Annotated in this window: 64 protein-coding genes and 1 tRNA gene (1 of these 65 only partly in view); 38 read left to right on the top strand and 27 right to left on the bottom strand. The window is 68.8% G+C overall.

All coding sequences use genetic code 11. The annotated features are described in order from the left end of the window. Positions 1–24: 24 nt before the first annotated feature. From M1L36_RS05970 to M1L36_RS05960, 3 genes are all read left to right on the top strand, one after another. Positions 25–429: a M48 family metallopeptidase gene (locus M1L36_RS05970; RefSeq protein ID WP_250872812.1), complete on the top strand. Its 405-nt coding sequence runs from the start codon at positions 25–27 to the stop codon at positions 427–429. 314 nt (positions 430–743) lie between these two features. Next, positions 744–1,076, top strand: coding sequence for a DUF5789 family protein (locus tag M1L36_RS05965; protein WP_250872811.1), 333 nt, complete (start codon positions 744–746; stop codon positions 1,074–1,076). A gap of 348 nt (positions 1,077–1,424) precedes the next feature. After that, complete coding sequence (locus M1L36_RS05960; RefSeq protein WP_250872810.1) at positions 1,425–1,757, top strand: DUF5789 family protein; 333 nt, start codon at positions 1,425–1,427, stop codon at positions 1,755–1,757. Between the two features lie 39 nt (positions 1,758–1,796). Here the strand turns inward: M1L36_RS05960 and M1L36_RS05955 are convergent, their stop codons facing one another. After that, entirely contained in the window at positions 1,797–2,225 is a 429-nt protein-coding gene (locus tag M1L36_RS05955; protein WP_250872809.1) for a DUF7539 family protein, read from the bottom strand. Positions 2,226–2,370: 145 nt separating this feature from the next. Between M1L36_RS05955 and M1L36_RS05950 the strand changes: the two genes are divergently transcribed. Next, positions 2,371–2,553, top strand: coding sequence for a hypothetical protein (locus tag M1L36_RS05950; protein ID WP_250872808.1), 183 nt, complete (start codon positions 2,371–2,373; stop codon positions 2,551–2,553). Between the two features lie 130 nt (positions 2,554–2,683). Here the strand turns inward: M1L36_RS05950 and M1L36_RS05945 are convergent, their stop codons facing one another. Continuing rightward, complete coding sequence (locus M1L36_RS05945; RefSeq protein ID WP_250873444.1) at positions 2,684–4,492, bottom strand: SLC13 family permease; 1,809 nt, start codon at positions 4,490–4,492, stop codon at positions 2,684–2,686. 158 nt (positions 4,493–4,650) lie between these two features. On the opposite strand from M1L36_RS05945, the gene M1L36_RS21780 reads away from it, so the two are divergent. Next, positions 4,651–4,818 carry a DUF7987 family protein gene (locus tag M1L36_RS21780; RefSeq protein WP_465262086.1) on the top strand — a complete coding sequence of 56 codons (168 nt, stop codon included), beginning with the start codon at positions 4,651–4,653 and terminating at the stop codon, positions 4,816–4,818. A gap of 375 nt (positions 4,819–5,193) precedes the next feature. On the opposite strand, the gene azf is transcribed toward M1L36_RS21780, so the two are convergent. The 3 genes from azf to M1L36_RS05930 form a co-directional block, all read right to left on the bottom strand. Next, a complete protein-coding gene (azf, locus tag M1L36_RS05940; protein WP_250872807.1) occupies positions 5,194–5,937 on the bottom strand; it encodes an NAD-dependent glucose-6-phosphate dehydrogenase Azf in 744 nt (247 codons plus the stop codon). Positions 5,938–6,154: 217 nt separating this feature from the next. Then, the gene (locus M1L36_RS05935) at positions 6,155–6,811 is read right to left on the bottom strand and encodes an HAD family hydrolase (RefSeq protein ID WP_250872806.1); all 657 of its coding nucleotides are present in this window, start codon (positions 6,809–6,811) and stop codon (positions 6,155–6,157) included. A gap of 117 nt (positions 6,812–6,928) precedes the next feature. Further along, positions 6,929–7,552 carry a translation initiation factor IF-2 subunit beta gene (locus tag M1L36_RS05930; RefSeq protein ID WP_250872805.1) on the bottom strand — a complete coding sequence of 208 codons (624 nt, stop codon included), beginning with the start codon at positions 7,550–7,552 and terminating at the stop codon, positions 6,929–6,931. A gap of 159 nt (positions 7,553–7,711) precedes the next feature. On the opposite strand from M1L36_RS05930, the gene M1L36_RS05925 reads away from it, so the two are divergent. Next, the gene (locus M1L36_RS05925; protein WP_250872804.1) at positions 7,712–8,047 is read left to right on the top strand and encodes a dihydroneopterin aldolase family protein; all 336 of its coding nucleotides are present in this window, start codon (positions 7,712–7,714) and stop codon (positions 8,045–8,047) included. A 158-nt stretch (positions 8,048–8,205) separates the two neighbouring features. Further along, complete coding sequence (locus M1L36_RS05920; RefSeq protein ID WP_250872803.1) at positions 8,206–8,691, top strand: DUF5790 family protein; 486 nt, start codon at positions 8,206–8,208, stop codon at positions 8,689–8,691. Between the two features lie 9 nt (positions 8,692–8,700). Here M1L36_RS05920 and M1L36_RS05915 read toward each other — a convergent pair whose 3' ends face one another. Further along, the gene (locus M1L36_RS05915) at positions 8,701–9,423 is read right to left on the bottom strand and encodes a creatininase family protein (protein WP_250872802.1); all 723 of its coding nucleotides are present in this window, start codon (positions 9,421–9,423) and stop codon (positions 8,701–8,703) included. A 132-nt stretch (positions 9,424–9,555) separates the two neighbouring features. Here M1L36_RS05915 and M1L36_RS05910 point away from each other — a divergent pair, with 132 nt between their 5' ends. Continuing rightward, on the top strand, positions 9,556–9,858 hold the full coding sequence (locus M1L36_RS05910; RefSeq protein WP_250872801.1) for a DUF5789 family protein: 303 nt from the start codon (positions 9,556–9,558) through the stop codon (positions 9,856–9,858). 29 nt (positions 9,859–9,887) lie between these two features. Here the strand turns inward: M1L36_RS05910 and M1L36_RS05905 are convergent, their stop codons facing one another. The 5 genes from M1L36_RS05905 to M1L36_RS05885 all read right to left on the bottom strand — a co-directional run bounded on the left by M1L36_RS05905 (position 9,888) and on the right by M1L36_RS05885 (position 14,502). Next, complete coding sequence (locus tag M1L36_RS05905; protein WP_250872800.1) at positions 9,888–10,091, bottom strand: DUF1328 domain-containing protein; 204 nt, start codon at positions 10,089–10,091, stop codon at positions 9,888–9,890. Further along, the gene (locus tag M1L36_RS05900) at positions 10,088–10,345 is read right to left on the bottom strand and encodes a DUF8593 domain-containing protein (protein ID WP_250872799.1); all 258 of its coding nucleotides are present in this window, start codon (positions 10,343–10,345) and stop codon (positions 10,088–10,090) included. Before M1L36_RS05900 ends, M1L36_RS05905 begins: the two co-directional genes overlap by 4 nt. A gap of 381 nt (positions 10,346–10,726) precedes the next feature. Then, entirely contained in the window at positions 10,727–12,661 is a 1,935-nt protein-coding gene (locus M1L36_RS05895) for an ABC transporter ATP-binding protein (RefSeq protein ID WP_250872798.1), read from the bottom strand. Between the two features lie 169 nt (positions 12,662–12,830). Then, positions 12,831–13,355, bottom strand: coding sequence for a DUF192 domain-containing protein (locus M1L36_RS21315; RefSeq protein WP_305794363.1), 525 nt, complete (start codon positions 13,353–13,355; stop codon positions 12,831–12,833). A gap of 100 nt (positions 13,356–13,455) precedes the next feature. Beyond that, positions 13,456–14,502, bottom strand: coding sequence for a M48 family metalloprotease (locus M1L36_RS05885; RefSeq protein WP_250872797.1), 1,047 nt, complete (start codon positions 14,500–14,502; stop codon positions 13,456–13,458). A 55-nt stretch (positions 14,503–14,557) separates the two neighbouring features. Between M1L36_RS05885 and M1L36_RS21550 the strand changes: the two genes are divergently transcribed. The 6 genes from M1L36_RS21550 (at position 14,558) to M1L36_RS05855 (ending at position 20,360) form a co-directional block, all read left to right on the top strand. After that, a complete protein-coding gene (locus M1L36_RS21550; RefSeq protein ID WP_250872796.1) occupies positions 14,558–15,619 on the top strand; it encodes a DUF4129 domain-containing protein in 1,062 nt (353 codons plus the stop codon). After that, positions 15,616–16,326, top strand: a complete 711-nt coding sequence (locus M1L36_RS05875; RefSeq protein ID WP_250872795.1) for a DUF7269 family protein — start codon at positions 15,616–15,618, stop codon at positions 16,324–16,326. The genes M1L36_RS21550 and M1L36_RS05875 overlap by 4 nt, the downstream gene beginning before the upstream one ends. Then, on the top strand, positions 16,323–17,717 hold the full coding sequence (locus tag M1L36_RS05870) for a DUF58 domain-containing protein (protein ID WP_250872794.1): 1,395 nt from the start codon (positions 16,323–16,325) through the stop codon (positions 17,715–17,717). Before M1L36_RS05875 ends, M1L36_RS05870 begins: the two co-directional genes overlap by 4 nt. Continuing rightward, positions 17,714–19,156 carry a hypothetical protein gene (locus M1L36_RS05865; protein WP_250872793.1) on the top strand — a complete coding sequence of 481 codons (1,443 nt, stop codon included), beginning with the start codon at positions 17,714–17,716 and terminating at the stop codon, positions 19,154–19,156. The genes M1L36_RS05870 and M1L36_RS05865 overlap by 4 nt, the downstream gene beginning before the upstream one ends. A gap of 52 nt (positions 19,157–19,208) precedes the next feature. Further along, positions 19,209–19,282, top strand: a tRNA-Val gene (locus tag M1L36_RS05860). A 373-nt stretch (positions 19,283–19,655) separates the two neighbouring features. Continuing rightward, positions 19,656–20,360: an SDR family oxidoreductase gene (locus tag M1L36_RS05855; RefSeq protein WP_250872792.1), complete on the top strand. Its 705-nt coding sequence runs from the start codon at positions 19,656–19,658 to the stop codon at positions 20,358–20,360. A gap of 57 nt (positions 20,361–20,417) precedes the next feature. On the opposite strand, the gene M1L36_RS05850 is transcribed toward M1L36_RS05855, so the two are convergent. Beyond that, on the bottom strand, positions 20,418–21,074 hold the full coding sequence (locus M1L36_RS05850) for a CDGSH iron-sulfur domain-containing protein (protein ID WP_250872791.1): 657 nt from the start codon (positions 21,072–21,074) through the stop codon (positions 20,418–20,420). Positions 21,075–21,175: 101 nt separating this feature from the next. Between M1L36_RS05850 and M1L36_RS05845 the strand changes: the two genes are divergently transcribed. After that, positions 21,176–21,580 carry a DUF7522 family protein gene (locus tag M1L36_RS05845; RefSeq protein ID WP_250872790.1) on the top strand — a complete coding sequence of 135 codons (405 nt, stop codon included), beginning with the start codon at positions 21,176–21,178 and terminating at the stop codon, positions 21,578–21,580. Positions 21,581–21,627: 47 nt separating this feature from the next. On the opposite strand, the gene M1L36_RS05840 is transcribed toward M1L36_RS05845, so the two are convergent. The 3 genes from M1L36_RS05840 to M1L36_RS05830 form a co-directional block, all read right to left on the bottom strand. Continuing rightward, a complete protein-coding gene (locus M1L36_RS05840) occupies positions 21,628–21,894 on the bottom strand; it encodes a DUF7553 family protein (protein ID WP_250872789.1) in 267 nt (88 codons plus the stop codon). Between the two features lie 66 nt (positions 21,895–21,960). After that, positions 21,961–22,215 carry a DUF7553 family protein gene (locus tag M1L36_RS05835; protein WP_250872788.1) on the bottom strand — a complete coding sequence of 85 codons (255 nt, stop codon included), beginning with the start codon at positions 22,213–22,215 and terminating at the stop codon, positions 21,961–21,963. 75 nt (positions 22,216–22,290) lie between these two features. Further along, on the bottom strand, positions 22,291–22,722 hold the full coding sequence (locus M1L36_RS05830; protein ID WP_250872787.1) for a restriction endonuclease: 432 nt from the start codon (positions 22,720–22,722) through the stop codon (positions 22,291–22,293). Positions 22,723–23,167: 445 nt separating this feature from the next. Between M1L36_RS05830 and M1L36_RS05825 the strand changes: the two genes are divergently transcribed. After that, on the top strand, positions 23,168–23,434 hold the full coding sequence (locus tag M1L36_RS05825) for a hypothetical protein (protein WP_250872786.1): 267 nt from the start codon (positions 23,168–23,170) through the stop codon (positions 23,432–23,434). A 287-nt stretch (positions 23,435–23,721) separates the two neighbouring features. Here M1L36_RS05825 and M1L36_RS05820 read toward each other — a convergent pair whose 3' ends face one another. Continuing rightward, the gene (locus M1L36_RS05820) at positions 23,722–23,928 is read right to left on the bottom strand and encodes a hypothetical protein (protein ID WP_250872785.1); all 207 of its coding nucleotides are present in this window, start codon (positions 23,926–23,928) and stop codon (positions 23,722–23,724) included. 171 nt (positions 23,929–24,099) lie between these two features. Here M1L36_RS05820 and M1L36_RS05815 point away from each other — a divergent pair, with 171 nt between their 5' ends. After that, positions 24,100–24,714, top strand: coding sequence for an HAD family hydrolase (locus M1L36_RS05815; RefSeq protein WP_250872784.1), 615 nt, complete (start codon positions 24,100–24,102; stop codon positions 24,712–24,714). A 21-nt stretch (positions 24,715–24,735) separates the two neighbouring features. Here M1L36_RS05815 and thsA read toward each other — a convergent pair whose 3' ends face one another. Both thsA and M1L36_RS05805 read right to left on the bottom strand, forming a co-directional pair. Then, complete coding sequence (thsA, locus tag M1L36_RS05810; RefSeq protein WP_250872783.1) at positions 24,736–26,331, bottom strand: thermosome subunit alpha; 1,596 nt, start codon at positions 26,329–26,331, stop codon at positions 24,736–24,738. 316 nt (positions 26,332–26,647) lie between these two features. Further along, complete coding sequence (locus M1L36_RS05805) at positions 26,648–27,460, bottom strand: DUF7839 domain-containing protein (protein WP_250872782.1); 813 nt, start codon at positions 27,458–27,460, stop codon at positions 26,648–26,650. 162 nt (positions 27,461–27,622) lie between these two features. Here M1L36_RS05805 and M1L36_RS05800 point away from each other — a divergent pair, with 162 nt between their 5' ends. After that, a complete protein-coding gene (locus tag M1L36_RS05800) occupies positions 27,623–28,105 on the top strand; it encodes a peroxiredoxin family protein (protein ID WP_250872781.1) in 483 nt (160 codons plus the stop codon). A gap of 84 nt (positions 28,106–28,189) precedes the next feature. Beyond that, positions 28,190–28,420 carry a hypothetical protein gene (locus M1L36_RS05795; protein WP_250872780.1) on the top strand — a complete coding sequence of 77 codons (231 nt, stop codon included), beginning with the start codon at positions 28,190–28,192 and terminating at the stop codon, positions 28,418–28,420. On the opposite strand, the gene M1L36_RS05790 is transcribed toward M1L36_RS05795, so the two are convergent. After that, the gene (locus M1L36_RS05790; protein WP_250872779.1) at positions 28,414–28,560 is read right to left on the bottom strand and encodes a hypothetical protein; all 147 of its coding nucleotides are present in this window, start codon (positions 28,558–28,560) and stop codon (positions 28,414–28,416) included. The genes M1L36_RS05795 and M1L36_RS05790 overlap by 7 nt on opposite strands. A gap of 366 nt (positions 28,561–28,926) precedes the next feature. Here M1L36_RS05790 and M1L36_RS05785 point away from each other — a divergent pair, with 366 nt between their 5' ends. The 4 genes from M1L36_RS05785 to M1L36_RS05770 all read left to right on the top strand — a co-directional run bounded on the left by M1L36_RS05785 (position 28,927) and on the right by M1L36_RS05770 (position 31,299). Then, positions 28,927–29,646 (top strand): P-loop NTPase family protein, encoded by a 720-nt coding sequence (locus tag M1L36_RS05785; RefSeq protein WP_250872778.1) that lies wholly within the window; start codon positions 28,927–28,929, stop codon positions 29,644–29,646. A 48-nt stretch (positions 29,647–29,694) separates the two neighbouring features. Continuing rightward, the gene (gene minD / locus M1L36_RS05780) at positions 29,695–30,462 is read left to right on the top strand and encodes a cell division ATPase MinD (protein ID WP_250872777.1); all 768 of its coding nucleotides are present in this window, start codon (positions 29,695–29,697) and stop codon (positions 30,460–30,462) included. Further along, complete coding sequence (locus tag M1L36_RS05775; protein ID WP_250872776.1) at positions 30,459–31,049, top strand: DUF8054 family protein; 591 nt, start codon at positions 30,459–30,461, stop codon at positions 31,047–31,049. Before minD ends, M1L36_RS05775 begins: the two co-directional genes overlap by 4 nt. 70 nt (positions 31,050–31,119) lie before the next feature. Next, on the top strand, positions 31,120–31,299 hold the full coding sequence (locus M1L36_RS05770; RefSeq protein ID WP_250872775.1) for a hypothetical protein: 180 nt from the start codon (positions 31,120–31,122) through the stop codon (positions 31,297–31,299). Positions 31,300–31,340: 41 nt separating this feature from the next. Here the strand turns inward: M1L36_RS05770 and M1L36_RS05765 are convergent, their stop codons facing one another. After that, positions 31,341–31,562 (bottom strand): hypothetical protein, encoded by a 222-nt coding sequence (locus tag M1L36_RS05765; RefSeq protein WP_250872774.1) that lies wholly within the window; start codon positions 31,560–31,562, stop codon positions 31,341–31,343. Positions 31,563–31,847: 285 nt separating this feature from the next. Here M1L36_RS05765 and M1L36_RS05760 point away from each other — a divergent pair, with 285 nt between their 5' ends. From M1L36_RS05760 to M1L36_RS05715, 10 genes are all read left to right on the top strand, one after another. Beyond that, a complete protein-coding gene (locus M1L36_RS05760) occupies positions 31,848–32,411 on the top strand; it encodes a hypothetical protein (protein WP_250872773.1) in 564 nt (187 codons plus the stop codon). 51 nt (positions 32,412–32,462) lie between these two features. After that, complete coding sequence (locus M1L36_RS05755) at positions 32,463–33,518, top strand: TIGR00341 family protein (protein ID WP_250872772.1); 1,056 nt, start codon at positions 32,463–32,465, stop codon at positions 33,516–33,518. Further along, positions 33,515–34,636: a DUF7972 family membrane protein gene (locus M1L36_RS05750; protein WP_250872771.1), complete on the top strand. Its 1,122-nt coding sequence runs from the start codon at positions 33,515–33,517 to the stop codon at positions 34,634–34,636. The genes M1L36_RS05755 and M1L36_RS05750 overlap by 4 nt, the downstream gene beginning before the upstream one ends. 169 nt (positions 34,637–34,805) lie before the next feature. Then, a complete protein-coding gene (locus M1L36_RS05745) occupies positions 34,806–35,747 on the top strand; it encodes a twin-arginine translocation signal domain-containing protein (protein WP_250872770.1) in 942 nt (313 codons plus the stop codon). Between the two features lies 1 nt (position 35,748). Continuing rightward, positions 35,749–37,116 (top strand): permease, encoded by a 1,368-nt coding sequence (locus M1L36_RS05740; protein WP_250872769.1) that lies wholly within the window; start codon positions 35,749–35,751, stop codon positions 37,114–37,116. Continuing rightward, on the top strand, positions 37,113–38,270 hold the full coding sequence (locus tag M1L36_RS05735; protein WP_250872768.1) for a hypothetical protein: 1,158 nt from the start codon (positions 37,113–37,115) through the stop codon (positions 38,268–38,270). Before M1L36_RS05740 ends, M1L36_RS05735 begins: the two co-directional genes overlap by 4 nt. Next, a complete protein-coding gene (locus tag M1L36_RS05730; RefSeq protein ID WP_250872767.1) occupies positions 38,267–39,862 on the top strand; it encodes a cbb3-type cytochrome c oxidase subunit I in 1,596 nt (531 codons plus the stop codon). Before M1L36_RS05735 ends, M1L36_RS05730 begins: the two co-directional genes overlap by 4 nt. A gap of 271 nt (positions 39,863–40,133) precedes the next feature. After that, the gene (locus M1L36_RS05725) at positions 40,134–40,526 is read left to right on the top strand and encodes a PadR family transcriptional regulator (protein WP_250872766.1); all 393 of its coding nucleotides are present in this window, start codon (positions 40,134–40,136) and stop codon (positions 40,524–40,526) included. A gap of 131 nt (positions 40,527–40,657) precedes the next feature. Beyond that, positions 40,658–40,972, top strand: coding sequence for a hypothetical protein (locus M1L36_RS05720; RefSeq protein ID WP_250872765.1), 315 nt, complete (start codon positions 40,658–40,660; stop codon positions 40,970–40,972). Between the two features lie 154 nt (positions 40,973–41,126). Beyond that, a complete protein-coding gene (locus M1L36_RS05715; protein ID WP_250872764.1) occupies positions 41,127–41,444 on the top strand; it encodes a hypothetical protein in 318 nt (105 codons plus the stop codon). On the opposite strand, the gene M1L36_RS05710 is transcribed toward M1L36_RS05715, so the two are convergent. The 7 genes from M1L36_RS05710 to M1L36_RS05680 all read right to left on the bottom strand — a co-directional run bounded on the left by M1L36_RS05710 (position 41,441) and on the right by M1L36_RS05680 (position 48,481). After that, on the bottom strand, positions 41,441–41,755 hold the full coding sequence (locus M1L36_RS05710) for a PadR family transcriptional regulator (protein ID WP_250872763.1): 315 nt from the start codon (positions 41,753–41,755) through the stop codon (positions 41,441–41,443). The genes M1L36_RS05715 and M1L36_RS05710 overlap by 4 nt on opposite strands. Positions 41,756–42,110: 355 nt before the next feature. Beyond that, positions 42,111–43,244 (bottom strand): branched-chain amino acid ABC transporter permease, encoded by a 1,134-nt coding sequence (locus M1L36_RS05705; RefSeq protein ID WP_250873442.1) that lies wholly within the window; start codon positions 43,242–43,244, stop codon positions 42,111–42,113. Between the two features lie 229 nt (positions 43,245–43,473). After that, a complete protein-coding gene (locus M1L36_RS05700; protein ID WP_250872762.1) occupies positions 43,474–44,496 on the bottom strand; it encodes a branched-chain amino acid ABC transporter permease in 1,023 nt (340 codons plus the stop codon). Beyond that, a complete protein-coding gene (locus M1L36_RS05695; protein WP_250873441.1) occupies positions 44,493–45,185 on the bottom strand; it encodes an ABC transporter ATP-binding protein in 693 nt (230 codons plus the stop codon). Before M1L36_RS05695 ends, M1L36_RS05700 begins: the two co-directional genes overlap by 4 nt. 98 nt (positions 45,186–45,283) lie before the next feature. Beyond that, positions 45,284–46,096, bottom strand: coding sequence for an ABC transporter ATP-binding protein (locus M1L36_RS05690; RefSeq protein ID WP_250872761.1), 813 nt, complete (start codon positions 46,094–46,096; stop codon positions 45,284–45,286). 2 nt (positions 46,097–46,098) lie between these two features. After that, on the bottom strand, positions 46,099–47,541 hold the full coding sequence (locus M1L36_RS05685; RefSeq protein ID WP_250872760.1) for an ABC transporter substrate-binding protein: 1,443 nt from the start codon (positions 47,539–47,541) through the stop codon (positions 46,099–46,101). Between the two features lie 232 nt (positions 47,542–47,773). After that, complete coding sequence (locus M1L36_RS05680; protein ID WP_250872759.1) at positions 47,774–48,481, bottom strand: helix-turn-helix domain-containing protein; 708 nt, start codon at positions 48,479–48,481, stop codon at positions 47,774–47,776. 158 nt (positions 48,482–48,639) lie between these two features. On the opposite strand from M1L36_RS05680, the gene M1L36_RS05675 reads away from it, so the two are divergent. The 5 genes from M1L36_RS05675 to M1L36_RS05655 all read left to right on the top strand — a co-directional run. Continuing rightward, entirely contained in the window at positions 48,640–49,293 is a 654-nt protein-coding gene (locus M1L36_RS05675) for a helix-turn-helix domain-containing protein (RefSeq protein ID WP_250872758.1), read from the top strand. Positions 49,294–49,555: 262 nt separating this feature from the next. Next, positions 49,556–52,066 (top strand): methyl-accepting chemotaxis protein, encoded by a 2,511-nt coding sequence (locus tag M1L36_RS05670; RefSeq protein ID WP_250872757.1) that lies wholly within the window; start codon positions 49,556–49,558, stop codon positions 52,064–52,066. A gap of 48 nt (positions 52,067–52,114) precedes the next feature. Then, positions 52,115–52,612 carry a chemotaxis protein CheW gene (locus M1L36_RS05665; protein WP_250872756.1) on the top strand — a complete coding sequence of 166 codons (498 nt, stop codon included), beginning with the start codon at positions 52,115–52,117 and terminating at the stop codon, positions 52,610–52,612. Then, the gene (locus M1L36_RS05660; protein ID WP_250872755.1) at positions 52,609–52,983 is read left to right on the top strand and encodes a response regulator; all 375 of its coding nucleotides are present in this window, start codon (positions 52,609–52,611) and stop codon (positions 52,981–52,983) included. Before M1L36_RS05665 ends, M1L36_RS05660 begins: the two co-directional genes overlap by 4 nt. A gap of 52 nt (positions 52,984–53,035) precedes the next feature. Then, positions 53,036–53,777: the start of an ATP-binding protein gene (locus M1L36_RS05655; protein WP_250872754.1), read on the top strand. 2,834 nt of this gene lie beyond the right edge of the window; 742 of the gene's 3,576 nt are visible here — the first part of the coding sequence; it begins with the start codon at positions 53,036–53,038; the stop codon falls past the right edge of the window.

The raw sequence follows: 53,777 nt of genomic DNA, 5'->3' as shown, positions 1-53,777 counted from the left end.
CCGCGCCGCACGTTCCAGGTGCGGATGCTGCTGGGTCAGAGCGTCGCCTCCATCGTCGGCATCGTCGGCATCGTCGTGTTCTGGGTCGTCGCGCTCGCCAACGACAGCTTCGTCGTCACCATCCTCGGCTGGATTCTCAGCTCCGTCGTCCAGGCGGTCGTGATGGTGTTCGTCCTCGCCATCTCCCGCTCCCGCGAGTACGTCGCCGACGAGGACGCCGCCGCCTACACGAACGACCCCGAAGCGCTCGGCCGTGCGCTGGCGAAGATCGCCTCCGTGGGTCGTCACGAGCAAGCCCCCGACGTCGATGGGTCGGTCGGCGCGCTCTGCATCTTCGGTGGAAAACGCGGCCTGCTGGCGACGCTGTTCGCCAGCCACCCACAGACCGAGAAGCGTATCGAGCGACTGGCACCGCACCTGCTGGAGTAGTTGCCGTTCGACACCGTCATCTGGCCTTTCTTTCATGCCGAGTCGTCGTGACTCAGCTGTTAGACACGTGCCGCGAGTGTTTCAGCGTGGGTAGCCAGTCTCCCCGAAAACCAATGTCGGCAAATCATAATCGAGTAGACATCGGTTCATCACCTCTGGACCACCCTACTGTGTTACCACCAAGTGCTCTAAGCGACATACGATCTGAGTTCACCAGCAGTCACTGAGGATAAATCGGCTCGAGGTGGGGGTCGGGAAGAGAAACTAACCGAGACGGCCACACCGTTATCCGACTCCACCTCCCAGAGTTAAGGATGGGAGATAACAAACGGGGCCGAGAGAAACAAGCGGATGACGAGGAACGACGCCAGCAAGAGCGGGAAGTAGAAGAAGCCCGTAGCCGTGCCGATGAAGCCGAACCGTTGCGCGACGACCCCACTGGGCAGCTCGGTGACCTCGATGAAGCACTCGAGAACCACGCATACCCCTCTACGACGAACGAGTTGGTCGAGCGATACGGCGGCTACGACGTCGAAACGCAGAACGGGGAGGCGTCGCTCGAGGAGGTGTTCGCCTCGACAGACGACCAGACGTACTACTCCGCCGACGACGTTCGAAGCCGGGTCCTAGGACTAATCCATCGTTGATCGGTTCCCCCTTCGTGCTCCCTCCGCCGACCGAACCCTCTCACAACCATGTAAATGGAGCGCAGTCGCTCACGGCAGGTCGACGAATGCCCACCGCGATTTTCCCGTCCCTGACCGGACGTGGTGCAGCGATAGACTCACGCGCGATAACTGAACAACCCCGGAAATCGCCGCCAGAGAGTCCCCTCACACCAACTCGGAGTGGCGCAGTTGTGAGTGCCGTACTGTGGGTCTCTCGGCGAAACTCGATTGAATCGGGGTGGTCCACATCGGCGGTCAGTCGGATGTGAGGGAGTTACTCCGAGAACCGCCTAGACCGTTATTCAAGTCGAGCCCGTATTGAGCAGAATGACCAAAGGCAAACGACAACGAGACCGACGAGCGGGCGATGATGACCAACGCCAGCCAAATCGGGACCGAGAGGAGGTGCGTGATTACGCCCACGAAGACAAAGCGATGCCCGGCGACTCGAAAGGGCGGCTTGGTAACTTAGATGACGCACTCGACACGCAGGAGTATCCAGTTACGACGAACGAGTTGGTCGAAGTCCACGGCGACCACGCAGTCGAAACGCAGGACGGGATGAAATCTCTCAGAGAAATACTCGCCCCGACGGACGACCAAACGTACGTCTCCGCCGACGACGTTCGGAATCGGATTCTGGGACTGATACACCGCTGAGCAATCGCATCCGTCGTCCCCATCCCTGTCGAGACTCGATTAGTGACGCGTTTGGCGGACGAACTCGTCGAGTTCTACTTCGACGAGCGTCGCAACCCGTTCGCTGTACCGCCAGAGCGCTGCGTTGAGTCGCTCTTCGGTCTCGTCGTCGAGTCCGCCCTGCCCGCGAAGGACAGTGTCTCTGGTGATCTGTGGGTGGTAGACACAGACCACTCCAAGGGAGGTATCAGTACTCGATGTACCAGCCGTGTGGATCCCGTACTGGTCCGTTCCCCAGACACCATCACCGCCGTTGCGCTCCAGTTCGGAGTCGAGGGCGTCAAGTTGTCGGAGTTCCTCCTCGGTGAGGATGGGATCGTCACCTTCGAACAGTTCAGCGTATGCCTCGTTCCGGGCGTTTCTCGTCCACTGTTCCATCTGGGAGCGCGCACGAAGGACGAGTTGACGCTCGTCTGGAAATTCTGCCATAGTGTCGGAAGGCTGGCCAGGCCAATCAACGTTCGTACGGTGACGCAGAGCAAGAACACCCCAGTTGGCGTGCAGAACGCCCCTGTTCACTACTCATCCCAGTGTAGACCGCTTTGTTATACACGTCGGGCACTCACTTCCCAGTATGGCAACAATTGTCTACCAGGGCGTCGAAGGCACAGTCTCAGAAGAGGTCGACGACGACCAGCTGAACTATCGAGAAGACCACTGGCAGGTCCACCACGGCGACGACGAGTATACGTACATTCCGAGGGAGCGAGTCCATCTGGTGACGATGAACGACCCTCACTTCATAACGGAGCAGTGAGGCGAACGACGACGAGAACACGAGCGGCCCGAGTTCGGGACACCTTCGCCCCTGTCAGCCGGACTCGGTTTGACACACGACCGTTCGTGGCCGTCCGTGGGCAGTTTCGCTAACTGTGCTACCCCCTGCATCACGCGCTGAGGCCCCAGAAGAACGCAATTCCGAGGACGGTGACTATCGACAGCAGGAACTGTAAGGGAGCACCGACGCGGATGAAATCCGAGAATCGATAGCCACCAGGCCCGTAGACGAACAGGTTCGTCTGATAGCCGACGGGCGTCATGAACGCCGTTGAGGCGGCGAACGTCACGGCGAGGACGAACGCGAAGGCGCTTGCGTCGATGGACTGAGCCGCACTGGCCGCGACGGGAATCATCAACACGACGCTCGCGTTGTTGCTGATGACGCTCGTCAACAGGCCGGTCGCGACGTAGAACACCCAGAGAACCCCGATGACTGGCAAGAACGCCGCTGTCGAGGCGACGGCATCCCCGAGCAGTGCCGCAGCGCCCGTCTGCTGGAGGGCGATTCCGAGCGGGATGACACCAGCGAGGAGGAAGATGACGTTCCACTCGACCGACGAGTAGAGTTCGGTCGGTTTCAGGACGCCGGTGAAGACCATCGCGACGACCCCTGCTAGCGCGGAGACGACGATAGGCAGGACGTTCAGCGCCGGGAGTGCGACGACCCCGACGATGATCGCCACTGCGAACGGGATCTTCTCGCTCCGGTAGGTCACCTCGTCGAACTCGTGGGCGACGATGAAGTCCTCGTTCTCGACAAGTCGGGTGAGACTGTCGGGTGGGGCCTGCACCAGGAGTGTGTCACCGACCCGGATACGGATGTCCTCGAATCGGTCTCGGACGACGTCTCCACGGGTCCGGAAGGCGAGGACGTTCGCGTCGTAGCGCTGTCGGAAGGCCGAACTCGTGAGAGTTTCGCCGACCAGAAACGACCCCGAGGGGATGACGACCTCGACGAGAACCGGTTCTTCCTCCCCCGGATGGAGGTCGTCTTCGCTCCGTGGACTGCCCGACAGGGCGAGCCCTTCCGTATCCATGATCTGTTCGAGCGTCTCCCGGTTCGTCCTGAGTCGGAGCGTGTCGCCCTCCCGGATCTCTTTTCGCGCGAGCGGTTCGGAGAAGCGCTCACCGTAGCGAATCAGCTGCAGCACGTCGATGTCGAGGTCGTCGTCTCCGAGTGCCTCTCCGACGGTCTGCCCGATGAGCGAGGAGTTCGCGGGGACGCTGACGTCCGCGAGGTACTCCTGCAGGGCGTACTCCTCGACGAGGTCCTCGTTTGCGGCGATCCGTCTCGGGAGGAGTCGAACACCGACGGTCATCAGGTAGAGGCTCCCCACCGCGAAGACGACGACACCGAGTTGGGTGAACTCGAACATGCCGAACGCCTGGAGCTCGAGTTCCGGTGACTCCGCTCCGAGTTGGGCGGCGATATCGCTCGCGAGGATGTTGGTGGAGGTGCCGATGAGCGTCAGCGTCCCCCCGAGCATCGAGGCGAACGAGAGCGGCATGAGGAGTTTCGACGGCGAGGTCTTGCCGTTATGTGCGAGGTCGTTGATGACCGGGACGAGGATGGCGACGACCGGCGTGTTGTTGATGAGTCCCGAGATGGGACCGGTGATGCCGATGGTCGCTGCGAGTTGCTTGGGCCGACTGCTGCCAGCGAACGCAGCCATCTTCCGACCGAGCAGTTGGACGATGCCGGTCCGGTTGATACCCGTGCTCAGAATGAGCATCGCCAGCACCGTGATGGTCGCCGGACTCGCGAACCCCGAGATGCCCTCCCGCGCAGAGATCTGTGTCCAGGGTTCGAGCACCATCAACAGCACCATCACGAAGATGGCGGTGACGTCGATAGGGAACCACTCGGTCGCGAACAGCACGAGTGCGACGAGAATGAGGACGAAGACGACGAGCATGTCGACAGTCACCGCCGAGACCAGACCCTGGTCTGCCAACGGGGCAAGAAAAGAGGACATAGTAAACGAAGACGCCTACAGGGGAAAAGGACTGGTATTGGCTCGCAGTGTCAATTCCGTAGCCCAAAGGTAGAATTCAGAGCTTCGACTCGCACCCGTTGTTGGGCATTGAGACGAAGATTGCGATTACGTTCGTGTGTCTCGGCCTTACAGCGTGGTGCCCAGCAACGGAGTCCGCTAATAGCGAGGCGTTGGTACTCGTGGCGGTGTTCGGTGTCGGTTTCGTGCTTCCAACGCTGTTCAACGGAATCTGGCGTCACTCGTGAGGGGGGTGGTAGACTCACGCTCTCTGTCTAACAAAACCAGCAAGCATTGCGAAGTCTTGTTCCCTGACGTTTCCAAAGCCTCTCGGTGAGCTTCATTCTCACCGACACAGTGACTCAAAGGCAAGACAAGCCGTCCTACAAACCCCGGCTACAACTCTTCGAGATACCCCCATCGCTGCTCCACCTCACTCCTCCGACCGCCGGTCACAGTGTGCCTCAAGCTTGTCGGCACCGTAAGGGTCAGATTCCCATGCAACACCCTACGGGTGAACCGACGGAAGACAGCGACCACCCTCTATGGTGTGTAGGGCTACGAAACACGACCCTCGAAGATCAGAGTTGGATACGCTGGCTCGGTCTCTGTAAAATGACCGCTCAGTCGTCGTGATCGGCGGAGTTGTCCTGCGGTTGATAACCCAACACGTCACGCGCTCGGTCGATGGAGTAGTACTTGCGGTCGTTGTCGGAGATGCCGTAGACGATCTCGTAGCCGTAGTCGGCGCGGATACAGCGGTCGAACAGGTGTGCGCAGTCACGGTAGGAGAGCCACATCGCCTGGCCGCGTTCGTAGTCGATGGGCGGGTGGCCCTTCGTCAGGTTGCCGATACGGATGTTGACCACCGAGAGACCGTGCATGTCGTGGTAGTAGCGGCCGAGGGTCTCGCCGGCGGCCTTCGAGACGCCGTAGACGTTCTTCGGGCGGGGGAGTTCGGTGCCGTCGAGGCGGTAGTCGCTCCCGGTGCGGTAGATGTGGGGTTTGCGGTCGGTCTCGTACGCGCCGACGGCGTGGTTCGAGGAGGCGAACACGACCTTCTCGACGCCGCTCTCGACGGCGGCCTGGTAGACGGCGTGGGTGCCGTCGATGTTGTTGGTGAGCACGGAGTCCCATGGGGCTTCGGGACGGGGGTCGCCCGCGAGGTGGAGGACGACGTCGATGTCCTCCGTCGCGGTCTGGAGGGCGGCCTCGTCGGTGATGTCGGCGACGTAGTACTCGTAGTCGGCGAGGTCGCCGGTCGGTGGGTCACGGTCGAGCAGTCGCCACTCGTGGTCCTCGCCGATACCGCCGAGGATGGCGGTGCCGACCCGCCCGGCCGCCCCCGTGAGTAAGACCCGCGCCATGTACTGAACGAGTGGCGTCTGGGTGTGATGAAAGGCGCGGTTCCACGGAGCGAGTGAGCGAAGCGACCGAGCGACGTGGAATCAGTGAGACGAACGCAGTGAGTCTCACGCGATTCTCCTGAGAGAGCAGAGCGACCGAAGGAGAGCTAACGAAACGAGCGAAGCGAGTTTCGTGCGGTTCTGTGGAGCGAGCGCAGTGAGCGAGAGCCAGCGACACTCACTCGCCGTCCAGCAGGCCGAGCACCGTCTCGCGGAGGTCGCCGGGCGTCTCGGCGAGGACGTCGACGCCGTCGATGGCCGGCACGGTCTCGCTGCGTTTGAACCGGACGACGGTCGCGCCCGCGGTCGCCGCGGCACGGACGCCGGCGACGGAGTCCTCGACGACGACGCAGTCGGCGGGGTCGACGCCGAGGTCCGCCGCCGCTCGCTCGTAGATGCCGGGGGCGGGTTTGCCGGGGCCGTCGAGGTCCTCGGCACTGACGACGGTGTCGAGCGGTCCGAGGTCGAAGCGGTCGACGACGGTCCGAATCCAGTCGTGGGGCGCGGAGGAGACGATGGCGAGTCGCAGGTCACGCGCTCGAATCTCGTCGAACAGGTCGTGGATGCCCGGCGTCAGTTCGACGGTCTCTCCGTAGACCTCGACCGACGCTTCGTCGAACCGGGCGGCGTAGTGGTCGACGGACTCGGGGAGGCCGTACCGCTCAGCGATTTCGGCGAGGCTCTCGCGGTAGTTACGCCCCGTCACCTCGTCGAGCGAGGGGGTGCCGCGTTCGGCGTCGGCGAACACCTCCTCGCGCCAGAAGCGGTTCCAGTGGGGTTCGGAGTCGACGAGGACGCCGTCCATGTCGAACAGCACCGCGTGGAATCGGCTCACGACCGAGTCTACCGGCCGAACGTCGAAGGTCGTTCCGGCCGCTCGCGTGACTCGGCGCGTGAGAAATCGAGAGAACCGTCGGTTCGCAGACCGCAGACGCGTTCGACCGGTGCGTGCTCAGTCCTGCTTGGACTCGAGACGAGCGAACGCGAGCGACCCGGAGACGTTGTTGATGTACGCCTCGACGATGTCGCCCTCCTGTGCGCCGGGGACGAAGACGGTGTACTCGCCGCGTTCGGCGACGCCGTCGCCCTTGCGGCCCGTCGAGGTGATCTCGAGGGTGTAGGTCTGGCCCTCCTCGATGGCGTCGCGCTGCTGTTGTTGCTGGCTGGAGCGGCGCTGTTTCGAGACGGGGCGGAACGCACCACAGGCGTCACAGCGCAGCATCGGCGTGCGGTCCTCGGTGACGAGGCGGGTGTCGGGGAGGCCACACTCCCCGCAGATGACGTACGTCTCGACGTACGCCTCGATGGCGGCGTCGAAGTCAGAGCCGCTGAACGACCCGTTGTAGCGACCGACGCCCTCCTCGAGTTTGCCGTTGGTCCCGAGTTCGCGCTGGACGAACCGGTGGACGTGCTCGGTCTCTCGGGAGAGCGTGTCGGCGACGTCGTCGAGGTTGGTCAGTCGGGTGAACGCGCCGTCCTTCTGGGCCTGCGCGTCGGGGACGGAGAGGCGCTCGCCGCTGGAGTCGATGTCCGGGACGTTCTCCATCGCCCGGTCGAGTGATGACTCGTAGTCCATGGGGGAGGAAAGTGATTCGGACCTAAACCGGTTGCGTGTTGGACGTTGGCGTATCGACCGGCCGTTTCGGCGGCAGGTTCCCGCTCGCGCCGCTTCCTCGCCAGCGCCCCGTGCGGCGCGACTCGTCGGTCTTTTACCGCGAGCGACGAATCCCCGTTCATGGACCCCACGGACGCCGAAGCCGCCTGTTTCGAGGCGGGCATCAAGTTCGGCACGCTGTACCACCAGTTCGCCGGCACGCCCGTCAGCCCCGCCAGTGCCGACAGCCTCGCGGTGGCGATGGAGGAGGCCATCGAGAACCAGCCGTTCTGTGCGGACTGTTCGGTCGACATCCTCGCCGACGAACTCGACACGACCCACGACTACACCGAACTGACGGGCGAGTACATGGAGGTCCGGATGCGCATCGAGTACGAGGACCAGGTCGTCCACACCGAGATGGCGATGGAAGAGGGCTACCCGCTGATGCGGGTCGTCGACGTCGTCGAACGGTAGGGGGCGACGGAGCGCGTCCGTGACGGCGTGGCCTCGCGACGTCGCGGCAATCGACGACGGCCGGCGAACCGTGGACGGGGTCGAACCGGTTCGAGACGGCGGGTTTCACTTTCAGTTTCGGGCGGGTATTTATACAGGCCGCTAGCAAACCCCGTGCCATGAGCCAGTCCGCTCTCGACGACGACGAACTGTTCGGCGAGGCCGCAAGCGAGATGCGCGCCGACGTCGAGAAACACCTCGACGCCGCCCGCGCGGAACTCCCCGCCCCCGAGGCCATCTGGGACGTCGAAGCCGAGAACACCCTCGGCGTGCTCAACGCCCTCCGTGGTGCGCTCGACGTGGGCGACGCCGAACAGCACCTCCGAGACGCCCGCAAGTGGTACACGATGGGCCAGCGCGCCGACGCGTTCGAGGACGCCGAGGACCTGGAGGAGGACCTGGAGTCGCTCACCGAGGTGATGGAGGAGATCGTCGCCGCCCGCGAGCAGGTCGGCGACCTCGCGAGCACCATCCCGCCGCTGCGCGGTCAGCTCGAAGACCTGCACGAGGAGAGCGAGGCGACTGACGACGAGAGCGACGCCGACGAGGAAGCGGACGCCGAGGACGCGGAGGCGGACGACGCCGACGAGGAAGACGAGGAGTAACCGACCGACTCAGCGCTCGTCCATCGCCGCCAGCAGTTCACACAGCGCCCCCGCCGCCCCGCTCAGGAGCGCCTCGCCGTCGCTGTCGTCGCCCGCGTCCGGGTCGCCGACGACGCCGTTCTCGGTGAACGCGTCGGTGTCGTACGCGAGGTTGACACCCGCGACCCACTCGCCCCAGCGGTCGGCGGCCTCGCTCCGGGCGTCCGCGACGCGCTCTTCTCGGACCAACTCGGGGACGACGTGTCTGAGGAGTGCGGTCTCTCTCGCCCCGGCGTGGCCCATCGGGAGGTCGCTCGACACCGCGTCGAACCAGGTGAACGGCAGGGTGTAGGCCACGTCGTCGCGGGTGAGTCGCCCGCAGACTTCCCGCAGGGCGGCGACGTTCCCGCCGTGCCCGTTGACGACGACCACGTCCTCGACCCCGTGGTGGGCGAGGCTCTCGACGACCTCGGCGACGTACGCGCGGAAGGTGTCCTCGCTCACCCAGAGCGTCCCGGCGAACCCGCGGTGTTCCTCGGAGACGCCGACGGGAATCGTGGGAGCGACGACCACCGCCTCGTCGGCCTGTTCTTCGTAGCGTTCGGCGGCCGTCTCTGCGACGGCGGCGGCCGCGAGGTGGTCGGTCCCCAGCGGGGCGTGCGGGCCGTGTTGTTCGGTGCTCCCGACGGGGAGCAGCGCCAGCGTCGGGGCGCTGGCTGCAACGTCCGTCCAGGTGCGGGCGGCGAGGTCCATACGCTTCGCTCCGCGCGAGACGCCTTCAATCGGGTGGGCGACCCGGTCCGGTGACTCCCGTCTCCCTCGCACCACCACGGCCGGAACGGGCAGGCCACAGCGCTTTGAGGTGGGCGCGTCTCGGAGCGAGCGATGAGCGACGACCGCACCCACGGGGTGACGTTCGAGGACTTCGACCCCGAAGACGTCGACTACCCCGTCTCGACCGACGAACTGACCGAGGAGTACGGCGACGCGACCCTCGACCTGCAGGAGGGCGAGATGACCCTCGGCGAGGTGCTTGAGGGCTACGAGGACGACGAGATTCGGGACGCTGAGGCGCTCCGCGAGGCCGTGATGACGATGCTCCCCGAGGATGCCATCGGGCGCGAGGACTACTCCGACCGCGGCACCGAGGAGGGCAGCGGGCAGGAGGCGGACGAGGAGTCGCTGTAAGTCGGTCGAGAAATCGGTGGGCGCGTCCCTCAGAGGAGGAACGCGAGGACGGCGAGGACGATGAACACGAGGACGAGCAGCCGCGCCGCCCCCATCGACAGTCCCGCCACGCCGCGGAACCCGAACAGGCCCGCGACGATGGCGACGACGAGGAAGACGACGGCGAGCCACAGGAACTCCCCGGTCCCGCCGAGTTGCGCGAGGACGCCGCCGAGACTGGTCAGGGCGGTCACTGCGACCAGCTCGTGCCACCGACCTGAATCGTGTCCTCGGTGATGCCGCTCACGTCGTCCGCGGTGAGGACGTACGTCTCTCGTTCGGTCGCGTCCCAGCCGAGTTGCTCCAGCAACTCGGGGCTGATGGCCTCGTGGGGGGCGACCGTCGCCGTGGTCTCGTCCGTCTCGGTCACGGTGCCGACGACGTCGCCGGCTGCCGTTACGACCTCTTTCCCTGTGTCCTCCGGAGAGAACGTTAGCTCTGGGTCCATGGATGTCTCCTGGTTCGGCTCGGGGACTGCCGGAGGTGAGCCTCAAAATCGGCCGAGTTGCTCCGCGAGTCGTACACTCTGTTTCGCCGCCGAGGAGATGAACGTGCGCCCGGCAGACTGCGACTGGGAGCCAGAGGGTCGTGACGAAGCCCGCCGTTCGTCGGTCGTTTCTTCGACACCTCGGCGAGACGGGCCGTGGTGAACGTCCGCGCGAGCGAAGCGAGCGCGGTTCACCGGGAGGAGCGCGACGCGCTCCGAGCGGCCTTTTTCATCGACGGTTTTCGAGGAGCGGGTCGCGCGGATTGCGGGCCGTTGGCCCGCGACCGCATGCCGTGGCGGCTTCGCCGCCACGTGAAGCGACCCCGACGAAGAAAACGGTCGTTAGTCGTCGTCGCCGCTCGTCCGTGCCTGTCGGCGCTGGGCGCGCTCGATGAACTCCTCGGGGAGTTCGTCTATCTCGCCGGCCTGCACGCCCCAGAGGTGGGCGTAGAGGTCGTCGTTGCCGAGCAGTTCCTCGTGGCTGCCCCGTTCGGCTATCGTCCCGTCTTCGAGGACGACGATCTGGTCGGCGTCCTTGATGGTCGAGAGGCGATGGGCGATGCTGAAGGTGGTACGGTTCTCGGTCAGACGGTCGAGCGAGCGCTGGATGAGCATCTCCGTCTCGGTGTCGACGTCGCTGGTGGCCTCGTCGAGGACGAGTATCTCGGGGTCCTTGAGGATGGCCCGCGCGATTGAGAGGCGCTGGCGCTGGCCCCCCGAGAGCTTGACGCCGCGTTCGCCGACCTCGGTGTCGTAGCCCTCCGGGAGGTTCTCGATGAACTCGTGGGCCTCGGCGGCCTCGGCGGCCTCGACGACCTCCTCGCGGCTGGCGTCGAACGTCCCGTAGGCGATGTTCTCCTCGACGCTCCCGTAGAACAGGAACGTGTCCTGGCTGACGTAGCCGATGTTCTGCCGGAGGCTCGGGATGGTGACGTCGCGGAGGTCCTGGTCGTCGATGGTGATGGCTCCCTCGTCGACGTCGTACATCCGGAGCAGGAGTTTCAGGACCGTGGACTTCCCCGCACCGGTCGGGCCGACGAGCGCGAGCGTCTCGCCGCCGTCGACGTGGAACGAGACGTCCTCGACGATGGTCTCGTCCTCGTCGTAGCCGAACGTCACGTCGTCGTAGACGACCTCGCCGTCGCCGACGACCAACTCGTCGGCGTCGGGGTCCTCGACGATGCGCGAGGGTTCGTCCATCAGCCCGAAGATGCGCGAACTGGAGGCGTAGGCGCGCTGGTACATGTTGATGATCTGGCCGAACTGCGCCATCGGCCAGATGAACCGCTGGGTGAACAGCACGAACCCGACGAACTCGCCGGAGCTCAGACTGCCCGAGAATATCCACGGGGCCGCGCCGGTCTGCTCGTAGGTGAGCACCCACCAGCCACCGACGAGGAACGTGCTGACGAAGCCGATGCCGGCCATCACCCTGAGGCTGGGGAAGAACTTGATACGGGTGCCGATGGCGTCCCAGTTGGCGTCGAAGTAGTCCTGAGACACGTCGTCGACGCGGTCGGACTCGAAGTTCTCGGTGTTCGAGGTCTTGATGACCTGCACCCCGCCGAGGTTGTTCTCCAGCCGGGAGTTCATGTTCCCGACCGACGAGCGGACGTCGGCGTACTTCGGCTGGATGGCCTGGATGAACTTGTAGGTGAAGAAGCCGATGAGGGGCACCACCGAGAGCGTGATGACTGCGAGCTGCCAGTTCCAGTACAGCAGGATGCCGGCGATGCCGACGACCATCACGCCGAGTCGGAACGCCGAGTTCATCCCGTCGTTGAGGAACCGTTCGAGGCGGTTGACGTCGTTCGAGAGGATGGACATCATCTCGCCGGTCTGTTTCTCGGCGAAGAAGTCCATGTTCAACCGCTGCATCTTGTCGTAGGTGTCGGTACGGACGTCGTGTTGGATGTGCTGTGCGAAGGAGTTCCACCCCCAGTTTCGGGTCCAGTGGAACGCCGCACCGCCGAAGAACGCCGCGGCGATGAGACCGACCGAGAGGAGCAGTTGGCCCTGTTCGGTGGCCGGTATCCACGACTGCGGGACGAACAGCAGCGAGAACGCGCGGGTGTCGTTGAAGATGGAGTCGATGGCGACCGTGAGGAGGACGATGGGGAGCAAGTCGAGGACGCGGGCCGTGATACTGGAGAGGAGGCCCACGACGAACGCGAAGCGGTTCTCCGCGCCGTACTCGAAGAAGAGGCGACGCATCGGGTTCTCCGCGTTCTCCCGTTGTTCCTCGAACGGGTCGTCGTCGTCTGCGGTGATGCCCATTGGAAACTGAATAGTTGTTCAGGACTGAAAAGGGTTGGCAAACCGAACGACAGCACTTCGTTCGACCCGTGTTGACACGGGCCAGCGCCGCTCGGCGGTCGGCGGCTGGAGTGTCGAACTGTCGGCGGCTATCAGCGCCGGACCACCGGACCGTCGCCCTCGCGCCCGCTCACCGCGCGCAGGTCGTCTCGTAGCCCGCCGCGTCCAGACAGTCGCCCACTTCCACGCCGTGGCGCGTCGTCCACTCGGCGGGGAGTTCGAGGACGTACCGGCCCGTCCCGCCGTACCGGAGGGTGTCGCCGTCGACGCCCTCTGCGGGTGCCTCGGCGTGGTGAATCGCGGTGACCGTGCCGTTCGCGCCGACGAACACGATGTCGATGTCGAACGACATCCCGCGCATGACGAACGTCCGCGAGGCGGTGTCGTCGTGGACGAACCACATCCCTTCGTCCGCGCTCAGGTTCTCGGTGTAGCTCAGCCCCGCGTAACGTTTCACGCGGTCGTCGGCGACCCGGACCTCGACGCTGCCGAGGCGCTCGCCGCCGTCGTCGTAGGCGGTGACGGTCGTCCGCTCGTAGTCGGAGGGGGGGCCGACCACGGCGAGCGACAGCGCGGGGTAGAGGGCGTAGGCGGCGACGGCGAGGGCGGCGAGGACCACCGCCGCGAGGACGGCCGCCGCCCGGCGATTGCTCATGGCGAAACCAGGCGACTGTGGCGGGTAAGCGTTCCGTCGGCGGGAGTCGACCCCGGCAGTGCGGAGCGACCGGGCGGACCGCGTGCGCTCGGGCCGACGCTCACCGCCGGTCGACCGCCGCCGACAGCTCCTTCAGGCGTTCGACGCGGGCGGCCGTCGTGGGGTGGGTCGTCGTCGCGGCGTCGGTCGCCTCGCCGCCGAACCCGTGGGGGAGCAAGCAGAGCCCCTCGACGGCGACCGCACGGGCGTCGCCGGTCGGCGTCTCGACCGCGTCAAGCGTCCGGAGCGCACCGGCGAGGGCGGCCGGACTCCCGACGGCGAGCGCACCCGCTCGGTCCGCCGAGAACTCCCGGTCGTGGGCGAGGCGTTCGCTGAGGTAGACGACCGGCGCGGCCGCCAGTCCGAGCAGGACGCCACCGAACAGGACGACGAACCCAGTGAGGACGGCGGCCCCGGCGAGCGACCCACCGGGCGCACCGGTGGCCGACGCCGCGACCGCACCGACGCCGACCAGCGCGGTGATGACGAGGAACGTCGCCGACCGCGAGAGTCCACGGGGAGTGACGGCGTCCAGTAGCGAGTACTCGCCGCGGGCGACCGCGGGGAGGAACGACGCGAGCGTCATCACCGCCGCGTCGCGGTTCTTCACGTGGGCGAGTTCGTGGGCCAACACGGCGTCGAGTTGTGCGTCGTCGAGCGCGTCGAGCAGCCCCGTCGAGACGACGACGGTCGACTCGCGGGGCCCACCGACGGCGAAGCTGTTGGGTGTCTCGCTGTCGACGACGGCGAGACGGGGGACGCGCACGTCGGCCTGTGCGGCCAGTCGGGTGAGTCGCGCGTGGAGGGCGGGGCGGTCACGCGGGCCGACGACCGTGGCGTCGACGGCCGCCAGCGTCTTGCGCCGAGTGTAGCGGACCTGGAGCCAGACGAACGCGGCCAGCGCCGGGAGACCGAGCGCCAGCCACGCGAGCGCCGGCGGCACCGTGACGCCGAGTACGGTTCCGAGCGCACCCCCGAGCGGTGCGAGCCACGGCCGGACGAGCAGGGCGAGGACGCTGACGGTGAGGGCGTCGACGACGAGGACGGCGGCGAGCGTCGTCACCATCCGTCGCGTGAGCGCTCGGTCGCGGGGTGGGAGGGCTGACATGCAGGAATCTTCGGACGCGAAACTGATATATTTCCCGGAAAATAAGACCGAAACCGTGTACGCACCCCGCCGCGCAGCCCTCCTCGCGCTGTGTGCTATCGCGGTGATTCTGGCCGCCTCGCTGTTCCCAGCGGTCGGATTCGGCAGTTATCCGTCCGGGTCGTGGACCGGCCCGGCCGGTGACGCGGCCGTGTCCGGACCCGCAGACGGCCAACCCGCGGACGTGGAGGACCCGACCGACGACCCGAACGGACAGAGCGACGAGAACGCCCCCGGCGAACCGACGCCGACACCGACGGCCACGCCGACGGCGACACCGACGGAGACGCCGGCCGCCGCCGACTCCGGCGGTGACAGGCACGACGGGTCGGGCGGGGAGTCGCTGCTCCTCGTGCCCGTCCTCGCCGTCTTCGGCGGCCTGTTCCTGGTGCTCGGACTGAGCCTCAGACGCCTCGGCTACCGGCGGCGCGGGTTCTGGTTCGTCCACCCCTCGCTCCCGGACCTCCCGCCCGCGTTCGTCCGGAACGCGCTCGCGGCCATCCCGCAGGCGACGATGGGGTTCGTCGTCGGCGTGGGGGCGACGCTCCCGCGACTGCTCGACGACACTGCGACGGTGCTCGGTGCGGCCGGGTCGGCCGTCGTCAACGTCGGTCGCGGCGCGGCGCGCGCGATGGCGCTGACGCTCACTGCGGTCCCAACGGCTTTCGCGGCCGGACTGGGGGGTATCGCGACCGGCTTCGGACGCGCGCTCGGCGCGCTGCCGGGGGCGGCCTCCTCGCTCGGCGGTCAGACCATCCGCGACGGTTCGACGACCGACGCGACGACCACGACCGAAGAGGAGTCGCTCGCGGAGGACCTCGGCCCGCTCTCCGTCGAGGAGGCGTGGGCGGAGATGACCGACCGCGTCCCGATACGCAACCGAAACGCCGCCACGCCGGGGCAGTACGCCCGACGAGCGGTCCGTCGCGGCCTCCCCGCTCGGTCGGTCGGCACGCTCACGCGCCTGTTCCGCGAGGTCCGCTACGGCGGCCGGAGCGGCGAGGAGCGGTTCGGCGACGCCCTCGACGCCTACGACGCCCTCGACGAGGACGACGAGGACGGAGGTGACGACGCGTGAGCCTGAGTCGTCGTCTCGGCGCGCTCAGCGCGCTCCTCGACGCCCGGACGGTCCTCACCGCCGTCGCCGTCCTCACGCTCGCACTGGCGGGACTCGTCGTCGTCGCTCCCGACCGGTTCGCCGTGAGTACGAGCCTCGCCGACACCGCTCGCCCGGTCGTCTCCATCGCGGCGGTGTTCGCCGGCGTGCTCGGGCTGCTGTTCGCGCTCCGTCTCACCCCGTCGGGGGTCACCGAGGAACTCGACGTCGAGGACGAGAGCCCGGTCGCCGACCGGGAGGACCCGCTCGGCAACACCATCGACGAGGCGCTCGACGGGTACGCCGACGGCAACACCTGGGAACGGCTCCAGGCCCGACAGATCGTCGTCGGTCGGCTCACCGAGGCGGCGGTGTACGTCCTCACCGAGACCGAGGGTTGGTCGGAGTCGGTCGCCCGCCACCGTGTCGAACACGGGACGTGGACCGACGACCAGGTCACGGCCGCCTTCCTCGCCGCCGACGGCGAGGTGATTCTGCCGCTCCGGACCCGCCTCGAAGAGTGGCTCCGCGGCGAGCGGTTCCCCCGGCACGCTCGGGCGGTCGTCGCCGAACTCGCCGCCCGTTCCGACCGGGTCCGCCCCCCCGAACCGCGTCTCGCCCGGCAGTCGAGTCGCGGCGGTGAGCGGACCGCCCGCGTTCGCATCCGTGCGGACGGAGGTGAGCGATGAGCGCCACCATCGAACGCGAGGGGTCGGCCCCCGAGACGCCCGTCGAGGAGGCGTCGGAGGAGCACGCCACCGACACCGACGGGACCGACCGGAGAGACGCCTCGACCGACCGCGTCGTCGCCTCGCGCGAGGTGGCCGTCGAGACGCGAAACACCGACCGCTGGTCGGCCGGCCTCGCGCTCGCGCTGTTCGCCGGGGCTGCCGGCGTCGGCTTCGGGTTGCCGATGGTGTTCCTCGGGAGCCTCGTCGGTATCGCCTACGCCGCGTACGGCTACGTGACGCGTGCGCCGCCGCTCGACGTGGAGGTCGAGCGGACGGTGTCGGCGGCCGCGCCGTTGCCCGGCGATACCGTCGGCGTCACCCTCGCGGTGACGAACACCGGCGACCGACCGATCGCGGACCTCCGCATCGTCGACGGCGCGCCCGAAGCGCTGCCCGTCGTCGACGGGGAGCGACGCGCCTGCGTCAGTCTGCGCGCCGAGGAGACGACCGTCCTCACCTACGAACTGGAGGCACAGCGCGGTGACTACGCCTTCTCCGGGCCACGACTCGTCGCCCGCAACGCCAGCGGCACGGTCCGTCGGGAGGTCGCGGCCGCCGTCTCGACGGCGCTGCACGTCGACACGTCGCTCGACGCGCCCGCGCTCCACGGTCGGACGCTGCCGTACCCCGGCCAGACCGTCACCGACGACGGCGGCGAGGGCGTCGAGTTCTACAGCACGCGTCAGTACGCTCGCGGCGACCCGATGAGCCGCATCGACTGGAAGCGCTACGCGCGGACGAACGAACTGTCGACCATCTCGTTCCGCGAGGAGGAGGCGACGAGCGTCGTCCTCGTCGTCGACGACCGGGACGTCGCCCGGGTCGCTCGCGAGCCGGAGGGGGAGACCGGCGCGGCGCTCGCGCGTCACGCGGCCGGTCGCCTCGCCGACGCCCTGCTCGACGAGAACGACCGCGTCGGCGTCGCCTCGCTCGGGACGGGGAGCTACGCGAAACCCGCGACCGGTCGCGAACAGCGTGCCCGCCTCACCCGGTTCCTGAGCGACCCCGCGGCGCTGGCTCACCGGTCGGGCATCCTCCGGAACGTCTGTCGTAACGGTGTCGACCGACTCTGTGGGCACCTCGACGACCGCTCGCGCGTCGTCGTCTGTACCCCTCTGACCGACGACCGGGCCGTCGAGATGGTGAAGACGCTCGCCGCCCGCGGTCACGCGGTGACGGTCGTCACGCCGGACATGACCCCGGAGACGACCGGTGGGGACATCGCCCGTATCGCCCGTTCGAAGCGCGTCGACGCGCTTCGACAGGCGGGCGTCCGTCTCGTCGAGTGGACGCCCGACGACGCGCTCGCGATTGCGATGGCCCGCGCCCAACGGCGGTGGTCGGCGTGAGCGTCGACCGTGGCCGACCCAACCGCTTCGGGTCGCGTCTCACGCTCGCGGTCGCGGCGCTGCTCGCGGTCGGTCTGGGGTCCGCCGTCGGGGTCGGACTGCAGGCGGTACTCGCCGTCGTCGGCGCGTTCGGCCTCTCGTGGGGGCTGTGGAGCGCCACCGCCGCTCCCCGCCGTCGCGCGCTGGTGAGCGTCGCGTCGGTCTGCGGTCTCGGGATGCTCGCGCTGGGCGTCGGCTACACGCACCCGCCCGGCCAGACGGCGGTCGTCGCCGCTGGCGGACTCGCGGTCGTGACGCTGGGCGTCTCGCTCGCACCCCGTCCGGCTACCGACGCTCGGTTCGGGGCCGTCCTCCAGACGTCGGTGCTGACACTCGTCGTCGTCGCCTGTCTGTCGCTGCTCGCGCGGCCGGCGACGGTCCGGTTCACCCGTGACCTGCTCGTCGGACTGTTCGACATCGTCACGACGACGGTGTTCGTCGCGCTGGTCGCCATCGAACTCGTCGCGCTCGCGCTGTTGGTGTTGCTGCCTCCGACGATGCGGGTGCTCGACGGCTGGCTCCCGAACCGCGACGCCGTCCCGCCGCGTCACCTCGCGTCGACCGGGCTGTCCTTCGAGGATATCCGGGCGGCTCCGCGGTGGCTCGCTATCGTCTTCGTCGGTCAGCTCTACCTCGTGTTGCTCGCGCCCAGACTGCTCGACTGGGTGGTCGACCAGCTGTCGGTGCTCGGCACCGCCCTCTCGCTGGTACTCCAGTCCGGCGCGGTGTTCGCACTCCTGTTCGGTGCGTGCCTGCTCTGCTCGTTCGTCCTCGCCGGCCGCGCGCTCCAGCGGTTCGTCGTCGGGGTCGCCGGCGAGGACCCGACCGGGACGGCCGCCGACGCTGCGGGTGCGGTCGTCGCCCCCGTCGTCGGTGGTGTCTTGCTCTACTTACTCCCGTCGTCGACGACCGCTCCCGTCGTCCCGCTGGCCAACGGGTTCGGGACGATCGGGCTGGTGGCCGTCGCACTCGTCATCGCCCTGCTCGGCGTGTTCGTCGCCTGGGACGTCCTCGTCGTCAGCGCCGGTCCGGGGGGTCCGCCGCTGGTGTCGGGCTACAGCGTCGCCGCGGGCCTCCTCGGCGTCGCGGTGCTGTTCGCCGCCGACCTCGGGGCTGCCGCGTTCGTCGTGTTCGTCGGGTTCGTCGGCGTCGTGCTCGTCTGGGACGGCGGCGAGTACGCGACGACGCTCGGTCGCGAACTGCCGACCGCGGACGGCCGCGAGGGCGTGCTCGCCCACGGCACCGCCAGCGCCCTCGTCGGCGTCGGTGCGGTGGTCGTCGCGATGCTCACCGCCTACGTCGTCGGTCCTGCCGCGACGATTCCGGCCGACGCGGGGACCGTCGCGCTGGCACTGGCGCTCGTGGCCATCGTCGCGCTCGTCGTGGCCGAAACGCGCTGAGTCGCGGCTGTTGTCGCAAGCGTTATTCGCCAGCGTCGGAATGTGAGCACGAGGGCTCGTGGTCTAGTCGGTTATGACGCGGCCTTTACAAGGCTGAGGTCGGTGGTTCGAATCCGCCCGAGCCCACTTCTGCCGCCACGACACGACGAGCGAAGCGAAAAGTCGTGGCGGCAGAATGGGCGACAGGATTCGAAGCAGGGAGCGACGCGAGCGGAGCGACCGAGGTTCGAATCCGCCCGAGCCCACGAAACCGTGCGAGCGACAGTGAGCGCGGGTTTCTGAACCGAGACGGATTCCGAACGAGACGAGACGCAGCGCGAGCAGTCGCGAGCGACCGTCTCGGCGTGGTTCGAATCCGCCCGAGCCCATGTGAGCGTCCCGAGCGATAGCGAGGGACCGAACGGTTACACGAGGGCGTTTTGCGACCATCTCACGTTCCGAACGTCTCTACGAGGGTCCGACCCCGAAGCTACATTCGTCCGCTCGCCCGTTCTCGGTCATGAGCACCGAGCAGGTCGCCATCGTCACGGCGGCAGGGCGCGGTATCGGGGAAGCGTGTGCGCGTCGACTCGCCGGGGACGGCTTCGTCCCGGTGTTGCTGTCGAAGTCGGGGGCCGCGGTGGACGTCGCCGAGGACCTCGGCGGCGTCGGCTTCGAGGGGTCGGTGACCGACCCCGACGACCTCGCGGCGCTGGTCGAGGCGGCCCACGAGCGCTACGGGCGTATCGACGCCGTCGTGAACAACACGGGCCACCCGGCGACGGGCGACCTCCTCGACATCGACGACGCGGCGTGGCACGAGGGGCTCGACCTCGTCCTCCTCAACGTCGTCAGGATGGCACGGCTGGTGACGCCCATCATGCGCGAGCAGGGTGGCGGTGCGTTCGTCAACGTCTCGACGTTCTCGGCGTACGAACCGAGCGCCGAGTTCCCCGTCTCGTCGGTGTTGCGCGCCGGGCTGGGCGGGTTCACGAAGCTGTACGCCGACCGCTACGCCGGAGCGGGAATCCGGATGAACGCCGTCCTACCGGGGTTCGTCGACAGCTACGAGGTCGACGAGGCGACCCGCGAGCGCATCCCGATGGGCCGGCCGGCGACCACCGACGAGATAGCGGCGACCGTCGCCTACCTCCTCTCGCCGGCGGCGAGCTATCTCACCGGGCAGAACCTGCGGGTCGACGGTGGGTTGACCGACGGCGTCTGACCCCCGACAGCCGACCTCGACTGCTGAGCGGGGGTCGACCGACGTGTCTCGACGGGGTCAGTCCTCGCTCTCGAAGCCGATCTTCGCGTGCGTCCCGTCGCAGAACGGCTTGTTCGACGAACCACCGCAGCGACAGAGCGTGTCCCCCGAGCGGGTTCGAGCGCCGCGCTCGCTCCCTTCGAGCGTGTAGCTGCCGGTGACCCGCAACGGGCCGTTTCGCGTCGGTGTGACGGTGAGTCGCCCGGTCGGGTCGGCGTCGTCGTCCGGGCCGCTGCCGTCGGCCGGGACCGTCCCGGGAGCGGTGAACACGCGGTGGTGGCTCCCGTCACACAGCGGTTTGTTCGCCGAGACGCCACAGCGACAGAGTGCGACGCGGGTGTCCGCGAGCAGGTCCTCGCCGTCGGGTGATTCGAGGTGGACGTCGCCGTGGAGGTACAGCGGGCCGGCGGTGTCGACGGTGACGGTGGCGGCGTCGGGGACGGCCTCGGCGGGTCCGCCGTCGGTTCGCTCGTAGTGAAGCGCGCCGGTCGGGCAGCGTTCGATCACCTCGGTCACCGCGTCGGTGGCCGCCTCGTCGGGGCGAATCCAGGGTCGTCGGTCGGCGTCGAACACGTTCGGCAGACCCTTCACGCACTCTCGGACGTGGATACAGCGTTTCACGTCGTAGGTGACTTCGACGTCCGCCCCGTGGTACGTGTGAACGGCTCGCTCCATAGCGGGGGGAGGCGACGGGTCGGAATCACTGTTCCGCCGGGTGCGCGACCGAACGGACCGGCAGCGGCGAGTTGATATCTGAGCGTGTCTATAGTTGCCACATGGCAATGAACGTCTCGAACGAACTGAGCGACGGCCTCGTGAGCACCGCACGGGCGGGTATCGGCGACACCCTCCGGAGCGTCGTCTACTTCACTCCCGAGACGTTCGAGGTGCTCTACGTCCGGAAGGACCTCTACGACGACGCGGCGGCGGCGCGGGCGGCGAAGGGTGCGCTCGTCGACGTCGAACGGTCGGGGTTCGTCGACGGGCCGGCGTACGCGGCGCTCGCACCCGACGAGGCCGGCCCCCGGTTCGGCGAGTACGAGTTCACGCTCCGGGTGTTCCGCGAGGGGTTCGTCGGTCGGGTCGTCGTCGACGATCACGGCGTGCTGGTGACGACCGACGAGGTGGACGTCGGCGGGTTCGAGGAGGTGGCGGTGACGTTCCGAAAACTGCTGGCGTAGGCGGTGCGGTGGCCGGGGAGGTGCGTGCTGGCGACCCGCCTCGTCCGTCAGATGCCGCCGACGGTGCTCCGGTACTGTTCGACGTGGTCGAGCGCGGTGCGGACGTGTTCGGACGCCTCGTCGTCTTCGGCCGACAGTTCACGCAGGACGTTCATGTGGCGGTCGAGTCGGCCCTGGTCGGGGCCGCGGTCGCGTTCGGCGAGGCTCGTGAGCGCGTCGGCCTGTCCCTCGATTCGCTCGCGGCGCTCGCCGTCGGCGTGTGTCGCGGCCGTCTCGAGGTGGTCGGCGGCCGTGACGAGTTCGGTTCGTGTCATGGCGGCACTACGTCTGCCACGAGCAAAACCCTGCGGGGGGACGCACGCGTCCGTCGCGTCTCGCGGTCACCGGTTCGTTCGGACCTCCTCGACGTGTGCGAGCGCTCGCTCGACGTGTTGGCTGCCGTCCCCGGCGTCGGGGAGGAGTCCTCGGAGCGTCTCGATGCGGTCGTCGAGACCCTCCAGCGGGACCTCCTCGGCGACCGAGAGCTTCGTCAGCGCGATGACCTCGCCGTGGAGTCGACGTTCGACGGCCCCCTCGACCCACCGCGACGCGACGACCAGTTCCCGACCCGCCTCCTTGAGTTCGATTCGGTCCATCGTCCGTCACTCTCCGTCGCGAACGAAAAGCGTAATGCAGTATGTTAGCACATATCGTCTCTCGTGGATGGGCGGTCAGGGTGGAGAGAGGTCGGTGTCTCGCAGTCGGCTCTGGAGTTCCTGGCCGTCGACGAGTCGTACCTTCGTCTCACCGGCCGCGTCGTGAGCGTCCTCGGGGACGTCGTCGGGGTGGACCAGCGCCGCCCGGTCCGCACCGTTCATGCCGCGAGCGTAGTCGAGTCGGTCGACGCTCCCCGGTGTCACGGACGCGCCGGCGGTCGTCACCGTGACCACGGTGGTCCGTGTCGAGCGCAGCAGTCGTGACTTCCGGGCGACGATTGCGACGTCGCCCTCGGCGTTCGGTGCGGCCCACTCGACGTCGTACCCTTCGGCGTCGTAGAGGTCGAACACCACGTCCTCCAGCGTCGCTCGGTCGAGCGCCCGCAGGTCCGCGGCGAGCCACCCCCGTCGTCCCCCATCCGTCCGCACGTCGCTCCCCTCTGCCATGTGTTGACGCATCGGAGCCAGCGGCATAAACATTTCTCTGAACGTGAACGTTCGTCCCGTCCGTCAGGTGTGTGGGTTCGTGACAGACCTACACAATTATTAAGGGGGTGCCGTCGAAAGCGGGAGGTACGCAACCCAACACGGTGCACATCCGATGAAATCTCATCTCGTTTACGCGTTCGCTGGGGTCACCAGCGACGCGTACAGCGAGAGCGGGATGGTCGGCAACCGTGGTTGCACTCGGTCCACCCCGTTCGCGTAGATCCGGACGGCACTTCCCGTCCGGCCGTGCGTCGGAAGGGGGTGCGACCGAGTGGCCGTTTCTCTCTCCCGACTCATCCGCCGGACGGAGTGTCGACTTCGCTGACACTCCGGTGCGTGAACGGTGGACCGCGTCCGCGTGGACGTGGCCACACGACGGGTTCGACTCCCGGCGGACGTCTCCATGTCGATGGAACTCGCGGTCACGAGAGTGGCCGTCAAACTGTGGGTACCCCGCGGTGCCGCTGGCGACCTGGCCGGCGGTGCCCGCGCGGTGCTCGAAGACGCACAGGCAGTCGACCGCATCGAGACGCTCGACGTGACGGGCTTTCGCCCCACGGCGACGGACATCCGCGTCGACCTCGACGCGCGCGTCGTGCTCGCCCCCGAGGCGGACGTCGCCGCCATCGGCGACGCGTTCGGGGTGCTCGACGCCGAGGTAGACGCGTGAATCGCTCCCGGCGGCCGGCGAACGCTTCTCGAACCGTGGTGCCCGCGTGTTCGGGTGTCGGTTCGACTCCGACCGAGAAGCCTCCACACCCGCGAACCGTGCGGGACCGGAGGTCTCGCTGGAAACCGGCGTTCACGAGGGCGACGCTCTCGTGAGCTAACGAGACGCTTTGCGTCTCGTGAACGACGAATCCCCGGTGACGCCAGCGACCGCGAGTGGCGGCGCTCGCCGTGAGATGTCGAAGCGGAGAACGGTCGGCGAGACGTTCGTCGACTCGGGGGGCCGTCTCAGTGGACGTCCGGAACCAGCGGCGCGTCGGTCACCGGGGCGCGGAGGCCGCCGTCGGCTTTGGGCACCTTCCGGCCGAGGGTCGACCCGGTGTCTGTTGGCAGTCGCGGAACGAGCGGCGCGATGTCGTCGGTCGGTCGTCGCTGGTCGGTCATGGTAGGGTGGACGGGCACGCCGTCCTCGCTCGACACGACGGTCTCTTTCATCATAAACGTTCATGATGGTGCAGCATCCGCCCCTCGGCCCCGGCTATCACCGGGTCGGGGGTTACTCTCGGGACTCACAGCGCTGGACACCGTTCTCGACTGCCTCGCCGTCGCCTCCCGGCCGGTTCGTCGACCGTACCGTTCATGACGCATCGCTCCGACCAGCGAGCGATGGCCGTCTCGTTCGACCTGTTCGGTACGCTCGTCTCGGCGGCCCTGCCCGCCGACCCGGCCACAGCGGTCGCCGACGAACTCGCGGCCCGGAACGTCGAGGTCCCCGACGACTGGGGGCGTGCCTACGCGGAGTCGTACGTCGACGCACCCGAGGGTGCAGCGGTGCCACTGCCGGCGCACGTCGCCAGAGCGCTCGCCTCGCTCGGGGTCGACGCCCCCGCGAACGCCCCTCGACGGGCCGTCGTCGCGGCGTTCGACCCCGCCGTCGAGACCCACCCCGGTGCGGTCGAGGCGGTTCGCGCCGCGAGCGAGCGCGGCCCGGTCGCGCTCTGTTCGAACTGTGCGGTACCGGAGCTCGTCGGCCGGACGCTCGTGCGCTCGGGCCTCTCGCGCGACGACTTCGACGTCATCGTGACGAGCGTCGCCTGTGGCTGGCGAAAGCCCCACCCACAAGTCTTCGAGACGACGGCCGACCGACTCGGGGTCGCGCCCGATACGCTCGTCCACGTCGGCGACGACCCCGAGACCGACGGCGGCGTCGCGGCCGTCGGCGGGGAGTTCGTCGACGTCCGCGAGACGTCGCTCGAAGCGGTCGCTCGTCGATTCGAATAAGAGAAAACCGCCGACGGGGACTTAGAAGTCCATCTCGTCGAACTCGCCGCCCTTCTTCAGGTCGCCCGCGGCGACGACGTCGTCGATGCGGAGCAAGAGTTCGACGGCCTCGGTCGCGCTCTCGATAGCCTGGAGTTTGACGCGGACTGGCTCGACGACGTGCTGGGCCATCATGTCCGCCGTCGCGCCCGTGTAGACGTCGAGGCCGACGTTCGCGTCGCCCGCCTCGTGGCGCGCGCGGAGGTCGACCAGCGAGTCGATGGGGTCGAGCCCCGCGTTCTCGGCGAGGGTGCGGGGGACGATTTCGAGTGCGCCCGCGAACGCTTCGACCGCCAGTTGCTCGCGACCGGAGACGGAGTCCGCGAAGTCGCGCAGTTGGCGCGCGAGTTCGATCTCGGGAGCCCCGCCGCCGGCGAGCACGCGTCCGTCCAGAGCGGTGACGCGGACGACGCCGAGGGCGTCCTCGACCGCACGTTCGACCTCGCTGACGACGTGCTCGGTGCCGCCGCGCAGGACGAGGGTGACGGCCTTCGCGTCGGGGCAGTCCTCGACGAAGATGCGGGTCTCGTCGCCCATCTCCCGCTGTTCGACGAGGCCGGCGTCGCCGAGCGCCGATTCGAGGTCCTCGAACTCGCTGGTGATGGTCGCGCCGGTCGCGCGGGCGAGCGCCCGCACGTCGGACTTCTTGGCGCGCTTGACCGCCAGCACGCCCGCCTTCGAGAGGTAGTGGACCGCGAGGTCGTCGATGGCCTTCTGGCAGACGACGACGGTCGCGCCGGAGTCGACGATGGTGTCGACCATCTCGCGAATCTCGGCCTCCTCGCGGGCGAGGAACCCTTCGAGTTGCGCGGGTGACGTGATGTCGAGGGAGGCGTCGATGTCGGTCTCGCGGACCTCGATGGGCGCGTCGAACAGCAGCACCTTCGCGTCGGTGACGCGCTTGGGCATGTTCTCGTGGGCGCGCTCCTTGTCCATCACGACGCCGCGGACGAGGTGGGAGTCGGCGACGGAGCCACCGACGATGGGTTCGACGACGACGTCGTCGAGGTCGATACCGTCCTCGCTCTCGACGGTGCTGACCGCCTCGACGACCAGGTCGGCGAGCAGGTCGCGCGAGGACTCCGCACCCTTGCCGGTCATCGCGGTGATGGCGATCTCGCGCAGGGCGTCCTCGCCCTCGACCTCGGTCGCGAGCGATTCGAGGACGTCGCGGGCCTCGGCGGCGGCGAAGCGGTAGCCGTTGGCGACGACGGTGGGGTGGACGTCGTTCTCCAGCAGGTCCTCGGCACGGGCGAGCAGTTCGCCCGCGAGGATGACCGCCGTCGTCGTGCCGTCGCCGGTCTCGTCCTCTTGCGTCTGGGCGACCTCGACGATCATCTGGGCGGCGGGGTGGTCGACGTCCATCTCGTCGAGGATGGTGACGCCGTCGTTCGTGATGACGACGTTGCCCATCGTGTCGACGAGCATCTTGTCCATCCCCTTCGGACCGAGGGTGGTCCGGACCGCCTCGGCGACCGCTCGCCCGGCGACGATGTTCATCGACTGGGCGTCGCGCCCGGAGGTGCGTCGGCTTCCTTCGCTCAGAATGTAGATTGGTTGGCTACCAACGTATGCCATAATCAGCGCCCTGTTAGGGCGGCCGAGGAGATAAACATAGATTGAGTGACAGTAGTTCGCCTGCCTGTCCGTGTCTCACCCCCTGAGTCACCACCCAATCGGTGCATACTGATACCCCGAGTCGAAGGTGAAGACGCGGTCCCCCGACCGCCGAACCGGCCACCGCCGCTGGTCCCCAACCCAGGTGGCGGCGGCCGCTTCTCCCGTCGATACACGTGGAGCGACGCCCGGTCCCCGCTGGTCGCCGCTCGGTTCCTCCACGACTCTCGCTCGGTCTCTCGCGATTCTCGCTCGCTTCGCTCGCTCCGAATCGCGCCTACCTTGCATCCACCAGTTCGTACCCCACCGACCCCTCGCGCAACCGGTCGGTGTGCGTCGCGAGTTCGCGCGGCCCGACGAGCAACAGCACCGACAGGCCGCGCGTCGCCGCCTCCTGGACGGCCTGTGGGGTCCCGAAGCGCACGTCGGGGTCGCGGTCGACACGTCGCGCGGCCGCCAGCGCCTCGACGCCCGCCGTCGCCAGCAGGTCGTGGTCGGCGGCGAGCGTCGCCACCTCCTCGGCCGACACTGCGCGGCTCCCGCCCTCGCGGACGTCCGGGAGGACGACGACCGTCACCGCGCCCGTCTCGTAGTCGAGCAGGCCGTCGAACTCCGCGACACCGACGTCCTCGCCCGCCTCGGCGGCGGTGAGCGCGCGGGCGGTCGCGCCGCCGTCCTCGCTCCCCGAACCGGGGGCCGCGTGGAGGACGCCCTCGTGCATCCGGAGGCTGACGGTGTCGCCGGGTGCGAGCGTGTCGTCGGCCAGTGCGGTGTCGGCGTCGACCTGGCCGACGACCTCCTCGGTGACGAACTCCGTGAACTCCCGGAGGTCGTCGGTTCGGGAGATGAGCCAGTCGACGCCCTCCTTCGTGACCTCGTAGCGCCCGCGACCGTGTTTCTCGACGTGGCCGCCCTCGACGAGTTCCCGCACGTACTCGCTGACCGCCTGGGCGGTGACGCCGACGGCCTCGGCGATCTCCTGTTGACTCACCGCCGGTTGGCGGGCCGCGATGGCGACGAGTATCTGATAGCGCGAGGCGTCGCGTTTGTTCCGCAACACCGCGACGTCGCGTCCGTCCGTGCCGTTCATAACTCCACGTTGGTGGCGGACGCGCAAGAGCGTTGCCACCGTACTTGTCGTCACGGGCAAGCAGAGTTGGGTTCGAACGCTCACTTGAACGTCGGGCCGGTGTGTACGGCGTCGACCAGACCCCCTCGGGGGCTTTACTCGACCCGCGAGTACGGTGGGGTGATGTCACTGCAAGGAGAGCAGGCACCGGGGTTCAGTCTCGAAACGACGACCGGCGAGGAGCGGTCGCTGGCCGACGCCGTCGAGGACGGGCCGGCGGTCGTCCTCGTCAACCGCGGTCACTGGTGTTCGTTCTGTGCCGAACAGCTACAGACGTTCAGCGAGGTCGAGTACGACCTCTGGTTCAACGACGACGTCACCGTCCTCCCCATCGTCACCGACCCGGTCGGCGACCTCGTCGAGATGCGCGACCGCTACGACCTCTCGCTGCAACTGCTCGCGGACCCCGACGGCGAGGTCACCGAGCAGTACAGCGGCACCGAACAGACGAGCCACGGGCTGACGGGTATCGCGGCGACGTACGTCGTCGACGAGGACGGCGTGGTCCAGTACGAACAGGTCGCCGACCACCCCGGCGACCGGACGTACGGCAACTGGGTCCGCTACTTCGTCCGCAACGGCTACCAGGACCCGTTCTCGGGCTGACGCGAGGAGCCTTCAACCACCGACGGTTCCGGCAGCACCGCCCGACTGCTCGCCCGTCATCCGTCCACCACCCCTCCTCTTCGTATGGAGTTCGATGGCCTCGGCGTCGGCGGCGTCTTCTCGCTGTTCGGCGTCCTGCCCCACGGTGTGTTCCTCGCCATCTGGGCGGCGACCCAGCAGGCGTTGTTCTTCGGTCCCCCGTTCAACGGGGTCCTGTTCGTCCTCTCGGTGGTCGGCGTCGTCGCCTTCGGCTGGGGCGGCGACTGGGCGGCCCCCGACGGCTCCTCGAAACCTCCCGGGCGCGAGGTTCAGTAGTAGTAGACGTCGATGCGGTGGCCGCAGTCGTCACAGGCGACGCTCCGGCCGTGGAGGGTGTCCCCCTCGCCGCTCTCGTCTGGTTCGGCGACGACCGCTGTCGAACACGTCGGACAGTCCACGCGAACGCTGACGGACATATCGCTCGACTACGACGATTTACCGCTTAGTTACACGACACCTACGGCGTCGTGACACTCCTCCCGACCGACGGCTGTCTCGGGCGACACGCGTTAACACGACACTACGACTCGCTTGGGTCGCGCTACTGTCTCGTTCCCGGCCGGTCGGTCGACCGATGACGGGCGCGTGACCACCGTCAGACGGTAGGACAGAAGACTCATTACCCGCGCGAAAGCCCACTCTGACGGGCGAGTGTCACACTGCGCCCGTTCGTGCGGCCATCCCGGCCGTTCTCCCCTTCCGTCGCGCCTCCGAGCGGCCGGACCGATCCGCGGTCGCCCGGTGGGCCAACCGTTATCACGCCGAACGTGGTGGCTGGGTGTATGTCTCGAACGGTGCTGTTCGCGGGGACGACGCGCGACGCCGGTGTCTCGACGCTCGTCTCGGCGCTGTGTCGTCGCTTCGCCGACCACGACCGAGCGGTCGCCCCGTTCGCCGCCGTCGCGACTGCCCCCGTCGGCGCGACGGTCGCCCCTACCGTCCGGACCCACGCGCTCGCCGCCCGGGTCGACCCCGAAGCGACGTTCTCGCCGGTGTTGCGCGACCCCGAGGGTGTCCTGTCGGTCGAGGGGACGGCCGTCGGGTCGCCCGAGGGGTTCTACGACGAGCGCTGGGGACGCGCCCGTGCGGCCGCCGAGCGCGCTCACACCAGCCTCACCGAGCGCTACGACCTGTTGGTCGCGGCCAGCACCGACCCGCTCTCGGAGGGCGTCGCCGACGGCCCGCCGCTCGGGTCGACCGAACTCGTCCGGTTCGCCGACGCCGACGTGGTGCTCGTCGCCGACGCGAGCGACGGCGGCGCGTTCGCCTCGCTGGTCGGCACGCTCGAACTGCTCCCCGACGACCTCCGCGAGCGCGTTCGCGGATGTGTCCTCACGCGCGTCCGTGAGGCGGACGCGGACGCCCTCGCCAGCACCGTCGGGACGTTCGAGGCCCGAACCGAACTGCCGATCTGTGGGCTGCTCCCCGACCTCGGGTCGGACACCGTCGCCGAGGCTGCCCGGCGCGTCGACACGGCCGTGACGCTCCCGTTCGCCCCCTGAGCGCGAGATTCCGAGAACTTATCAGTCGGAAGGAACCAGTGCCGGTGAATGGTCGAGGCGTTCGCCGTCGCCTCCGGGAAGGGAGGCACGGGCAAGACGACGAGCACGCTCGCACTGGGGATGGCCCTCGCCGAGGAACACGACGTGACGGTCGTCGACGCCGACACCGGGATGGCGAACCTGCTGTTCCACGCCGGTCTCGCCGAGGTCGACGTGACGCTCCACGACGTGCTCGCGGGCGACGCACCGACCGACGCCGCGGCGTACGAGCGCTTCGGGATGCGCGTCGTCCCGTGTGGGACGAGCCTCGCGGGCTTTCGCGACGCCGACCCCGAGCGCCTGCGGTCGGTCGTCGCGGACCTCGCCCGCGACACCGACGTACTCCTCCTCGACTCGCCGGCCGCCCTCGGGTCGAAGAGCGCGATCCTCCCCGTGGTGCTCGCCGACCGCGTCGTCGTCGTCCTCAACCCGACGGTGCCCTCGCTGTCGGACGCGCTGAAGGTCCAGGAGTACGCCCGCTCGTACGGCACCGACACCGCCGGCGTGCTGTTCAACCGCGTGCGCGACGACGGGGCCATCGACCGCGTCGCCGAGCAGGCAGAGCGCTACTTCGACGGCCCGACGCTCGGGACGGTCCCGGAGTCCGACGCGGTCCAGTCGGGCCGGCAGGCCGGAGAACCGCTGCTCGCCCACGCTCCCGACAGTCCGGCCGCGCGGGCGTACCGCGAGGCGGCCGCGACCCTGGAGGTACGCTCGGGGGCCGCCGAGGACGTCGCCGCGCGCTTCCGGAGTGCGGTCGTCCCCGACCCGCCATGAGCGTCGGGCCGACCGGCCGACTGGCGGTCCCGCACGGCACGCTCGTCCACTCGCGAGTCGTCGAGAGCGTCGCCGTCGCGTTCCGCGAGGCGCTCGACCGCTCGCTGACGGGCTACGCCGTCCTCACGCCACAGGCCGCGCTGTTGCTCGAAGAGGCCGCGGGCGTGTTCACCTTCGAGGGGGGAGTTCCGGTGCTCGCCTACGACGTCGCCAGCGACGCGGGCGGGACGGACGCGCTGACGGCGTTCCCCGCCGGCGGTCCGTGTCGCGCCGAACTGTACGAACTGCCCGCCGACGCGCTCGACGCGGTCCACGAGACCGACGAGCTACGCGTTCCGCCGGGTGCACCCGCCGACCACCTCACCGGGGACACCGCGCTCGCCGACCGGTGTCGCGAGCGCGCCCCTGCCGACCGACGCGACGCGGAGGAGTCCGACCCGCTGGCGGCGTTCCTCGCCGACGAAGACCGTATCGCGGCCATCCAGGAGGAGGCGCAGGCCGAGGCCGCCCGACGCGCCGAGGAGTGGGGGCTGGACGACCACCTCGACGCCGACGACTCGGGCACCGAGGCGACCGACCGTCGGTGACCTGCCGGTCGTTCAGCGTTGCTGACTGGTCGGTGACAGGTTTTTCGGGCTGGACCACGCACAGTCGAGTATGCGATACCGTGCCATCATGCCCGACGGCGACATCGAGTGTGCGTCGTACGACCGGACGGAGAACGGCGTCGACTGTTTCCGGGAGGACGGCGAGTTCGTCGCGTTCGTCCCGTACAGTTCGCTCGTCGCGTTGCTCGACGAAGAGACGCTGACCCACGACGACCGCTCCATCGTCTGAGCGGCGCGCACGGGTCGGCCGGACCACGACGAGACGGTCGGTCAGTCGACGACGAGGTACGTCCGCCCGGGGCGGCGTTCGAGTCCGACGGCGTCGGTGCCGACCGCGTCACGCGCGTACGCCGCGACGGTCGCCGCGCTGACGTCCGAGACGTCCACGTACCGGCGGCGCACCGTGCGACCGGTGCCGTCCGTCGCTGGCACGTCCTCGCCGTCGGTCTCGGTCGGTCGCTCGGAGCGCGTGCGAATCGTGTCGATGGTCATGACTCCTCGATTCTACGCTCGGGACTTAGTGCTCCGCCGTGCGCGTAGTGAAAGTGAAACTGAGAGACGACGCCCGTGACTTTCGGTGCTGAACGTCCGCCAACGGGCACGACGAGCGCCGTCGCTGGAACTGGAGCGCCGAACGGCCTTCTGATTGCCCGAGTGACTTTATTTCTCTACTATCTAGTGTATTTTTAACTAATGCTGTCGTATCGAAAAGACGAGTGCAGGTGACGGCGACGCGGTGGTCGCGGATGACCCGTCACCCACCACCCAGCAGTAGCTATGATTGGAACCGACGCGTTCTGTCCGAAAAGCGGTGCATCGCTCACCGACGAGCGCCACTACGACGCTCGCGGCCGAGGGTTGCGAGCGGTCAGCGACGACGACGTGGCGCGCGCGGCCGGCACGACGGGTGAACTCACCGGCGGCGCGGTTCGCTCGTCTCGCTCGGCCATCGTCGCGTACTTCCGCCGGAGTCACGCCAGACACCACCCCGTCGACACCGACCTGTACGGGACGGCGGCGCTGGTCGTCTACCGACTGTTCCGCGCTCGCGACACTCAACCACTCGACACCGTCGTCTGGTACGCGCTCGAACGGCGACTTGCCGCACTCGGTCACGACACCGAGTGGATGCACGCCCACGCCGAACTGCGGTGTCCGGCGTGCGACGGTCGCCTCCGCTACGAGCGCATCGGCGACGAGATAACCGCACGCTGCGGCGTGCGCTGCTCGCCCGAGGGCGACGCCGCCCTCGAAACGATTCGGAACGACGTCGTCACGCTGTACGGCGACGCGTTCCCCGACGCCGACTCCCTCGCTGACGACGCGGTCCTCCACCTCTGAGCCCCACATGACTCGACGATACGACCCTCCCCACCAGCCCCTGCTGACGCCATGAGCGGCGCGCTCTCCCGCGAGGACATCCGCGTGGTGCAGGTGCTCGCGCTCTCGCCCGACTCCTGTCAGCGCGTCCGTGAACTGCTCGACGACGACCACCTCGACTACGCCGTCGCCGGCGACCCGAACGGGGCCTCGGCCCCGGCCATCGTCTCGGTGCCCGTCCCGGCGCGCTCGGTCGAACACCTCCAGGAGCGTCTCGCCGACGTCGGCGACGACCTCTACACGATGGTGCTCGCGCCCGAGGCGGTGCTCTCCTCGCGCTTCGAGGAGGACCCCTACGACGAGGTCGTCGGTCGAAACTACCGCGGCGTCTCCCGCGGCGAACTCCGCTCGACGGCCGACGACCTGCTCCCCTCGTTCGGTATCCACGTCCTCCTGACGGTCGTCTCGGCGGTCGTCGCCGTCGCGGGCGTGCTGCTGGAGTCGCTCGCGGTCCTCGTCGGCGCGATGGTCATCGCCCCACTCATCGGCCCGCCGATGGTCGCCGGGGTCGCCACCGTCGTCGACGACACCTCCCTGTTCCGCCGGAGCCTGGTCCGCCAGATCGGCGGCCTCGCCACCGGCGCGCTCACCGCGGTCGTGACCGCCTTCGGCCTGAAGTTCCTCGGGATGAGCGGGCCGACGCTCGCTGCCCTCGAAAACATCTCGAACCACGTCGAACCGAGCCTCCTCCTCGTCGTCGTCGCGATGGGCGCGGGCATCGCAGGTGCGGTCGGCCTCTCGACCGACGACACCCTCGACCTCGTCGGCGTCATGATAGCGGCGGCGGTCGTCCCGCCGCTGGGCGTCATCGGCGTCGGCGCGGCGTGGGGCTACCCCGTCGCCGCGTTCGGCGCGGGGGCCGTCGTCCTCGTCAACGTCGTCGCCGTCAACATCGCCGCCATCCTCACGCTGTGGTGGCTCGGCTACCACCCCGCCGAGTGGGCCGCCCTCCGACGGGCGCGTTCGACGCTGCTCGTCCGCGTGCTCGTCCTCGCGGTCGTCGCCCTCTCGCTGGTGGTCGTCCTCGGCGGTCTCGCCGACGGCACCTTCCCCGGGTGGTGGCCGTGAACCAGCGCGCGCTCGCGTGGCTCCGCAAGGGGTTCCTGCTCAGCACGCGCATCCTCTGGGTCGTCAGCCGCGTCGCCGTGATGGGCGTGCTGTTCGTCGGTACGTTCCTCGTCGACCCGAAACGTCGGACGAAGTTCCAGCGGTGGTTCCTGCTGGAGGGCGACCGGATGCGCATCGCCGGCTGGATGGTCGGCATCGTCTCCGTGGCGGCGTTCTTCCTCGGCGCGTTCGGCGTCGTCGGCATCGAGGACCACGGCTTCGTCACCTCGATGTTCGGCGGCGTCATCTCCGGGCTGTTCTCGTTCGTCCCCATCGTCGTCGCGGTGAACCAGCTCACCGTCTCACAGCTGTTCGGCTCGCCCGAACAGCTCAGACAGGAGATCCGCAGCGTCCGGACGTTCCGCACGGGTATCGAAGAACAGCTGCCAAACGAGGCCGTCGCGCCGACCGAACCCGCCGCGTTCCTCTCGGGCATCGTCGGCCTCGTCCTCGACCGCGCCTACGAGTTGCAGGCCGTCGTCGGGCGCGCGGCCGGCACCGGCGACCGTGCCCGCGACTGCAGGTCGGACATCGAGACGTACATCGAGACCGTCGAGGCCCAGTCCGAGGAGATCGAAGAACAGCTCGACGGCACCCACCAGCGACTCATCGAGGTGCTGTTGCCGATGATGGGCGACAGCTACTCCCGGAACGTCACCGACGCCCGTCGGCTGGGGGCCGTCCACGAGGAGGTGCTCTCCTCGCGGGCGCGGGAACTGCTCGACGACCTCCGCGAACTGTTCGTCTCGATGGACGTGCTGCGCCAGTACTTCAAGGCGCTGTACGTCCAGCAGGAACTCGCGAACCTCTCGCGGCTCATCGCCTACAGCGGTATCGCGTCGTTCCTGACGAGCGTGTTCCTCATCCTGCTGTTCGCCCGCGGGACGCCGCTGATGGGTCCGGTGTTCCTCGAGGTGCTCGTCAGCGTCTCGCTGGGCATCGCGTTCGCCCCGTTCGCCATCCTCGTCTCCTACATCGTCCGCATCGCCACCATCGTCAAGCGCACCACCGCTCCCGGCGCGTTCACCCCGCTCCGTGAGACCCCCGACTACCGCGAGATAGACCGCTCGTACGACTGATGACGATTCCACACCGACCCACCGTCCCGAGTCGCATCGCCCCTCGACTAGCCACCGCCACGCGGCCCGCGACCAGCGTTCGACCCGCGGACGCGGTCGGCACGCCGGTCGGCGACGTCCCGACGCCACCGCGGTCTCACCGCCCGTGGCCGGGGAGGCTCGTCCGAACATGACGACGACACGACGCGGTTTCCTCGCCGGCTGTGGCGGGGTCCTCGCCGCCCTCGCCGGCTGTTCGAGCGACTCGTCGACGCCCCAGCGCGGGTGGGTCACCGTCGACTCGCCGACCGGGGCAGCCCTCGCAGACGTCGTCATGACCGCCGACGGTCCCGTCGCGGTCGGCGAGGGTGGCGTCGTCGTCCACCGTGCCGACGGGGCGGACTGGGCGGTCGTCGACGAGGACGGCCCCGCCGACGCCTCGAACGGGCTGGTCGCGGTCGCCGCCACCGACGACGGTGCGCACGTCTGGTTCGTCGGTTCCTCGGGAGCCATCGGTCGCCTCCGGGTCGCGACGGGCGACGTGAAGGACTACTCAGCGCCGGCCGGCCGGACCTCCAGCTGGGAGGCCGTCACCGTCGTCGGCGCGGCCGGCAGCGAGCGCGTCTACGTCGCCAACGGGTCGGGCGAACTGCTCGTCGCCCAACTCCGCGGCACCGAACCGACGTGGGAGGGCCCCTCGAAACCGACCGGCGGCAACAACGCCGTCGCGATGGACGACGCCGACGGCGTCGTCTTCCTCGCTAGCCAGAACGCCGTCGCTCGCCGTGCGAACGGCCAGTGGAACCGCATCGACGCGCCGAGCGCCTCCATCACCGACGTCTCGGCGCTGTCGGCGTCGGTGCTCAACGCCACCACCGACGCCGGGACGGTCGTCTCCTACAACGGCCACAACTGGCTCCAGGCGGTGCAGGCCGAGAACCCGCTGACCGCCGTCGACCGCGTCGACGACCGCGGCCTCGCCGTGGGGGACAGCGCCGTGTTCATCCTCACCGGTGGGCAGTGGCGAAACGACGACGGGCCCGACGCCTCGCTCCGGGGCGTCGCGCTCGGTACCGCCCGATTCGCCGACGTCGCCGTCGGCTCCGAGGGCACCATCGCGGAGCGGTTCTGAGATGAACTGGTTCCTCGACTCGCTCGCCGCCGCGCTCTCGCTCGTCGCCGAGATGACGTGGGACACGTGGTGGGCGCTCGTCCTCGGGTTCACCGTCTCGGGCGCGGTCCACGCGTTCGTCTCCGAAGAGCGCATGTCCGCGACCCTGGGCGACGACGGCTGGCGCGAGGTGGGCCTCGCCACCGGCTTCGGTGCGGCCTCCTCCTCGTGTTCGTACTCCGCGGTCGCGACGGCCAAGACCGTCTTCTCGAAGGGCGCGTCGCTGGCCGCGACGCTCGCGTACATGTTCGCCGCGACGGACCTCGTCGTCGAACTCGGCCTCGTGCTGTGGGTGTTGCTCGGCTGGCAGTTCGTCGTCGGCGAGTTCCTCGGCGGCGTCGTCGCCGTCGCCGTCGTCACCGTCGTCGCCCGCCGGGTCCCTTCGCGGTGGGTCGAAGCCGCCCGCGAACGGGTCCTCCGCACCCGCGAGGCGACCTGCCCGACCTGCGGGATGAGCGTCGACGCCAGCGAGGCGTCGACCGACCAGACCATCGAGACGCCCGGCGGCACCGAGTACTTCTGCTGTCCGGGCTGTCTCGCCTCCTACGAGGCGTCTGTCGAGAACCCGCGTGGCGGCCTCACGACGCTCGGTGGCTGGAAGCGCGCCGCGAGTTCGACCGTCGGCGACTGGGAGATGCTCTGGGACGACATCGCACTCGGGTTCCTGCTGGCGGGGCTCGTCGGCGGGTTCGTCCCGACGAGCTGGTGGACCACGCTGTTCGGCGCGGGGACCGGGTTCGAGGGCGTCGTCTACACCGCCGCGCTCGCGACACTGCTCGGCGCGCTCTCGTTCATGTGTTCGGTCGGGAACATCCCGTTCGCGCTCGTGCTCTGGCAGAACGGGCTGCCGTTCGGCGCGGTGCTGTCGTTCGTCTACGCCGACCTGCTCATCCCGCCACTGCTCGGCATCTACCGCCGCTCGTACGGCACGCTGATGGGCGTCGTGATCACGCTGTCGCTCGCGCTGGCGGCCGTCGTCGCGGGTGTCGTGATTCACTACGTCGCCGTCGCCGGCGGCCTCGTCCCGACCGGCGACGTCGGCGGCACCGTCGACCACGGCTACACGCTCGTGCTCAACGGCGTGCTCACGCCCGTCTTCCTCGCGCAACTCGTGCTCGTCTACGGCGTCGACGGCCTCCGCGAGCGCGTGGTGGGGAAGGCTCGCGCCGTCCACGCGACGACGCTCGGCGCACACGGGACGCTCGCCGCGGTCCGTTCCTCGCGCTCGCTCGCGCCAGTCGCCGCCGCCGTCCGACGACGCGCCGACCGGCGGTACCGACACATCAGGAATCGCTTCCGGGACCGTCTCCGGGGTGAGTCGGAGTCGTGACCCTGCTCTCGACTGCGCGGTCGGTCGCCGTCCGCGTCCGGCCGTACCTCCCGGCCGAACGCGTCGTCGTCGCCCGCGCGTTCGACTGCGCGCTCGGGGCCGCGGCGTGGTTCGTCCCGGCGTGGCTGCTCACCGTCGGGACGCCGCTACCCGTCATCGGTGTGTTCGGCGGTCTGTGGCTCGTCCTCGGCCGCCCGGAACACGGTCGACGACTCCTCGCGGCGGCGGGACTCGACGCGACGGCGGTCCGGCACGCGCTAGCGGTCGCCGGCGTCACCGTTTGGACACTCGCACCCATCGTCGCCCCGCTCTCGGGGGTGCCGGTGTGGGCGTGGTTCTACCTCGGCGTGCTCGGCATCGCGCCCTACGGTGGTCGAGGGTCGCGCCCCGACGCGCTCACCGTGTTGCTGGGGTCGGCGCTCGGACCGCTCCTCGCGCTGGTCGCGCTCACGCCGCTGCTCGCGGCGGGCGGCCTCGTCGCCGGGCTCCAGACCGTCTTCGCTATTACGGCCGCGCTCGGCGTGCTCTCGCTGTCGCTCGGGGTTCCCCGCCGTCCGCTCGCCGTCCCGACGCTCTCGCTGGCCGCGCTCACCGAACGCGTCGAGCGCCTCTCGCGGGCCGACCGTCGCCTCCTGCTGGCCGACGGCTGGACGCGTGGCGGCCTCGCGCTCGTCGGCCCGGTGTTCGTCGCGTTCAGCATCCAGCGCCTCGGCGACGGGATGGGCGAGGGGGCCGCGGTCGTCGCGGCCTGTCTCGCGCTCGGCGTCGTCGCCGCCGCCACGGTCCACCGCCTCCTCCCCCGACTCCGAGCGGCGAGCGTCTGGACGCCCCCGACGCTCGCGGTAGGTGGTCTCGTCGTCTCGACGACCGCTCCGCTGGCGGTCCTCCTCGCGCCCGCGACGCCGCTCGCGTTCGCCGGGACGTTCCTCGCGGTCGGCGTGGGACAGGCCGGTTGGACCGTGCTCGCCGACGAGGTGGACGCCGTCCTCGGCGACCACCACGCCACCTACCGAGCGGCCCGTGCGGTCGGCCTCGCGCTCGCGGCGTCGGTCGGCGGCGTCCTGTTCGCCGTCGACCCGGCGGTCGCGTTCGTGCTGGCGAGTGCGGCGGGCGTCGTCGGCACGGGCAACTACCTCCGGCGGGTGGCAGCGTGAGCGGCCCCGCAGTCGAGTACCTCACCGCCAGACTCCGGGGTGCGTTCGCGACACTGCTCCGTGCTCTCGCGACCGCCGGCCGCGCTCTCGACCCGCTCGCCATCGACCACCTCACCGTCGCGCGCCTCTACGTCGTGTTCGGCACCGTCGCCGGCCTGTGGGGGGCGACCGACGCGATGGCGCTGCGCGCGGAGGCGCTGACGCCCGGTCCGGGCATCTGGCCCGCCGAGACCTACGCCGGGTTCTTCACGACCCACGGCGTGACGATGCTGTTCTTCTTCGCGACGCCGGTGTCGTTCGGTCTCGCGAGCGCGGTCCTCCCCCGACTCGTCGGTAGCGACCGCATGGCGTTCCCGCGGCTCCACGCGCTCGGGTTCTGGCTGCTCCCGCCCGGGCTGCTCGTCGCGCGTGCCCCCGCCCTGCTCGACCTGCTCGCCGACGTCGGCCTGCTGGGCTTCCGGGTCCGCCCGCCCGTGGTGGGGTGGACGCTCTACACCCCGCTGTCGGTCCAGGCGGGCACCGGCGTCGACCTCCTGCTCGTCGGCCTCTCGCTGGCGAGTCTCTCCTCCATCCTCGGCGCGATGGTCGTGTTCGTGACCGTGTTCGAAGAGCGGACCGTCCCGTGGGCGCGTCTCGACCTGTTCACGTGGTCGATGCTCGTCGCCTCCGTGCTGGTGCTGTTCGCCTTCCCCGTCCTGGAGAGCGCCATCGTCGTCCTCCTCTCCGACCGGATGCTCGGGACGGGCCACTTCGCCCCGCCGGGCGGACCGATGGCGTTCCAGCACCTGTTCTGGTTCTTCGGCCACCCCGAGGTGTACGTCCTCGTCCTCCCGTCGATGGGGGTCCTGAGCTACGTCATGCCGCGGTTCGCGGGTCGGCGGCTGTTCGGCGAGCGCGCGGTCGTCTACTCGACGCTCGCGCTCGGCGTGCTCAGTTTCGGCGTCTGGGGTCACCACATGTTCGTCACCGGCGTCGACCCGCGAGTCACCGCGTCGTTCATGGCCGTCACGCTCGCCGTCGCCCTCCCCTCGGCCATCAAGACGTTCGCGTGGCTGACGACGCTGTGGAACGGCGCGATTCGGCTCGAACCCCCGATGCTGTTCTGCCTCGGGGCGGTGGCGTGGTTCGTCGTCGGCGGCGTCACGGGCGTCCTGCTGGCGTCGATTCCCGTCGACGTCGTCTACCACGGGACGTACTACGTCGTCGCGCACTTCCACTTCATGCTCGTCGGGATGGTCGCGTTCGGCCTGTTCGCCGGCGGCTACTACTGGTTCCCGCTGCTGACGGGCCGCAAGATCGACGCTCGACTCGCCAGAGCGCACTTCTGGCTCTCGATGCTCGGCGTGAAGGTGACCTTCGGCGCGCTGCTCGCGCTGGGTCTCGACGGCCTCCCGCGCCGGATGGCGACCTACCCGGTCCGGTTCGCGCCGATGCAGACCGTCGCCACGCTGGGCGCGTTCGTCCTCGGCGTCGCCCAACTCGTGTTCGTCTGGGCGGTCGTGCGCGCCCTCCTCGTCGGCGACCCCGCCGGCGACGACCCCTGGGACCTCCGTGACCGGGCCGTCGAGGCCCGCGAGTGGTCCTCGCGCTGAGTCCCCGCTGACGCCCCTGTTCGGCGCTCCATCTCACACCCTCGCTGTCGCACGGTCCTACCCTCTCGTCGGTCCCCGCTGTCGCTACCCTCCGGTGCTGTCGGTTCCTCGCTGTCGCCTCCCTTTCGCGCGCTCGCGGCTCGTCCCACTCGCCGCTCGTGTTTCCGAGGCCTCCCTACGGTCGGCCTCGCTCACTCCGAATCACGCTGGTCAGGCCAGTTCCGGGTTCGACTCCCGGGCGTGACCTCGGCGGGCAACCGCCACACCTGTGATGTCTGTGAACCACTCGACTCCGACCGCTGAATCGCCAACCGACCGCTCCCCGTCGCCCATCGCCCGACTCACCGGGTTCCAGCGCGACCTGCTGTTCGTCGTCGCCAGCCTCGAAGGCACCGTGCCGACCGGCGTCACCATCCAGGAGGAGCTGTCCGACCAGCGCGGCGACCGCGTCAACCACGGCCGCCTCTACGGCAACCTGCGCGACCTCGTCGACGCCGACCTCGTCGAGAAGCGCCCCGTCGACGGCCGGACGAACACCTACCGCATCACCGAGAGCGCCCGCGACGCGCTCCAGGCCCACTGCAACTGGGAGGCGCTCTGCCTCGGCTTCGAGTCGGTGACCGACGAGGCGGCCGACGACGCCGACACCGAGGAGGACTACTGATGTCCGCGTGCTGTGACACCTGCCTCTGCGTCGACCGTGGCTGTGCGGACTGCACAGCCGCGGACTGTCCCTGCCAGGACGACCGTGACCGGACGGCGACCGACGGGGGAGCGTGCTGCGCGCCCGAGTAGATGTTCCTCGTCGACCTCCTCGTCGGGCTGCTCGTGAGCGTGTTGCTCACCGGTCCGGCCGTCTACGTCGGCCTCGCCGTCCGGACCGGGACGGCCGTGACCTACGCTTACGCCGTCGGCGTCGCGCTCGTGGCGCTCGTCCTCGGCGGCCTGACGACGCTCGTGTTCGGCTGGCTCCCGGTCGTCGGCGTCGTCCTCTCGCCGCTGGTCTGGGCGGGTACCGTCCGGGCGCTCACCCGCGCGGAGTGGCCCCTCGCGCTGCTGGTCGGCTTCGTCACGTGGGCACTCGCCTCGACGGTGTTCTTCGTCACGTGAGTCCCGCACCGACCGCCGACGGACCGACGTCCGCTCGCGGGCCACCCCCACGACGGCGGTCCGTCCTCCGGCCCTCCACCGCGCTCCGACCCCGTATCGCTCGCTCACCGCTCCAGTTCGACGCCCCCGCGCGTCCCCCCCACCGTTTCACACCATGACCCTCGAAACCGACATCGCCCTCGGACTGCTCCAGCTCGTCGCACTGTCCATCCCACCGATCGCGGTTCTGATCAAGATGCTCCGCGCCGCGGACGACCTCACGTGGCGACTCCGCAAACTCAGCTTCGGCCTCGCCATCACCAGCGTCATCTCGTTCATCGGCACCGGTGCGGCCGTCGTCGTCTTCCTCCTCGGGCAGGCCGCCCTCCCCGCGTCGCTGGTGGCCGCCATGTCACTCGCCGTGGTCGGCCTCGTCCCGTTCGCGCTGTTCACGGGCGTGCTGTACGTCGAACACAAGCGGTCGTTCGCCTAACTCCGCGCGAACGCCGTCGTCGCCGCGTCGAGGTGGTCGCGGGCGACCCGCCGCCCCCGCTCGGTCGGCCGGTGGTGGTACGTTCGCCCGTCGACCGGGGCGCGTTCGAGCGCGCCGTGGGCCTCCAGGCTGTCGAGGTTCTGGTAGACCCGCCCGTGGCTCACCGCCCCGTAGCCGTGGCGTTCGAGGTGCCGGCGGAGCGTCGCCCCGCTCGTCGGCTCCCCGTCGTGCTCCAGCGCGGCGGCGGCCTGCAGCAGGTCGCGTTCGAACCCGGTCAGTGCGGTCCACGTCAGGTCCGTCTCGGACGTCATAGCCGACCCGACGACGCGACCGGGGAAAACCGCGACCGGGTCGTTTCCGATTGTTCCGGGTCCGACGGATTCCGTCGTCTCGGACGCCCTCGCGACCACCGTCGACCCTTTCCGCCGTTTCCGGGTCCGTTCCGATAGCCCCGCCCTCTGACCCACACCGCCGCCGCCCGTCGGACCCGTTCCGGCGGCCGGCGTCAGCAGTCGTGGGTCGACCCGCCTCCCGAAGACGCCCAGCGAACGAATCCAGCGGACGAAACTGGCCGAGCGTGAACGCGAGCGCGAGGACCACGGGTGGGACCGCGACGTCGAACGCTGAACTCGGAAAGAACTGCCGAACGACCGCCTGGGCAGGCGGTCAGTCGTCCTCGCTCGCCGTCCCGCGTGCCGTCTCCGTTCCGCCCCGCGACCGGAGTCGAGCGGCGACCCGCTTCGACACTCGACCGCCCGCTCGTTCGCGGACGGTCCCGAGCAGGCCGTTCGGGACGAACAGGACGAACAGGACGAACAGGAGACCGAGGTACAGGCTGGCGTGGCCGTTGAGGAACGTGTCGACGGCCTCACCGACGGTCATCCCGTTGAGGATGACGGCGTCGAGGACGCTCTGGGGGAGGTACTCCTGGAGGAACGGCAGCAGGCCGCCACCGGTCCCCTCCTTCGAGAGGAACTCCCGGAGCAGTTCGTCGAACCACGTCCCGAACAGCGGGCCGGCCAGCGTGCCGAACCCGCCGATGATGCTGACGAGCAGCGCGTCGCCCGTGACGAGGAAGAAGAACGTCTCGTCGGGCGACACCGCCCGCGAGTAGCCCGCGAACAGGCCGCCGGCGACGGCGGCGAAGAACGCCGACACCGCGAACGCCACCAGCTTGTAGCGGTAGGTGTCGTAGCCCACGGCGCGGGCGCGCTCTTCGTTCTCGCGGATGGCGAGCATCACCTTCCCGAACGGGGAGTGGATGACCCGCTGCATCGCGAAGTAACAGACCAGCACGACGAGACCGATGCAGTAGTACGACACCTCGACGGTCGACAGTTCGAGGCCCGCGATGGCGAGCGTGTCGCCCGTCAGCTTCCCGATACCGAGTCCCAGCGCGTCGACGAACGGGACGCCGATCTCGAACGCGCCGGGGTGGAGGTCGAACGACACCGAGATTCCGTCTTTGGGGTTCGGTCCGACGTAGTCCCAGTCGCGGACGAACACGTAGACGACCTGCGAGACGCCCAGCGTAATCATCGCGAAGTAGACGCCCGAGAGGCGGAACGACACCGCCCCGATGGCGAACGCCAGCGCGACCGCGAGGAGGCCCGCGAGCACGAGCAACAACAGGAACGGCGTCCCCGAGGGTACGAACGGCAACAGCCCGTTCGCGGCGAGGACGACCGTGTACGCTCCCGTGCCGAAGAAGACGGCGTGGCCGAACGACAGGTAGCCGGTGTACCCCGAGACGAAGTCGAAGCTCATCGCGAACAGTCCGAAGTACAACACGACGATCATCGTGTCCACGCGGGGGAGCACCGCGTACAGCAGGTCCGGCACCCACCCCAGCGGGGCGGGGAGCGAGAGTCCGACCGCGAGCGTGTACAGCCCCGGGTACAGCGCGAGGAACGCGATGACCAGCAGGTGCGGGACGTGTTCGCGGCCGTAGCGGACGAGCCACGACTCCTCGGTCGTGGCCTCGGTCTCGGTCACGCCGTCGCCGCCGTCGGCGGTGTCGGTGGGTGCGCTAATGGCCCCCCACCTCCGCGCGACCGAACAGCCCCTGCGGGCGGATGACGAGCATCACCACGAGGATGAGGAACACCGTCAGCTGGGGCAGAGGCGGGAAGTCGACGACGCTGTTGACGAACAGCCACTGGGCCAGCGCGTCGGCGAACCCGACGATGACCGCCGCGACGACGGTGCCCCGGAACGTCCCGAGGCCACCGATGATGACGACGACGAACGCCGGCAGCAGCGTCTCGGTCGCCAGCGGGACGGACGCCCCCCAGTTGTTGTCCCACATGAGGAGCATGCCGGCGACGCCGGCCAACCCCACGCCCAGCGCGAACACCGTGGTGAACACGCGTCGGACGTCGATGCCGAGCGCCTCGGTCATCTCGGCGTCCTCGCTGCCCGCCCGCACCACGAGGCCGTAGCGCGTCCGGGTGAGGAACGCCCACACCGCGGCGACGGTGGCCGCTCCCAGCAGCATCTCGAACAGGTCCATCCCGCCGACCGAGACCGGACCGAGCACGAGTTGCTGGCCGAGGAAGTACGGTTTCGTCCCCAGCGCCTCCTGCCACTCGGTGATGGGCTGGAGACCGTAGAACAGCACCACGATACGTACGAGCTCGTCGATGACGAGCGTGATGCCGAACGTCAGGAGGATCTGGTAGATGGGCGGCCGGTCGTACAGCGGGCGGATGAGCCCGACTTCGAGGGTCGCGCCCAGCGCCGACAGCAACCCGAACACGACGACCAGGCCGACGAAGAAGAACGCGAGGCGCGTCCACGGACCGGTCGCGCCGGTGACCAGCACAACCATCACCAGCCCGCCGAGGTACGCTCCGAGCATCGTCAGCGAGCCGTGGGCGAAGTTGAGCACGCCCATCAGCCCGAAGATGAGCGTCAGGCCCATCGCGAGCATGGCGTAGACGGCGGCCTTCGACAGCGCGTCGAACAGCACCGAGGACAGCGCGTCGAAGGTGAACAGCTCCGCGAGCTGTAACGGGAGCGCCCCGACGCTCGCGGCGAACAGCGCGCTCATGCGGTGAGATACCCCCGGAGGTCGTCGTCGTCGGCACTCACGTCGTCGGTGTCGCCGGTCGCGACCACCTGCCCGTTGTCGAGCACGTAGAAGCGGTCGGCGAGGTCGAGCGCCAGCGGGAGGTTCTGTTCGACCAGCAGGACGGTCGCCTCCCGACTCGCGTCGGCGATGGCGTCGGCGACGTCCGCGACGATCTGCGGGGCGAGGCCCTCGCTCGGTTCGTCTATCAGGAGGAGGTCGTTCTCGCCCACGAGACCGCGGGCGATGGCGAGCATCTGCTGTTGGCCCCCCGAGAGCGCGCCCGCCTCGGCGTTCCGGCGCTCTTCGAGCGCGGGGAACGTCTCGTAGACCCGCGCGACGGCGGCGTCGACGTCGCCCCCCTTCGGCACCGAGATGCGGACGTTCTCCTCGACGGTCAGCGCCGAGAACACGCGGCGGTCCTCGGGAATCCAGCCGACACCGCGCTGGGCGACCTCGTTGGTGCCCAGGCCGACGAGGTCCTCGCCACGGTAGTGGACGTGGCCCTCGCGTGGCGGGGTCAACTGGAGGATGCTCCGGAGCGTCGTCGTCTTGCCGACGCCGTTGCGGCCGATGAGCGCGACGACCTCGCCCTCGTTCACGTCGAGGCTGACGCCCTCGAGGATGTGGCTCTCGCCGTAGTAGCTGTGGACGCCCTCGACGGCCAACAGCGGGTCGGCGGGCGTGCCCGCCCCCGAGTCGGTCTCTCCGTCCGTCTCGGTCGTGGTGTCGACACCGCTTGTGTCGTCGGCGGGTGCGTCGCTCGAACTCACGCCGACCCCTCCGCGGTGTCGCCGTCCTCGCCGCGGTCGGTCCCGCGGGCAGCGCCGGGTTCGTAGCCGCCGAGGTACGCCTCCTGGACCGCGGGGTCGTCGCGGACCTCCTCGGGTGTGCCGTCGGCGATGACGCTCCCGCGGTTCAGGACGACGATGCGGTCGGAGACGTTCATCACGATGTCCATGTTGTGCTCGACGAGCAGGACGGCGTGGTCGCTGGCGACGTCCTCGATGAGCGCGACGATGTCGTCGACGCTCTCGGAGGAGACGCCCGCGTTCGGTTCGTCGAGCAGGAGCACGTCGGGGTCGCCCGCCAGCGCGATGGCGACCTCCAGTTGGCGTTTCGCGCCGTGGCTCAGCGACCGGGCCGGGGTGTCGGCGCGGTCGGCGAGGCGCACCCGGTCGAGGATGTCGTCGGCCTCCTCGACGTAACGGTCGAACGCACCGGCGTTACGCCAGAGCGTGTAGGAGTCGCTTCCCGCCGCTTGCGCGGCGATACGGACGTTCTCGTGGACCGTCCGCTCGGGGAAGACGCTCGTGATCTGGTACGAGCGGTGGACGCCGCTGGCGGCCGTCGCGTGGGGCGGTGCCCCGGTGACGTCCTCCCAGGTGTCGCCACGCCGTCGTTCGACCGTACCCTCCGTCGGTTCGAGCACGCCCGTCAGCAGGTCGAAGAACGTCGTCTTGCCCGCGCCGTTGGGGCCGATGAGCGAACAGAGTTCGTCGCCCAGTTCGAAGTCGACGTGGTCGACCGCGGTGAGGCCACCGAACCGTTTCGTCAGTCCTCGCGTTCGGAGTCGGGCCATGCTCAGAGCGAACAGTTCATCTCCGAGGCGTCGGCCGGGATGGTGGTCTGGTCCTTCGAGATGGTGGCGACCGGTGCCGAGGGTTTCACCGGTGCGTTCCACAGGTCCTCGTCGTTCGGGACGACGTTCGCGACGGTCATCGGCGAGCGCGCCTGGTTGTTGTACTCCTGGAAGACGTACGCACCCTCGCCCTTCGGGGTGTCCTGGACGGTCATCCCGCGCATAGCGTCGGCGATCTCCGCGCCGTCGGTGGACCCGGCGGACTGCGCGGCCTGGACGATGGCCGACGCCGCGGTGAACGTCCCCGAGGTGAACAGGTCGGGCACCGCGTCGTAGGCGTTCGAGTACATCTCGACGAAGCGGTCGTTGATCTCGTTGTCGTACTGGTTCCAGTGGTAGCGCGTCGTGAACGGCCCGAGGTTCGAAGCCTCGACCTTCTCGGCGGTCAGCGGGTCGCCCAGCACCTTCTGCATCGTCTGGCCGACGATCTGGGTCGTGATCTGGGTGGCGAACCCGCCGAACACACTGAAGTCGTAGTTCCCGTTGAGGACGGTCGTGAACAGCGCGGGCAGCGTCGCGACGGTGAACCCGCCGACGATGCCTTCCGCGCCCGCGTCGGCCGCGTTGTCGAGCAGCGGCGTCCACTCGGAGTAGCCCTGCTCGACGAACCGCTCGCCGACGATCTCGACGCCGTTGGCCTGCAGGACGGTCTTGTAGTTGTTGACGACCGCGCGACCGAACGAGTAGTCCGCGCCGAACAGGTACACCTTCGAGACGTCGGAGTTCTCGGCGACGTACTTCCCGCCCGAGCGGGCGTCCATCGCGGTGTTCTCGCTGGTGCGGAACACCAGGTCCGTACAGGTCTCGCTGGAGGAGGTGACGTCCGCGGACGCCGCGGGGCCGATCATCGTCGGGACGCCCGACTGCTTGGTGACGGTGTTGACGACCTGCGTCGCCGACGCCGAGGAGGTACAGCCGAACAGCAGGTCGACCTCCTCGCTCTGGACGAGGTCGGTCGCGACCTCCTGGGCGGTCGACGCCTGCAGTTTCGTGTCCCGGACGTGCATCTCGACGTCGAGGTTGCCCACGCTCATCGTCTTCGTCCCCGTCGAGGCGTCGGGCAGCGAGGAGGCCTCTCCCTTGTAGCCGAGTCCCGAGTAGAACCCCCACAGCGCCTGCTGGCCGTAGTACTTCAGGTCGCCGGACACCGGCTGGACGATGCCGACCTTGAGCGTGCCCGAGACGTCGCCGGCCGACCCGGTGGTCGTGCCGGTCGTCCCGTCGCCCTCGGTCATCGAGCCACCGTTCGTGGGCGACCCGTCGCCGTTCCCGTCGGTCTGGTTGCCGTCGCCGTCGTCGCTGTCGTTGGTACAACCGGCCAGCGCCGTGACGCCCGTCGCGCCGAGCGTCGCGAGTACTCGCCGTCGTGTTGGCTGCGCATCCATGACTCTACGTGTGAATGACCGTACGGTGTGAAGCAACCCCGGGTTAACATGTTAACCTGCGACGGCGCGACCGTGAGCTGTGCTACGTCGAGCGTGCGTCTGAGAAACGACTGGAAACTCCACCGCTCGCGTCTCGGAGCGTCTCGCTCGCTACTTTCACGGTTCGCTGCGCTCACCGTTCGGACTCCGTGGTTCTCGGTCGTTCGCTGTCGCTCACCCCCCTCAAACCACGCTACTCCTCGTCCATCTCGTCGAGCGCCTGCGTGATGCGAGCCATCGTCTTCGCCTGTCCCCGACGCAGCGTCTTCGAGACGGCGGGTTTCGACACGTCGAACCGGTCGGCGAGCGTCCCGAGCGTCTCGCCGCGAGGGCTGTCGAAGTAGCCGCCGTCGACGGCCGCTTCGAGCGTCTCGCGTTCGCGGGGCGTGAGGTCCCGACAGCCCTCGACGAGCGTCATCGCCGCCCCGACGTTCTGGACGAAGCCGCTCAACTCCGTGATGTCGACGGGGTCCCGCGAGACGACGTCGTACTCGTTGTCGCGGTCGAGCGCCGACAGCGCGGCGTTGGCCGACCCGTCGCGGTCGAACCCCACGTGCCACAGTTCGCGGCCGTCGGCGATGCGAAACGGGCCGGTGATGTAGCCGTCGTGGTCGCGGATGGTGCCCATCGCGGCGGTCTCGTCGATAGCCGTCCGGACGTGTGCGACCGCGCCGCGCCGGGAGATGAGGTCGTACTCGCGGAGTCCGTCGTGGTCGCGCAGCACCCGCAGCCCCTCGTCGACGGCGTCGGGGGAGGCCCCCTCGACGACCATCCGGGTCTCTAGCCGGTCGTCGGTCGGGTCGAACTCCCAGTGAGCCGCGCAGAAACTGACGGCAGCACCGTCGCTGGCCGCGATGAACGGACAGTCGTACTGCTCCATGTCGAGGGTGAGTTCGAGCATACCCCGGTCGTCGCCAGTTCGTGTTCCGCTCGGAACATAAATCTTGCCGGACGGGTGACGGCGGCCGGCCCGACACCCCGGTTGGTGGCCGATTTCGGCCGAACGTTTCGGATACGTGAACAAAGTGTTTAGTCGGAGTCTCGTGTTGAGACCTTCATATGGCAACTGTTGCGGGGCTCACGATTCCCGCCCGTTCGTTCGCGCTCGCCGGCGCGCTCACCGCGCTTCCGGAGACGACGTTCGTCTGTGAATCGACGGTCGCCCCCGGAGAGGGTGGGGCACCGCTGCTCCGCGCGACCGGGGGAAGTCGGGAGCTTATCTCTGAGGCGCTGGCGGGCGACGACAGCGTCGCGTCGTTCACCTGTCTGGCCGACCACTCGACGGAGTTCCTCTACCACGTCAAGTGGACCCCGGAGTTCGACCTCGTCCTCCGGATGCTCTCCGGGACCGGGACGGTCCTGAGCGCCCGCGCGTCGGGGGCGAGTTGGAAGATACGCGTCCTGTACCCGGGACGGGGGGCGCTGTCGTCGGCCCACGAGACCAGCACGGACCACGGCGTCGCCGTCGAGATCGACACCGTCTCGCACCTCGACCCGGAGCAGCCCCAGCGGTTCGGCATCACCACCGAACAGCGCGAGGCGCTCCTGGCCGCCTGCGAGCGGGGCTACTTCGACATCCCGCGACGCATCGGTCTCCGGGAGTTGGCCGCCGACATCGGTATCTCCCACCAGGCGCTCTCCGAACGACTCCGGCGAGGCCACGACACGCTCATCACCGAGACGCTCGCCGAACGAGAGGGCGTCACGCTGTAGCACGCTAGTCGCCCTCCCCCTTCTCGCGAGAGCTGTCGGACGACAGAGAGAAACGCCCGTAGCGACCGCCCTCGACGCTTCAAACGGGTGATAACGACCGATTAATCGTTCGGGCGGCTCACTGGGGTACATCGGCCGTTTTCGACCGCAGTGGTGTGGTTTAGTGCCTACCTATCGACTAGATAGGCTTCGTGTAAATTCCCGTTCTGAGAAATACATGTGTTGGACAAAGTTTAAGCACAAGTAAGTTTGAACACCGGACATGTCGGGACCGCTCCGCTCGGTCGTTCCGGATTTCATCCGCAAGAGCTACGCCCGCAAGTTCGGGATCGTCCTACTCATCCTAGGCGTCTCCGTCGGACTTGTCGGTGTAGTCACGACCGCACAGATGCAGCAGCAGATGAACGCTGGTGTTGACGACCAGTACACGAGTTTCGCGGCCAGTGAGGCACACAGCCTCGAAGGCTGGCACGACAGAAACACCGGGTTCGCACCCGCTATCGCACAGTCGGACGTTATCCAGCAGGGTGAGGACACGTCCGCCGCTCTGACCGAGTGGCAGGCACGCCTCCCCGACGGAACGCACTCCGTCCACTACGTCGACTTCGTCGACGGGGACGTCACCTCGACGGACACGGGCGTCGACGGGTCGACGTTTCAGGCGCTCTCACAGCCCTGGAGCGACAAGGACGCCGTCTACAACCAGACCGTCACGGCGAACGCGTACTACACGCAGTACGGTTCGTACGGCGAGAACCAGTTCGTCTCCGAACCCCACCTCGTCCAGACCACGAACGGGACCGTCCCCGCGGTGACCTACGGGTCGCCCGTCAAGGGCGAGATCGGTGAGTACGTCTTCGTCACCATCCGATTCGACAGCTACCAGTCGGTCTCCATGACCGGCGACCAGACCGCCGCCGACATCGCGCTCGTCAGCGCGAACGGCGAGACGGTGATGCGCCACGCTCACGAACTCGGGCACGCCTGGCTCCCCGGCACGCTCTCGCGTGCGGAGATGGAGCAGCGCGCCGAGAACATGGGCGGCATGCACGGCGACATGGCGATGGGCGAGATGGACATGAGCAGCGTCCCTGCCATGTACCAGACCAACGCGACGACGCTCACGACCTACGAGAACGACGAGATCGTCGGCCTCGCGCAGTCCGAGGGCGGCTCCGGTGCCCTCCGCGACGGTGAGGCCCCCGGCGCGATGGCCGGGCTCCTCGCCGACGGTGGGTCGCTTCGCAACTACGCGGAAGTCGGTGACACCGGCTGGGTCGTCGTCACCGAGACGCCGATGACCACCGCGTACTCGACGGAGATTACGCAGTTCAGTCTGCTCGGCTCCGGCCTCGCAGTGCTGTTCATCGGTGTGTTCGGTGTCGTGCTCGGGACGAGCACCGCCCGCTCGGTCAACCGCCTGCGCGGCAAGGCAGAGCAGATGGAGCAGGGTGAGTTCGACGTCGACCTCGAGACCTCGCGCGAAGACGAGTTCGGTCGCCTGTACGCCGGTTTCGCCGCGATGCGCGACCGCGTCCGCGGCCAGATCGAGGAGACCGAGACCGCCCGTGCAGAGACCGAGAAGCTGAACCGCCGGCTGGAGAGCCGTGCAGACGACTATAGCCAGGTCATGCAGGCGTGTGCAGCGGGTGACCTCACCCGCCGCATGGACCCCGCCGACGAGAGCCGTGCGATGGCCGACGTCGCGACGGAGTTCAACGCCATGATCGACGAGATCGAGGCGACCGTCGACCGCCTGAAGACGTTCAGCGACGAAGTGGCGACGTCCACCCAGCAGGTGGCCGCCAGCGCCGAGATGATCTCCGAGGAGTCCGAGGACACCTCCGAGTCGCTCAAGGAGATCAGCGAGGACGCGCGAAAGCAGAACGAGACGCTCCAGACGGCGTCCGAGGACATGATCTCGCACCTGACGACCATCGAGGAGATCGCCGAGTCGTCCACGGACGTGGCGTCCATCGCCCGCGAGACCGCAGAGACCGGCCGGTCCGGTCGCGACGCGGCCGCGGACGCGATCCAGTCGATGGAGGAAATCGAGGCACAGTCCGGCGAGACCGTCGACGAGATCGAACTACTCGAACAGGAGGTCGCCCAGGTCGACGAGCTGATCGAGTTCATCTCCGAGGTCGCAGAGCAGACCAACATGCTCGCACTGAACGCGAACATCGAGGCGTCGCGTGCCGGCGAGTCCGGCGAAGGGTTCGCCGTGGTCGCGAACGAGATTAAGAACCTGGCCGAGGAGACCAAACAGACCGCAGGCGACATCGAGGACCGCCTCGAGCGCATCCGCGCTCAGACCGAACAGACGGTGACGGAGGTCCGTGAGAACAGCGACCGTATCTCCGAGAACACCGGCTCCGTCGAGAACGCGGCCGACGCACTCGACGAGATTGCGGCCTACGCCCAGGAGACCAACGACGGTATCCAGGAGATCTCCGAGTCGACCGAGGAGCAGGCGGCCTCGACCGAGTCCATCGTGCGGACGGTGGACGAGGCGGCCTCCATCTCCGAGGAGACGACCGTCGAGTCCGAGTTCGTCGCGACGGCCGCGGAGACCCAGACGACCGCGCTGCGCGAAGTGTCCGGCGGTGCCGGTGCCCTCGCAGAACAGGCGACGCGCCTGAGCGACGCGCTGGACCGCTTCGAGACCGGCGACGAGGACGACGCCGTCGACGTCGACGACGCGGCCGAGGTGGCCGACGAGGAGACCGCGGACCACGACGAGGACGCCGTTCCCGCCGAACGGAGTGACTGAACCGATGCGTCACCAGACCCGACCGGCCGGCCGCTGCGGGTGGTCGCAGTGAGCGAGGCCGAACACGCCGGCGCGAGCGAGACCCGCGAACTCGTCGAGTTCGTCACCGTCTCCGTCGGCGCGGCGGAGTACGCCTTCGAGGTCGCCCGGGTCGCGCAGGTCACGGACGTACCGCCCATCACGCGCATCCCGCAGACGGTCGACCTCGTCGCGGGCCTCGCGGGTGTCGGTGGCGAGATGGTCTGCGTGCTCGACACGCGGGTCGCGTTCGACCTGCCGCCGAGCGACCGGGACGGTAAGCTGCTCGTCCTCGAACGCGAGGACGACGAAGCACAGCGTATCGGTGTCCTCGTCGACGGTATCGGCGACATCGTGCGCTACCCGGTCACGGCCATCGAGCGGCCGGAGAAACGACCGAGCGCCGCGACGGGGCCGTGGGTCACGGCCGTCGTCGGTGCGGAGAGTACGACTAGTGGTGACGTTGCCGTCCTCGGCGTCGAGCGACTGGCAGCGAGCATCGCCCCAGACCTGGAGAACACAGCATGAGCGACACTATCGGCATCCTGATCGTCGACGACTCCGATTACATGCGGAGTCGTCTGAAGAACGTCCTCGACGACACGCGGTACTACATCGTCGACGAAGCACCCAACGGCGCGTGGGCCGTCCAGAAGTACAAGGAACACGCCGCCGACATCGACGTCGTCCTGATGGACATCGTGATGCGGAAGGCGAACGGCGTGAAGGCCACCGCGGCCATCAAGCACATCGACCCCGACGCACGGGTGCTGATGTGTACGTCGGTCGGCCAGCGCAAGAAGATGAAGCTCGCGGCCCGCGCGGGTGCGGACGGCTACGTCACGAAGCCGTTCGACGACGACGACATCATCGGGGCCATCGACGGCGTCCTCGCATGAGTCGCCCCTTCAGCATCGGTGTCGACCAGCGCGGACGGGAGGTGCGCCGCGGATGACCGTCAGCGATGAGTTCGTCCGTGAGAGCACGACCCAGCTCCGGGACCTGAGCGACGGGCTCATCGCCATCGAACAGGCGCCCGAGGACGCGGCGACGCTGGACGAGGCGTTCCGCACCGCTCACAGCCTGAAGGGCAACTGTGCGATGGCGGGGCTCGACGACGCGAGCGCGGTCGCACACGCCGTCGAGGACGTTCTCAGCGCCGTCCGCGCCGGCGAGGTCCGACCCGAATCCGACCTCGTCGACGCGGCCCTCGACGGGGCCGACGCTATCGAAGCGCTCGTCGAGTCGGCCCAGCGCGGGACGGCGGCCGACGCCGACACCGACACCGACGCCGTCGTCGAGACGCTCCGCGAGCGACTCGCGGCACGCAAGGAGGCCGACGCGGACGTCGAACCGCTCGTCCCCGAGGAGGGGACCGACGCGGAGGACGCCGACTCGCAGTCGGCCGAGGCCGACGCGCCTCCCGACGACCAGCCGGACGACCTCGACGCCGACGTGCTCGACGCGCTCGACACGGCGGCGGAGTACGACGACCTCGACGAACTGCTCACGTCGATGGACGACGACGGCGACCTCGACGAGATGCCAGACCTCCCCGAGGCGAAGGGCCTCGGCGAGGGCGAGCAGCTCGAATCGGCCGTCGCCGAGGACGTCCCGGACGCGGCCGACGCCTCCGGCGAGGGGCCGTTCGCGGTGCCCGAGGAGGACGACCCCTCGGCGGACTCGCTCGTCG

The organism is Halomarina rubra, from assembly GCF_023699475.1.
GTDB classification, from domain to species: domain Archaea; phylum Halobacteriota; class Halobacteria; order Halobacteriales; family Haloarculaceae; genus Halomarina; species Halomarina rubra.
Note: the sequence above shows the minus strand (reverse complement) of the source record. Positions and strands in the feature narration are given on the sequence as shown.

Coding starts and splice junctions, on each gene's coding strand:
- M1L36_RS05805 (WP_250872782.1), bottom strand. CDS start 27,460: ATGAACGGCACGGACGGACGCGACGTCGCGGTGTTGCGGAACAAACGC.
- M1L36_RS05855 (WP_250872792.1), top strand. CDS start 19,656: ATGAGCACCGAGCAGGTCGCCATCGTCACGGCGGCAGGGCGCGGTATC.
- M1L36_RS05690 (WP_250872761.1), bottom strand. CDS start 46,096: ATGGCCCGACTCCGAACGCGAGGACTGACGAAACGGTTCGGTGGCCTC.
- M1L36_RS05915 (WP_250872802.1), bottom strand. CDS start 9,423: ATGGACCTCGCCGCCCGCACCTGGACGGACGTTGCAGCCAGCGCCCCG.
- M1L36_RS05965 (WP_250872811.1), top strand. CDS start 744: ATGGGAGATAACAAACGGGGCCGAGAGAAACAAGCGGATGACGAGGAA.
- M1L36_RS05825 (WP_250872786.1), top strand. CDS start 23,168: ATGTCGATGGAACTCGCGGTCACGAGAGTGGCCGTCAAACTGTGGGTA.
- M1L36_RS05955 (WP_250872809.1), bottom strand. CDS start 2,225: ATGGCAGAATTTCCAGACGAGCGTCAACTCGTCCTTCGTGCGCGCTCC.
- M1L36_RS05675 (WP_250872758.1), top strand. CDS start 48,640: ATGGCAACTGTTGCGGGGCTCACGATTCCCGCCCGTTCGTTCGCGCTC.
- M1L36_RS05770 (WP_250872775.1), top strand. CDS start 31,120: ATGCGATACCGTGCCATCATGCCCGACGGCGACATCGAGTGTGCGTCG.
- M1L36_RS05830 (WP_250872787.1), bottom strand. CDS start 22,722: ATGGCAGAGGGGAGCGACGTGCGGACGGATGGGGGACGACGGGGGTGG.
- M1L36_RS05705 (WP_250873442.1), bottom strand. CDS start 43,244: ATGATCGTCGTGTTGTACTTCGGACTGTTCGCGATGAGCTTCGACTTC.
- minD (WP_250872777.1), top strand. CDS start 29,695: ATGGTCGAGGCGTTCGCCGTCGCCTCCGGGAAGGGAGGCACGGGCAAG.
- M1L36_RS05900 (WP_250872799.1), bottom strand. CDS start 10,345: ATGGACCCAGAGCTAACGTTCTCTCCGGAGGACACAGGGAAAGAGGTC.
- M1L36_RS05720 (WP_250872765.1), top strand. CDS start 40,658: ATGTTCCTCGTCGACCTCCTCGTCGGGCTGCTCGTGAGCGTGTTGCTC.
- M1L36_RS05760 (WP_250872773.1), top strand. CDS start 31,848: ATGATTGGAACCGACGCGTTCTGTCCGAAAAGCGGTGCATCGCTCACC.
- M1L36_RS05870 (WP_250872794.1), top strand. CDS start 16,323: ATGAGCGCCACCATCGAACGCGAGGGGTCGGCCCCCGAGACGCCCGTC.
- M1L36_RS05685 (WP_250872760.1), bottom strand. CDS start 47,541: ATGGATGCGCAGCCAACACGACGGCGAGTACTCGCGACGCTCGGCGCG.
- M1L36_RS05930 (WP_250872805.1), bottom strand. CDS start 7,552: ATGGACTACGAGTCATCACTCGACCGGGCGATGGAGAACGTCCCGGAC.
- M1L36_RS05815 (WP_250872784.1), top strand. CDS start 24,100: ATGGCCGTCTCGTTCGACCTGTTCGGTACGCTCGTCTCGGCGGCCCTG.
- thsA (WP_250872783.1), bottom strand. CDS start 26,331: ATGGCATACGTTGGTAGCCAACCAATCTACATTCTGAGCGAAGGAAGC.
- M1L36_RS05895 (WP_250872798.1), bottom strand. CDS start 12,661: ATGGGCATCACCGCAGACGACGACGACCCGTTCGAGGAACAACGGGAG.
- M1L36_RS05795 (WP_250872780.1), top strand. CDS start 28,190: ATGGAGTTCGATGGCCTCGGCGTCGGCGGCGTCTTCTCGCTGTTCGGC.
- M1L36_RS05790 (WP_250872779.1), bottom strand. CDS start 28,560: ATGTCCGTCAGCGTTCGCGTGGACTGTCCGACGTGTTCGACAGCGGTC.
- M1L36_RS05740 (WP_250872769.1), top strand. CDS start 35,749: ATGAACTGGTTCCTCGACTCGCTCGCCGCCGCGCTCTCGCTCGTCGCC.
- M1L36_RS05835 (WP_250872788.1), bottom strand. CDS start 22,215: ATGGACCGAATCGAACTCAAGGAGGCGGGTCGGGAACTGGTCGTCGCG.
- azf (WP_250872807.1), bottom strand. CDS start 5,937: ATGGCGCGGGTCTTACTCACGGGGGCGGCCGGGCGGGTCGGCACCGCC.
- M1L36_RS05765 (WP_250872774.1), bottom strand. CDS start 31,562: ATGACCATCGACACGATTCGCACGCGCTCCGAGCGACCGACCGAGACC.
- M1L36_RS05660 (WP_250872755.1), top strand. CDS start 52,609: ATGAGCGACACTATCGGCATCCTGATCGTCGACGACTCCGATTACATG.
- M1L36_RS05820 (WP_250872785.1), bottom strand. CDS start 23,928: ATGAAAGAGACCGTCGTGTCGAGCGAGGACGGCGTGCCCGTCCACCCT.
- M1L36_RS05885 (WP_250872797.1), bottom strand. CDS start 14,502: ATGTCAGCCCTCCCACCCCGCGACCGAGCGCTCACGCGACGGATGGTG.
- M1L36_RS21315 (WP_305794363.1), bottom strand. CDS start 13,355: ATGAGCAATCGCCGGGCGGCGGCCGTCCTCGCGGCGGTGGTCCTCGCC.
- M1L36_RS05700 (WP_250872762.1), bottom strand. CDS start 44,496: ATGAGCGCGCTGTTCGCCGCGAGCGTCGGGGCGCTCCCGTTACAGCTC.
- M1L36_RS05920 (WP_250872803.1), top strand. CDS start 8,206: ATGAGCCAGTCCGCTCTCGACGACGACGAACTGTTCGGCGAGGCCGCA.
- M1L36_RS05945 (WP_250873444.1), bottom strand. CDS start 4,492: ATGCTCGTCGTCTTCGTCCTCATTCTCGTCGCACTCGTGCTGTTCGCG.
- M1L36_RS05785 (WP_250872778.1), top strand. CDS start 28,927: ATGTCTCGAACGGTGCTGTTCGCGGGGACGACGCGCGACGCCGGTGTC.
- M1L36_RS05850 (WP_250872791.1), bottom strand. CDS start 21,074: ATGGAGCGAGCCGTTCACACGTACCACGGGGCGGACGTCGAAGTCACC.
- M1L36_RS05950 (WP_250872808.1), top strand. CDS start 2,371: ATGGCAACAATTGTCTACCAGGGCGTCGAAGGCACAGTCTCAGAAGAG.
- M1L36_RS05845 (WP_250872790.1), top strand. CDS start 21,176: ATGGCAATGAACGTCTCGAACGAACTGAGCGACGGCCTCGTGAGCACC.
- M1L36_RS05960 (WP_250872810.1), top strand. CDS start 1,425: ATGACCAAAGGCAAACGACAACGAGACCGACGAGCGGGCGATGATGAC.
- M1L36_RS05925 (WP_250872804.1), top strand. CDS start 7,712: ATGGACCCCACGGACGCCGAAGCCGCCTGTTTCGAGGCGGGCATCAAG.
- M1L36_RS05745 (WP_250872770.1), top strand. CDS start 34,806: ATGACGACGACACGACGCGGTTTCCTCGCCGGCTGTGGCGGGGTCCTC.
- M1L36_RS05840 (WP_250872789.1), bottom strand. CDS start 21,894: ATGACACGAACCGAACTCGTCACGGCCGCCGACCACCTCGAGACGGCC.
- M1L36_RS05800 (WP_250872781.1), top strand. CDS start 27,623: ATGTCACTGCAAGGAGAGCAGGCACCGGGGTTCAGTCTCGAAACGACG.
- M1L36_RS05725 (WP_250872766.1), top strand. CDS start 40,134: ATGTCTGTGAACCACTCGACTCCGACCGCTGAATCGCCAACCGACCGC.
- M1L36_RS05715 (WP_250872764.1), top strand. CDS start 41,127: ATGACCCTCGAAACCGACATCGCCCTCGGACTGCTCCAGCTCGTCGCA.
- M1L36_RS05710 (WP_250872763.1), bottom strand. CDS start 41,755: ATGACGTCCGAGACGGACCTGACGTGGACCGCACTGACCGGGTTCGAA.
- M1L36_RS05670 (WP_250872757.1), top strand. CDS start 49,556: ATGTCGGGACCGCTCCGCTCGGTCGTTCCGGATTTCATCCGCAAGAGC.
- M1L36_RS05680 (WP_250872759.1), bottom strand. CDS start 48,481: ATGCTCGAACTCACCCTCGACATGGAGCAGTACGACTGTCCGTTCATC.
- M1L36_RS05775 (WP_250872776.1), top strand. CDS start 30,459: ATGAGCGTCGGGCCGACCGGCCGACTGGCGGTCCCGCACGGCACGCTC.
- M1L36_RS05755 (WP_250872772.1), top strand. CDS start 32,463: ATGAGCGGCGCGCTCTCCCGCGAGGACATCCGCGTGGTGCAGGTGCTC.
- M1L36_RS05910 (WP_250872801.1), top strand. CDS start 9,556: ATGAGCGACGACCGCACCCACGGGGTGACGTTCGAGGACTTCGACCCC.
- M1L36_RS05970 (WP_250872812.1), top strand. CDS start 25: ATGCTGCTGGGTCAGAGCGTCGCCTCCATCGTCGGCATCGTCGGCATC.